General features: G+C 63.4%; 58 protein-coding genes and 2 pseudogenes (2 of these 60 running past the window's edge). 33 read left to right on the top strand and 27 right to left on the bottom strand.

Annotated features, from left to right (window positions below):
* The 5 genes in view from IB265_RS17915 to IB265_RS17895 are tightly spaced (at most 41 nt apart) and all read left to right on the top strand, a layout consistent with a single transcriptional unit that may run on beyond the window.
* Positions 1-205, top strand: the final stretch of a protein-coding gene (locus IB265_RS17915; RefSeq protein WP_057251198.1) for a mannonate dehydratase. Its footprint begins 908 nt before the window's first position; 205 of the gene's 1,113 nt are visible here — the last part of the coding sequence; its start codon lies off the left edge, out of view; its stop codon occupies positions 203-205.
* A gap of 9 nt (positions 206-214) precedes the next feature.
* Complete coding sequence (locus IB265_RS17910) at positions 215-1,108, top strand: SMP-30/gluconolactonase/LRE family protein (protein WP_057251197.1); 894 nt, start codon at positions 215-217, stop codon at positions 1,106-1,108.
* The gene (locus tag IB265_RS17905; RefSeq protein ID WP_057251196.1) at positions 1,105-2,127 is read left to right on the top strand and encodes a hypothetical protein; all 1,023 of its coding nucleotides are present in this window, start codon (positions 1,105-1,107) and stop codon (positions 2,125-2,127) included. Before IB265_RS17910 ends, IB265_RS17905 begins: the two co-directional genes overlap by 4 nt.
* A gap of 41 nt (positions 2,128-2,168) precedes the next feature.
* Positions 2,169-3,011 (top strand): fumarylacetoacetate hydrolase family protein, encoded by an 843-nt coding sequence (locus tag IB265_RS17900; RefSeq protein WP_057251195.1) that lies wholly within the window; start codon positions 2,169-2,171, stop codon positions 3,009-3,011.
* 22 nt (positions 3,012-3,033) lie between these two features.
* Entirely contained in the window at positions 3,034-3,783 is a 750-nt protein-coding gene (locus tag IB265_RS17895) for an SDR family oxidoreductase (RefSeq protein WP_057251194.1), read from the top strand.
* 378 nt (positions 3,784-4,161) lie between these two features.
* Here IB265_RS17895 and leuB read toward each other — a convergent pair whose 3' ends face one another.
* The 11 genes from leuB to IB265_RS17840 all read right to left on the bottom strand — a co-directional run bounded on the left by leuB (position 4,162) and on the right by IB265_RS17840 (position 15,438).
* A complete protein-coding gene (leuB, locus tag IB265_RS17890; protein ID WP_192494937.1) occupies positions 4,162-5,271 on the bottom strand; it encodes a 3-isopropylmalate dehydrogenase in 1,110 nt (369 codons plus the stop codon).
* 76 nt (positions 5,272-5,347) lie between these two features.
* Entirely contained in the window at positions 5,348-5,575 is a 228-nt protein-coding gene (locus IB265_RS17885; RefSeq protein WP_057251992.1) for a hypothetical protein, read from the bottom strand.
* Positions 5,572-6,963: an amidase gene (locus IB265_RS17880; protein ID WP_057251991.1), complete on the bottom strand. Its 1,392-nt coding sequence runs from the start codon at positions 6,961-6,963 to the stop codon at positions 5,572-5,574. Before IB265_RS17880 ends, IB265_RS17885 begins: the two co-directional genes overlap by 4 nt.
* A 93-nt stretch (positions 6,964-7,056) precedes the next feature.
* Positions 7,057-8,031, bottom strand: a complete 975-nt coding sequence (locus IB265_RS17875; RefSeq protein WP_057251990.1) for an ABC transporter ATP-binding protein — start codon at positions 8,029-8,031, stop codon at positions 7,057-7,059.
* Complete coding sequence (locus IB265_RS17870) at positions 8,028-9,044, bottom strand: ABC transporter ATP-binding protein (RefSeq protein WP_057251989.1); 1,017 nt, start codon at positions 9,042-9,044, stop codon at positions 8,028-8,030. Before IB265_RS17870 ends, IB265_RS17875 begins: the two co-directional genes overlap by 4 nt.
* Complete coding sequence (locus tag IB265_RS17865) at positions 9,041-9,901, bottom strand: ABC transporter permease (protein ID WP_057251988.1); 861 nt, start codon at positions 9,899-9,901, stop codon at positions 9,041-9,043. Before IB265_RS17865 ends, IB265_RS17870 begins: the two co-directional genes overlap by 4 nt.
* Positions 9,901-10,851, bottom strand: a complete 951-nt coding sequence (locus IB265_RS17860) for an ABC transporter permease (protein ID WP_057251987.1) — start codon at positions 10,849-10,851, stop codon at positions 9,901-9,903. Before IB265_RS17860 ends, IB265_RS17865 begins: the two co-directional genes overlap by 1 nt.
* A gap of 98 nt (positions 10,852-10,949) precedes the next feature.
* Positions 10,950-12,425: an ABC transporter substrate-binding protein gene (locus IB265_RS17855; protein ID WP_057251986.1), complete on the bottom strand. Its 1,476-nt coding sequence runs from the start codon at positions 12,423-12,425 to the stop codon at positions 10,950-10,952.
* Between the two features lie 56 nt (positions 12,426-12,481).
* The gene (locus tag IB265_RS17850) at positions 12,482-13,228 is read right to left on the bottom strand and encodes an SDR family oxidoreductase (protein ID WP_057251985.1); all 747 of its coding nucleotides are present in this window, start codon (positions 13,226-13,228) and stop codon (positions 12,482-12,484) included.
* Between the two features lie 85 nt (positions 13,229-13,313).
* Positions 13,314-14,753: an aldehyde dehydrogenase family protein gene (locus tag IB265_RS17845; protein ID WP_113479262.1), complete on the bottom strand. Its 1,440-nt coding sequence runs from the start codon at positions 14,751-14,753 to the stop codon at positions 13,314-13,316.
* 1 nt (position 14,754) lies between these two features.
* Entirely contained in the window at positions 14,755-15,438 is a 684-nt protein-coding gene (locus IB265_RS17840; protein WP_057251983.1) for a GntR family transcriptional regulator, read from the bottom strand.
* Between the two features lie 175 nt (positions 15,439-15,613).
* Between IB265_RS17840 and IB265_RS17835 the strand changes: the two genes are divergently transcribed.
* The 4 genes and pseudogenes from IB265_RS17835 to IB265_RS17825 all read left to right on the top strand — a co-directional run bounded on the left by IB265_RS17835 (position 15,614) and on the right by IB265_RS17825 (position 17,909).
* Positions 15,614-16,297, top strand: a complete 684-nt coding sequence (locus IB265_RS17835; protein WP_309140378.1) for an autotransporter outer membrane beta-barrel domain-containing protein — start codon at positions 15,614-15,616, stop codon at positions 16,295-16,297.
* 20 nt (positions 16,298-16,317) lie between these two features.
* Positions 16,318-16,479: an autotransporter outer membrane beta-barrel domain-containing protein gene (locus tag IB265_RS36775; protein ID WP_244495656.1), complete on the top strand. Its 162-nt coding sequence runs from the start codon at positions 16,318-16,320 to the stop codon at positions 16,477-16,479.
* Positions 16,480-16,626: 147 nt separating this feature from the next.
* Positions 16,627-17,316, top strand: a pseudogene (locus IB265_RS17830) (DUF599 domain-containing protein); the annotation flags it as partial.
* A gap of 212 nt (positions 17,317-17,528) precedes the next feature.
* Complete coding sequence (locus IB265_RS17825; RefSeq protein WP_057251981.1) at positions 17,529-17,909, top strand: DUF427 domain-containing protein; 381 nt, start codon at positions 17,529-17,531, stop codon at positions 17,907-17,909.
* A 112-nt stretch (positions 17,910-18,021) separates the two neighbouring features.
* Here IB265_RS17825 and IB265_RS17820 read toward each other — a convergent pair whose 3' ends face one another.
* On the bottom strand, positions 18,022-18,933 hold the full coding sequence (locus IB265_RS17820; RefSeq protein ID WP_057251980.1) for a LysR family transcriptional regulator: 912 nt from the start codon (positions 18,931-18,933) through the stop codon (positions 18,022-18,024).
* Positions 18,934-19,024: 91 nt separating this feature from the next.
* Here IB265_RS17820 and IB265_RS17815 point away from each other — a divergent pair, with 91 nt between their 5' ends.
* Positions 19,025-19,984: an MBL fold metallo-hydrolase gene (locus IB265_RS17815; RefSeq protein WP_057251979.1), complete on the top strand. Its 960-nt coding sequence runs from the start codon at positions 19,025-19,027 to the stop codon at positions 19,982-19,984.
* On the opposite strand, the gene IB265_RS17810 is transcribed toward IB265_RS17815, so the two are convergent.
* Both IB265_RS17810 and IB265_RS17805 read right to left on the bottom strand, forming a co-directional pair.
* A complete protein-coding gene (locus tag IB265_RS17810; protein WP_057251978.1) occupies positions 19,972-20,343 on the bottom strand; it encodes a hypothetical protein in 372 nt (123 codons plus the stop codon). The genes IB265_RS17815 and IB265_RS17810 overlap by 13 nt on opposite strands.
* A 179-nt stretch (positions 20,344-20,522) precedes the next feature.
* Entirely contained in the window at positions 20,523-21,092 is a 570-nt protein-coding gene (locus IB265_RS17805) for a helix-turn-helix domain-containing protein (protein WP_192494936.1), read from the bottom strand.
* A 186-nt stretch (positions 21,093-21,278) separates the two neighbouring features.
* Here IB265_RS17805 and IB265_RS17800 point away from each other — a divergent pair, with 186 nt between their 5' ends.
* Positions 21,279-22,412 carry an aminotransferase gene (locus tag IB265_RS17800; protein WP_057251976.1) on the top strand — a complete coding sequence of 378 codons (1,134 nt, stop codon included), beginning with the start codon at positions 21,279-21,281 and terminating at the stop codon, positions 22,410-22,412.
* 20 nt (positions 22,413-22,432) lie between these two features.
* Here IB265_RS17800 and IB265_RS17795 read toward each other — a convergent pair whose 3' ends face one another.
* Positions 22,433-23,158, bottom strand: coding sequence for a glutathione S-transferase (locus IB265_RS17795; protein ID WP_057251975.1), 726 nt, complete (start codon positions 23,156-23,158; stop codon positions 22,433-22,435).
* Positions 23,159-23,316: 158 nt separating this feature from the next.
* Here IB265_RS17795 and IB265_RS17790 point away from each other — a divergent pair, with 158 nt between their 5' ends.
* The 6 genes from IB265_RS17790 to IB265_RS17765 all read left to right on the top strand — a co-directional run bounded on the left by IB265_RS17790 (position 23,317) and on the right by IB265_RS17765 (position 29,075).
* Positions 23,317-24,318, top strand: coding sequence for a LacI family DNA-binding transcriptional regulator (locus IB265_RS17790; RefSeq protein ID WP_192494935.1), 1,002 nt, complete (start codon positions 23,317-23,319; stop codon positions 24,316-24,318).
* Between the two features lie 150 nt (positions 24,319-24,468).
* Positions 24,469-25,503 carry a sterol desaturase family protein gene (locus IB265_RS17785; protein WP_057251974.1) on the top strand — a complete coding sequence of 345 codons (1,035 nt, stop codon included), beginning with the start codon at positions 24,469-24,471 and terminating at the stop codon, positions 25,501-25,503.
* Positions 25,504-25,511: 8 nt separating this feature from the next.
* Positions 25,512-25,823 (top strand): MocE family 2Fe-2S type ferredoxin, encoded by a 312-nt coding sequence (locus IB265_RS17780; protein WP_057252119.1) that lies wholly within the window; start codon positions 25,512-25,514, stop codon positions 25,821-25,823.
* Positions 25,824-25,923: 100 nt separating this feature from the next.
* Positions 25,924-26,868: a substrate-binding domain-containing protein gene (locus tag IB265_RS17775; RefSeq protein WP_057251973.1), complete on the top strand. Its 945-nt coding sequence runs from the start codon at positions 25,924-25,926 to the stop codon at positions 26,866-26,868.
* A gap of 120 nt (positions 26,869-26,988) precedes the next feature.
* On the top strand, positions 26,989-28,194 hold the full coding sequence (locus IB265_RS17770) for an NAD(P)/FAD-dependent oxidoreductase (RefSeq protein ID WP_057251972.1): 1,206 nt from the start codon (positions 26,989-26,991) through the stop codon (positions 28,192-28,194).
* Entirely contained in the window at positions 28,194-29,075 is an 882-nt protein-coding gene (locus tag IB265_RS17765; protein WP_113511394.1) for a sugar phosphate isomerase/epimerase, read from the top strand. Before IB265_RS17770 ends, IB265_RS17765 begins: the two co-directional genes overlap by 1 nt.
* Here the strand turns inward: IB265_RS17765 and IB265_RS17760 are convergent.
* Positions 29,068-30,009: a LysR family transcriptional regulator gene (locus tag IB265_RS17760; protein ID WP_057251970.1), complete on the bottom strand. Its 942-nt coding sequence runs from the start codon at positions 30,007-30,009 to the stop codon at positions 29,068-29,070. The two genes, IB265_RS17765 and IB265_RS17760, sit on opposite strands and share 8 nt — an antisense overlap.
* Before the next feature lie 150 nt (positions 30,010-30,159).
* Between IB265_RS17760 and IB265_RS17755 the strand changes: the two genes are divergently transcribed.
* From IB265_RS17755 to pcaD, 9 genes are all read left to right on the top strand, one after another.
* Entirely contained in the window at positions 30,160-31,341 is a 1,182-nt protein-coding gene (locus tag IB265_RS17755) for a muconate/chloromuconate family cycloisomerase (RefSeq protein WP_057251969.1), read from the top strand.
* Between the two features lie 10 nt (positions 31,342-31,351).
* Positions 31,352-31,642 (top strand): muconolactone Delta-isomerase, encoded by a 291-nt coding sequence (gene catC, locus IB265_RS17750; protein WP_057251968.1) that lies wholly within the window; start codon positions 31,352-31,354, stop codon positions 31,640-31,642.
* 73 nt (positions 31,643-31,715) lie between these two features.
* Complete coding sequence (gene catA, locus IB265_RS17745) at positions 31,716-32,654, top strand: catechol 1,2-dioxygenase (RefSeq protein WP_057251967.1); 939 nt, start codon at positions 31,716-31,718, stop codon at positions 32,652-32,654.
* A 96-nt stretch (positions 32,655-32,750) separates the two neighbouring features.
* Positions 32,751-34,109 carry a Rieske 2Fe-2S domain-containing protein gene (locus tag IB265_RS17740; RefSeq protein ID WP_057251966.1) on the top strand — a complete coding sequence of 453 codons (1,359 nt, stop codon included), beginning with the start codon at positions 32,751-32,753 and terminating at the stop codon, positions 34,107-34,109.
* Positions 34,106-34,594, top strand: coding sequence for a benzoate 1,2-dioxygenase small subunit (gene benB / locus IB265_RS17735; protein ID WP_057251965.1), 489 nt, complete (start codon positions 34,106-34,108; stop codon positions 34,592-34,594). The genes IB265_RS17740 and benB overlap by 4 nt, the downstream gene beginning before the upstream one ends.
* A gap of 39 nt (positions 34,595-34,633) precedes the next feature.
* A complete protein-coding gene (benC, locus tag IB265_RS17730) occupies positions 34,634-35,656 on the top strand; it encodes a benzoate 1,2-dioxygenase electron transfer component BenC (protein ID WP_057251964.1) in 1,023 nt (340 codons plus the stop codon).
* Positions 35,653-36,441 (top strand): benzoate diol dehydrogenase BenD, encoded by a 789-nt coding sequence (gene benD / locus IB265_RS17725; RefSeq protein ID WP_057251963.1) that lies wholly within the window; start codon positions 35,653-35,655, stop codon positions 36,439-36,441. Before benC ends, benD begins: the two co-directional genes overlap by 4 nt.
* A 39-nt stretch (positions 36,442-36,480) precedes the next feature.
* Positions 36,481-37,815 carry an MFS transporter gene (locus IB265_RS17720; RefSeq protein WP_082615914.1) on the top strand — a complete coding sequence of 445 codons (1,335 nt, stop codon included), beginning with the start codon at positions 36,481-36,483 and terminating at the stop codon, positions 37,813-37,815.
* A gap of 159 nt (positions 37,816-37,974) precedes the next feature.
* On the top strand, positions 37,975-38,760 hold the full coding sequence (pcaD, locus tag IB265_RS17715; protein ID WP_057252118.1) for a 3-oxoadipate enol-lactonase: 786 nt from the start codon (positions 37,975-37,977) through the stop codon (positions 38,758-38,760).
* A 42-nt stretch (positions 38,761-38,802) separates the two neighbouring features.
* On the opposite strand, the gene IB265_RS17710 is transcribed toward pcaD, so the two are convergent.
* Together IB265_RS17710 and IB265_RS17705 are read right to left on the bottom strand one after the other, a co-directional pair.
* Positions 38,803-39,207, bottom strand: coding sequence for a cupin domain-containing protein (locus tag IB265_RS17710; RefSeq protein WP_057251961.1), 405 nt, complete (start codon positions 39,205-39,207; stop codon positions 38,803-38,805).
* Between the two features lie 252 nt (positions 39,208-39,459).
* Complete coding sequence (locus tag IB265_RS17705) at positions 39,460-40,518, bottom strand: alpha/beta fold hydrolase (protein ID WP_057251960.1); 1,059 nt, start codon at positions 40,516-40,518, stop codon at positions 39,460-39,462.
* A 156-nt stretch (positions 40,519-40,674) separates the two neighbouring features.
* On the opposite strand from IB265_RS17705, the gene IB265_RS17700 reads away from it, so the two are divergent.
* A complete protein-coding gene (locus IB265_RS17700; RefSeq protein WP_309140374.1) occupies positions 40,675-41,724 on the top strand; it encodes an AraC family transcriptional regulator in 1,050 nt (349 codons plus the stop codon).
* A 58-nt stretch (positions 41,725-41,782) separates the two neighbouring features.
* Here IB265_RS17700 and IB265_RS17695 read toward each other — a convergent pair.
* The 3 genes and pseudogenes from IB265_RS17695 to IB265_RS17685 all read right to left on the bottom strand — a co-directional run.
* A pseudogene (locus IB265_RS17695) lies at positions 41,783-42,949 on the bottom strand (Do family serine endopeptidase); the annotation flags it as partial.
* Positions 42,950-43,146: 197 nt separating this feature from the next.
* On the bottom strand, positions 43,147-43,593 hold the full coding sequence (locus IB265_RS17690; protein WP_057251958.1) for a hypothetical protein: 447 nt from the start codon (positions 43,591-43,593) through the stop codon (positions 43,147-43,149).
* Positions 43,594-43,891: 298 nt separating this feature from the next.
* The gene (locus tag IB265_RS17685) at positions 43,892-45,037 is read right to left on the bottom strand and encodes a citrate synthase (protein WP_244495655.1); all 1,146 of its coding nucleotides are present in this window, start codon (positions 45,035-45,037) and stop codon (positions 43,892-43,894) included.
* Positions 45,038-45,097: 60 nt separating this feature from the next.
* Here IB265_RS17685 and IB265_RS17680 point away from each other — a divergent pair, with 60 nt between their 5' ends.
* Positions 45,098-46,189 (top strand): citrate synthase/methylcitrate synthase, encoded by a 1,092-nt coding sequence (locus tag IB265_RS17680; RefSeq protein ID WP_057252115.1) that lies wholly within the window; start codon positions 45,098-45,100, stop codon positions 46,187-46,189.
* A 121-nt stretch (positions 46,190-46,310) separates the two neighbouring features.
* Positions 46,311-46,565, top strand: coding sequence for a cupin domain-containing protein (locus tag IB265_RS17675; RefSeq protein ID WP_057251957.1), 255 nt, complete (start codon positions 46,311-46,313; stop codon positions 46,563-46,565).
* A 94-nt stretch (positions 46,566-46,659) separates the two neighbouring features.
* Here IB265_RS17675 and minE read toward each other — a convergent pair whose 3' ends face one another.
* The 3 genes from minE to minC form a co-directional block, all read right to left on the bottom strand.
* Entirely contained in the window at positions 46,660-46,920 is a 261-nt protein-coding gene (minE, locus tag IB265_RS17670) for a cell division topological specificity factor MinE (protein ID WP_057251956.1), read from the bottom strand.
* Positions 46,917-47,732: a septum site-determining protein MinD gene (minD, locus tag IB265_RS17665; protein WP_057251955.1), complete on the bottom strand. Its 816-nt coding sequence runs from the start codon at positions 47,730-47,732 to the stop codon at positions 46,917-46,919. Before minD ends, minE begins: the two co-directional genes overlap by 4 nt.
* A 114-nt stretch (positions 47,733-47,846) precedes the next feature.
* A complete protein-coding gene (gene minC / locus IB265_RS17660) occupies positions 47,847-48,593 on the bottom strand; it encodes a septum site-determining protein MinC (RefSeq protein ID WP_057251954.1) in 747 nt (248 codons plus the stop codon).
* Positions 48,594-48,922: 329 nt separating this feature from the next.
* Here minC and IB265_RS17655 point away from each other — a divergent pair, with 329 nt between their 5' ends.
* From IB265_RS17655 to IB265_RS17640, 4 genes are all read left to right on the top strand, one after another.
* On the top strand, positions 48,923-49,108 hold the full coding sequence (locus tag IB265_RS17655) for a hypothetical protein (RefSeq protein ID WP_057252114.1): 186 nt from the start codon (positions 48,923-48,925) through the stop codon (positions 49,106-49,108).
* 688 nt (positions 49,109-49,796) lie between these two features.
* Positions 49,797-50,201 (top strand): DUF1236 domain-containing protein, encoded by a 405-nt coding sequence (locus IB265_RS17650; RefSeq protein WP_057252113.1) that lies wholly within the window; start codon positions 49,797-49,799, stop codon positions 50,199-50,201.
* Between the two features lie 199 nt (positions 50,202-50,400).
* Positions 50,401-50,790, top strand: a complete 390-nt coding sequence (locus tag IB265_RS17645; protein WP_057251952.1) for a cupin domain-containing protein — start codon at positions 50,401-50,403, stop codon at positions 50,788-50,790.
* Positions 50,791-51,100: 310 nt separating this feature from the next.
* Complete coding sequence (locus IB265_RS17640; protein ID WP_057251951.1) at positions 51,101-53,155, top strand: calcium-binding protein; 2,055 nt, start codon at positions 51,101-51,103, stop codon at positions 53,153-53,155.
* A 15-nt stretch (positions 53,156-53,170) separates the two neighbouring features.
* Here IB265_RS17640 and IB265_RS17635 read toward each other — a convergent pair whose 3' ends face one another.
* The 3 genes in view from IB265_RS17635 to IB265_RS17625 are tightly spaced (at most 7 nt apart) and all read right to left on the bottom strand, a layout consistent with a single transcriptional unit that may run on beyond the window.
* A complete protein-coding gene (locus tag IB265_RS17635; RefSeq protein WP_057251950.1) occupies positions 53,171-53,893 on the bottom strand; it encodes an ABC transporter ATP-binding protein in 723 nt (240 codons plus the stop codon).
* Positions 53,890-55,131 (bottom strand): ABC transporter permease, encoded by a 1,242-nt coding sequence (locus IB265_RS17630; protein WP_057251949.1) that lies wholly within the window; start codon positions 55,129-55,131, stop codon positions 53,890-53,892. The genes IB265_RS17635 and IB265_RS17630 overlap by 4 nt, the downstream gene beginning before the upstream one ends.
* Positions 55,132-55,138: 7 nt before the next feature.
* Positions 55,139-55,571, bottom strand: the final stretch of a protein-coding gene (locus tag IB265_RS17625) for an efflux RND transporter periplasmic adaptor subunit (protein WP_057251948.1). It continues 578 nt past the right edge of the window; 433 of the gene's 1,011 nt are visible here — the last part of the coding sequence; its start codon lies beyond the right edge, outside the window; it ends in the stop codon at positions 55,139-55,141.

Genomic DNA, 55,571 nt, shown 5'->3' with positions numbered 1-55,571 from the left:
TATCGACATGGCCGAAATCATCCGCATCCTACGTGACGAGAACTATCAGGGCGTGATGATCCCGGATCATACGCCGGCGATGACCTGCGGCGCCTCCTGGCACGCCGGCAAGGCTTTTGCGCTCGGCTACATGAAGGCGCTGGTGCAAAACGCTGAGGCGCTTGGGCCGTCGCAGTCGATCCCGACGAGAGTGGCAGCGGAATAGGAGACGCAGATGGCACGCGATCTCATCTGTGTCGCGCCCGTCGGCGACCGCTGCGGCGAGGGCGCCGTCTGGTCGACGGCGGAGGCGGCGCTCTACTGGACCGACATCAACCGCTTCCTGATCCATCGCTATGACGAAGCGACGCGTGCCGTCCGGACCTGGTTGTTCGAGGAGCCGGTGGTCGCGATCTCGCTGACTGAGGAAGACGGCCGGCTGCTCGTCGCGCTTGGATCGAAGCTGATCTGGTGGTGGCCGCAGACCGACCGGCGCGAGGATCACGGCTTCGTCCTGCCCGGTACGCCGCGGGTGCGGCTCAATGATGGTCGCGCCGACCCGGCCGGGAATTTCTGGGTCGGTTCGATGAAGAACAACGTTCTGCCCGATGGTCAGCTTGGCGAGGTTGGGCCGGGAGAGGGCATTCTCTACCGGATCGCGCCGGATGGCGCCGTCAGCGAATGGCGGCATGGGCTCGGTATTTCCAACACCCTCTGCTGGAGTCCGGACCGATGCACCTTCTATTTCGGCGATACGCTGGCAAACGAGATCTACGCCTACGACTACGATGCCAAGGTGGGGGCGATATCGGAAGAGCGGCATTTCTTCACCGGGTTCGACCGAGGTTCGCCCGACGGTTCGGCGATCGACAGCGAAGGCTTTCTCTGGAACTGCCGCTATGGCGGCCGTTGCATAACGCGCATCGCGCCCGACGGCAGTCTTGCCGAGGCGATCGACATGCCGGTCACCAACATCACCACCTGCACCTTTGGCGGGGCGGATCTGAAGACGCTTTACATCACCACCGCCGGCTCGGGGCCGGAGGAGCGCCTGGCCGGCAGCCTCTATGCAATGCGGGTCGAGGTCGCGGGCCTTCCGGAAAACCGCTACGGGGTAGCGACCAAGTGAGCGCGGAGACGACACGACGCGCCCTTGCCTGGGCGCATGGGTGCCTTTCGGTGCAGTCGCTCGGCGGCATGCTCGGCCCCGTGCTGTTCCTGCTGCCGGATGGACGTCAGGTCAGCCCGCTGCATGTCGCGCCTTGGGGCAATGATCCCGAGCGCGAGACACTGCCGGAAATTCTGCAACAACTGCGCGGCGAATGGCCCTGCGTCCCCTTCGGCAGCGACACCAACCGGTCGCTCCCCGCAGGCTGGTCCGCAACGGGCGAGAGCTTCGAGGGTGCCGGTGTGCCACATGGTCACGGCTCCAATGTCCATTGGACCTCGGGCGACTGCGATGTCCGCCAGATCACCATGGAATGCCACTACCCCGACGACCATCCGATCCGGTTGCTTCGCCGGCGGATCGTTCCGGATCAAAGCGCGGCTGCCATCGACATCACGCTGGAAATCGAGGCGCGGCGGCCATGCCGCCTTCCGATCGGGCTACATCCGACATTTCGCCTGTCGCCGCGGCCGGGCTCGGTCGTCATTGAACCCGGCGCCTACGATCGCGTCTGGAGTGTTCCCGGCGATGTCGAACCGGGTGCAGCGTTGTTCACGCCCGATCGGCAATGGTCGTCGCTCGACAAAGCCGAGGCGCGCTGCGGTGCGACGATGGATGCGACCCAGGTGCCGCTCATGGAAGACACCGAGGACCTGCTGCAGCTCTCGGGCATCGATGGCAGCGTCGCGCTTCACTACCGCGACGAAGGTTTTCGCGCGCGGCTTTCCTGGCAGAAGGAACACTTTCCGAGCCTGCTGCTCTGGTACAGCAACCGCGGCCGCAAGGCCTATCCCTGGGACGGACGACATGTGGCGCTCGGCGTCGAGCCGATCGCCTCCGCCTTCGACCTCGGACCTTCCATCTCAACGGCTGCCAACCCTCTGGCGGCATCCGGCATTGCGACGGCAATCGCGTTCGAGCCCGGCCATACCTTCACCACCCGTTACCGGCTTTCCGTCGAAGCCGCTCGCTTGGGCTGAGCGTCGCTCGCCCAGACATTTCGCATTGAAAGGCCAAGAGAATGAAATTGTTGCGCCTCACCGTCGACGGCTTCGCCGTGCCCTGCATCCTCGATGGCGAGGGTCGGGCGCGGGATGTCTCCTCGCTCGTGCAGGACTTCACGGCGGAAACCCTGTCAGCTGTCAGGGTGGCGCTGTCTGGTATTGATCTATCGGCCCTGCCCGTGGTGCCGGTGATCGACGCCGATATCCTGCCGCCGGTCGCAAGGCCGGGAACGATCTGGTGTGTCGGGCTCAACTATTCCGACCACGCGGAAGAAGCGGGCCTGCCGGTGCCGACTGAACCGATCCTTTTCAACAAGGCGGCCGGCACCTATTGCGGTCCGAACGCGCCGCTTCTCCATTCCGAAAAAATGTCGAAGCTCGACTGGGAAGTCGAACTGGGCATCGTCATCGGCGCGCGCGCGCTGAACGTATCGCGCGCCGACGCGATGGATCACGTCTTCGGTTACACAGTTGTCAACGATGTCTCCGAGCGCGCCTGGCAGATGGAGCGCGGCGGCCAATGGGTGAAGGGCAAGAGTTTTCCCAATTTCTGCCCGACAGGCCCCTGGCTCGTCACCCGCGACGAAGTGCCGGACCCGCAGGCGCTTTCCATGTGGCTCGACGTCAACGGCGAACGCATGCAGGTAGGCACCACCGCGCGCATGATCTTCGATGTCGCGACCATCGTCTCCTACATGAGCGAGTTCTGCGTGCTGGAGCCGGGCGATCTCATCTGCACCGGCACGCCGCCGGGCGTCGGCATGGGCAAAAGGCCGCCGCGCTATCTGAAGCCCGGCGATGTGGTGGAACTCGGGATCGACGGCCTCGGCCGCCAGCGGCTGATCGTTCAGTCCCTCTAGATCGATACGGAAAGGCCTGACCATGAATGGAAATACGGGACGATCGGCCGGACGCGTGGCCGTGATCACCGCCGCAGGCCAGGGCATCGGCCGTGCCGTTGCCGAGCGGTTGATGGCCGAGGGTGCGGAGGTCCACGCCAGCGACATCAATGCCGACCTGCTCGCAACGCTCGACGGTGCCGCAACGACGACGCTCGATGCGACGGATCACGCGGCAGTCGCCGCCTACTTCGCCGGCTTCGCACGGGTCGACATTCTCGTCCATGCGGTCGGCTATGTGCACCAGGGCACGATCGAGGAGTGCTCGGCCGAGGACTGGCGTCGCTCGGTCAACATCACGCTCGACAGCGCCTATAACGTCATTGCCGGCGCGATCCCGAAGATGAAGGCCGAAGGCGGCAGCATCATCACCATCGGTTCGGTTGCCTCGTCGATCAAGGGCTTTCCGCGGCGCGCCGCCTATGGTGCCGCCAAGGGCGGTGTCATCGGTCTCACCAAGGCGGTCGCCGCCGACTATGTGTCCCATGGCATTCGCTGCAATTCGATCTGCCCCGGAACGATCGCGTCGCCTTCTCTGGAGGAGCGCATCGGCGAACTCGGCGAGAAGCTGGGAAGCCGTGACGAGGCTTACCGGTCTTTCATCAGCCGCCAGCCGGCCGGACGCTTCGGCACGGTGGAGGAGGTTGCCGCCATCTGCGCCTTCCTCGCCTCCGACGAAGCAGCCTTCATCACCGGCCAGGCGATCAATATCGATGGTGGCATTACGATCTGACGCACGCGGCCGCCCGCTGACAGGCGGCGCAACATCATCGGAGAGGACCGCTGCTCAACCCGGAAGTTTTCGATTTTCCGAGAGGAGCCAACCCAATCTCCCTCATCCTCGCCCCTGTGGCGGGGATCCAGCGACCCGACGTCCGTCGGGTCAAGGGCCTTTCAGCCCAAGGACTTGGTCTGGCTGGATTTCTGTGACAGGCACAGAAATGAGGAGGATCTGGTTACGTCCTCTTCCTTTCTGCGACGTCGCAGTAACAGCTCGCAATCTTGTTTGTACGAGATCAGCAAACGCAAAACACCTCCGGATGTGTGCCGGAGGTGTCTGTTCTTGTCTGCAGGTCGGCGTCAGATCACGCCGACTGGAATCGTTGGTGGCTCAGGCCGACAGTGCCTTGAACGCGGCGAGGATGGCGTCGCCCATTTCCGTCGTGCCGACCTTCTTCGCACCCTCGGCCATGATGTCGCCGGTGCGGATGCCCTGGTCGAGCACGGCGGCGATCGCCTTCTCCAGATTGTCGGCTTCCCTCACCAGGTTGAAGGAATAACGCAGGCACATGGCAAAGGAGGCGATCATCGCGATCGGGTTGGCGATGCCCTTGCCGGCAATGTCGGGGGCCGAGCCATGCACCGGCTCGTAGAGCGCCTTGCGCTTGCCGGTCACCGCATCCGGGGCACCGAGCGAGGCCGACGGCAGCATGCCGAGCGAGCCGGTCAGCATCGCCGCCACGTCCGACAGCATGTCGCCGAACAGGTTGTCGGTGACGATGACGTCGAACTGCTTGGGCTGGCGCACCAGCTGCATGCCGCCGGCATCGGCCAGCATGTGCTCGAGCTGAACGTCAGAATATTTCGCCTTGTGCGTCTCGGTCACCACCTGGTTCCACAAGACGCCCGACTTCATGACGTTGCGCTTTTCCATCGAGCAGACGCGGTTGGACCGCGTGCGGGCCAGTTCGAAGGCGACGCCGGCGATGCGTTCGATCTCGTAGGTGTCGTAGACCTGGGTGTCGATGCCGCGCTTCTGGCCGTTGCCGAGATCGATGATCTCCTTCGGCTCGCCGAAATAGACGCCGCCGGTCAGTTCGCGCACGATCAGGATGTCGAGACCTTCGACCAGCTCGGGCTTCAGCGACGAGGCGGCGGCCAGTGCCGGATAGCAGATCGCCGGGCGCAGGTTGGCGAACAGTTCGAGATCCTTGCGCAGGCGCAGCAGGCCGGCTTCCGGACGCACCTCGTAGGGCACCGCATCCCACTTCGGGCCACCGACGGCGCCAAACAGCACCGCATCGGCGGCCAGCGCCTTCTTCATGTCCGCTTCCGAGATCGCCTGGCCATGGGCATCATAGGCCGAACCGCCGACCAGGCCCTCGTCGGTGACGAAACCGGCTCCAAGCTCGGCATTCATGTAGGCGATGATTTTGCGGACTTCCGCCATGGCTTCCGGGCCGATGCCGTCGCCGGGAAGGATGAAAAGTTTGCGGGCCATTTTCGGCACTCCTGTGTTTAGTCAGATGTCGAGCGGCAGGGCCGCGTTAATGATGAGGATGCGGGCGAGGTCCGGGCTAAGTCGCCGGTTTCGTGCCTTCGATCTGTCCGATGCGCTCGCGCAGCGTGTTCGTTACGGCGTGCGAGGCCGAGGACACGGCGATTTCGAGGTTAGCCTTGCCGCCGTCCACCTCGACTGCAAGCTTCGAAACGCTGACGCCAAGCCGGCGAACGATATCGAGTAGCCGGGAGACGATGTTTTCCAGATCGCCGCTTTCGACGGTGTAACGCATGGTGTCGGTCATGCTGCCACCTTCGGCCAGGGACGCTGCTCAGGACGTATGGTTTCGTAAGCACGGGCAAGGCGCAGCACGCCGATATCGTCGAAGGACTGGCCGATGATCTGCAGCCCGATCGGCAGGCCGCCAGCGGTATAGCCACAGTTGATCGAGATCGCCGGGTGTCCACCCATGTTGACCGCGACGGTGAAGGCGATGTGTTCGAATGGTTTCTGTGGGTCGTTGACCGGCGAGGCCCATTCGGCTGGATAGGATGCTGTCGGCGCGGTCGGCGACAGGATGAAATCGAAGCCGGTGAGTGCGGCGTGCAGCGCATTGCGCATGGCCTCGATCTGGGCGAAGCCGGTATAGACCTCGCGGCCCGAGAAACTCTCCGCCGTTTTGATCCAGTCGAAGATGTAGGGCAGGATTTGCGCCTGTTTTTCCGGCGAAAGGCGTGACACGTCTTCCCAGCCGCGTGCGCGCCAGAAGCGGTCGAGACCGTCGATCATCTCGCGGGTGAGGAACGGGCCGACCGGTTCGATGATTGCACCGGCATCGGCGAAAAGCTTGGCCGCTCGGCTGACGGCCTGTTGCGTTTCTTCGCTGACCGATTGGCCAAAGCCGGCGTCAAGCCAGAGACCGATCTTCAGGCCCTTCACGTCACGATCGAGATCCAACCAGGGGATATCGGCATAGGGCAGGGCCATCGTGTCGCGGGCATCCGGCTTCGACAGCACCGACATGTAGAGCGCGGTATCGGCGACCGTTCGGGTCATCGGCCCGGCGACACGGCCGATGAAAGGCGGATTGATCGGGACGCGGCCCGCCGAAGGCTTCAGCCCGACGACGCCGCACCAGCCGGCCGGCAGCCGGACCGAGCCGCCGATGTCCGTGCCGATGTGAAGGGGACCATAGCCGGCGGCGGCTGCCGCGCCGGCGCCGGCGCTCGATCCGCCCGGATTGGCCGAAAGGTCCCACGGATTGCGGGCAAGCTTGTGAAAGCTGGAAAGTCCTGAAGAAAGCATGCCGTAGTCGGGCATGGTCGTCTTGGCAAGAAGAATGCCGCCCGCTTCGCGGGTGCGGGCGGCCGGCGGCGCGTCAGCGGCGGCTGGAGTGAGCGACACGGCGGCGCAACCGAGCGGCACGGCCGTTCCCTTCGTCGCGATATTCTCCTTGATCGTCACCGGCACGCCATCGATCGCGCCGAGCGGTTCACCCTTCGCCCAGCGTTCTTCCGATGCCTTTGCTGCTTTGCGCGCTTCGGCTGGGTCATAGGCCCAGAGCGCATTCAGCTTCGGTTCCGAGGCGTCGATGCGGGTGATGACAGCCTCGGTGACCTCGACGGGAGAGAGCTTTTTCGAGCGGTATGCCTCGACAAGGGAGACGGCGGAGAAATCGGCGAGTTCGGACATGGCGTATATTCCTGCGATATGCGCAGTTCCGTGGAACTGCAGAGCTTGGGGCTCTAGAGCGCCGTGCGTTCATATGAACGCACAAAGGACGCTCTAGGCAAAATGACAGCGGGCGGACCAGGCCGGCGTTACCGGCTTGGCCACGGGCGTGCGGGTCAGGCAGATCTCCTGCCTCATGGGACAGACGGCGGCATAGGCGCAGCCGGCTGCGGTCGTTGCGGTATGGACGGGCGTCTGCGGGGGGCCGTCGGACCGCACGCCCTTGCGCCGCCCGGAGAAGGGTTTCGGCACGGCGGCGACCAGCGCCTGGGTATAGGGATGGCGCGGGTTGTCGAAGACTTCGTTCGTCGGCCCTTCCTCGACGATCCGGCCGAGATGCATGACGGCGACCCGGTCGGTGATGGCGCGGACCACGCCGAGATCATGGCTGATGAACAGGTAGGAAAGGCCGAGCTTTTCCTGCAGGTCCATCATCAGGTTCAGCACCTGCGCCTGGATCGACACGTCAAGCGCCGAAACCGGCTCGTCGGCGACGATCAACGCCGGCCGCGTGATCAGCGCGCGGGCAATGGCGATGCGCTGGCGCTGGCCGCCGGAGAATTCGTGCGGGTATTTGTCGGCCGATGCGAGCGGCAGCCCAACCGCCTCCAGCACCTCGGCGATGCGCCGGTTGCGCTCGGCGGTGCCGGTCCCGCGTTCCAGCGAGACGATCGGCTCGGAAATGATCGTGCGGACCGTATGGCGCGGATCGAGCGAGCCGTAGGGATCCTGGAAGATCGCCTGGAATCCCTTGCGTGCCTCGCGCAAGCCCGCCCGGTCGAGCGCGTAGATGTTCGTGCCGGCGATATTGACCTCGCCCGATTGCGGTCGCTCCAGTCCCATCACCGAGCGCACCAGCGTCGATTTGCCGGAGCCGCTTTCGCCGACGATGCCAAGGCTCTGGCCGGCGGCGAGTTCGATGCTGACGCCATGGAGCACGCGCAGGCGGCTGTGTTTCGAGAAGATCGACGGGCGTGGCAGATCGTATTCGCGCACCAGATCGGTGGTCTTGAGAATGGTCTCGCTCACGGTGCCACCATCCTTTCGCGGGGATGAAAGCAGGCCGCGCGATGCTGCACATTTCCATCGGTATTGATCAGGTCCAGCGTCGGGATCGCGCGGCGGCAATCCGGCTGCGCGAAGGAACAGCGCTCGGCGAAGGAACAGTAGGCTGGCCGGCCAAAGGGATCAGGCACGATGCCGGGGATGGCGTTCAGCCGCGGCCGCCCTTCGCCCGCGCGACGTGGCGCGAGTGCTGCGCCATGCGGCGAGGCGGCAAAGAGGCCGCGGGCATAGGGATGCGCCATGCGGGCGAAGACGTCGTCCGTACGCCCGGTCTCGATGATGCGGCCTGCATACATGACGGCGATGCGGTCGGTCATTTCGGAGACGACGCCGAGATCGTGGGTGATCAGCATCAGCGCGGTGCCGGTGTCTTCGATGAGTTCGTCGAGCAGGTCGAGGATCTGCGCCTGCACCGTCACGTCGAGCGCGGTCGTCGGCTCGTCGGCAATCAAAAGGTCCGGCTCGCAGGCAATCGCCATGGCGATCATCACGCGCTGCCTCTGGCCGCCCGAGAGCTGGTGCGGGTAGAGATCCAGATCGAAGCGCGGCGCAGGCAGGCCGACCCGGTCGAGAAGCGCGCGCGCCTTCGTTTCGGCATCGGCTTTGGGTTCGCCGAGATGCAGCCGCCGTCCCTCTGCGATTTGTGCGCCGATCGACTTCACCGGGTTCAGCGCCGTCATCGGCTCCTGAAAAATCATCGCGACGCGTCGGCCGCGATAGCCGCAATACTCGGCCTCGGCCAAGCCAGCGAGATTGCGGCCGTCGAACAAAAGCTCGCCGCGCACCCGCATGCGCTGCGGCAACAGGCCCATCACGGCGAGTGCGGTCATCGACTTGCCGCTGCCGGATTCGCCGACGATGCCGAGGCGCTCGCCGCGGTTGAGTTCGAGATCGATGTCGCAGACGATATCGACCTGGCTCTTGCCCGCCGAGAGTTCGACCGACATGCCGGCCATGTGAAGCAAGGGTTTCGTCATCGTTGCCGCCTCACGCGCGGGTCGAGAATGTCGCGCAGACCGTCGCCAAGCAGGTTGAGGCCGAGCACCGCGAAAGTGATCGCCAGGCCCGGGAAGATTGCAAGCCACGGCGCCTGGTAGATGAAGGTCTGGGCGTCGTTCAGCATCTTGCCCCAGCTCGGCATCGGCGGTTGCGTGCCGAGGCCGACATAGGAAAGCCCGGCCTCGGCGACGATCGCCAACGCGAACTGGATCGTCACCTGCACCAGCAGCACGTGGTTGATGTTGGGCAGAATGTGCAAAAGCGTGATCGCCACGTCGCCGCGGCCGGCGCAGCGCGCCGCCTGCACATATTCGCGCTTCCACAGGCCCATCGAGGCACCGCGGGTGACGCGGGCAAAGACGGGGATGTTGAAGATGCCGATCGCGATCATCGCGTTGGTTGCGCCAGGCCCAAAGATGGCGGTGATGATCACGGCAGTCAGAAGCGCGGGGAAGGCGAAAGCAAGGTCGCTCATGCGCATGACCAGACCATCGACCCAGCCGCCACGTGCGGCAGCCCAGGCGCCGAGTGGCACACCGATGCCGGCGCCGACCAAGACGGCGACGATCGAAACTGAGATCGAATTGCGGGCGCCGACCATGATCATCGACAGGATGTCGCGACCGAAATTGTCGGTGCCGAACCAATGGGCAAGGCTCGGTCCCTGCAGCTTGTCGCGGAAGTTCATCGCGGTCGGCGAATAGGGCGTCCAGGCAAAGGAGACGAGCGCCATGGCCACGAGGATCAGGGTGACGGTGGCACCGATCGTCAGGCTGCGGCTGCCGATGAGCTTGGAGATCACGCCGGGTTCAGAAGTGGCTGCGGACGTGGACATCAGTGGCCTCCCCGCGAAAGCCGCGGATCCAGATAGCCGTAGACCAGATCGACGAGGAAATTGATGGTGATGACGGAGGCCGCAAGCAGCGTCACCAGCGTCTGCACCGTCACGAGATCGCGCTGGGCGATCGCCTGGAAGACGAGGCGGCCGACGCCCGGCAGGTTGAAGACGTTTTCGATGATGATCGTGCCGGCGAGCAGAAAGGAAAACTGCAGGCCGATGATGGTGACGACCGGGATCAGCGCGTTTGGCACCGCGTGTTTCCATAGGGCGCCCGAACGGCTCAGCCCCTTGGCGCGCGCCGTGCGGATGAAATCCTCGCCGAGCGTTTCGATGACCGCGGAGCGGGTCACGCGTGCGAGAATGGCGGCAAGCGGCAGGCCGAGCGCGAAGGCCGGAAGGATCAGTGAATGCAAGCCGTTCCAGAAACCGCCTTCCCAGCCGGCAAAACCTGAAGCCGGGAACCAGGCGAGCTTCAGCGCGAAGAGCAGGATGAAGAGCAGCGCCAGCCAGAAATTCGGGATCGCGACGCCGACCTGGGCGATGCCCATGACGACGGTGTCGCCGGTCTTGCCGCGATTGGCGGCGGCATAGACGCCGATGGCGATGGCGACGACGACGGAGATCGCCATGGAGAGCAGGGCCAGCGGCAGCGTCACGAGGATGCGGGGCCCGAGCAGTTCGCGGATCGGCACCGAATAGGTGAGGCTCGTGCCGAAATCGCCGACGACGAAACCGCCGATCCAGTGGAGGTAGCGGATCCAGATCGGCTGATCGAGGCCGAGCTGCCGGTGCAGCGCCGCGATCGCGTCGGCGTCGGCATTCATGCCGAGCATCAGCACGGCGGGGTCGCCGGGCAGCACCTGCATCAGCAGAAAGACGATGACTGAAGCGGCAAGCGTCGTCAGAATGAGCGACACGAGGCGACCGCCGATAAAGGAAATCACATCAACCTCCCGGAAAGAGCGAGCGTTGACCGGCGCCGGGTGTGCCGGTCAACGCGTGATCTGCCTCCGCCCCTCGTCAAAGGGGCGGATGCCAATCCTCAGTTTTCCCAATAGGTCTGGGTCTGGTCGTCGGCCGGAACCGGCATGTTCTTCCAGAGACCCTTCACCTTCTTGTTCCAGACGCCGATCTTCGGCAACGCGTAGAGGAAGACGTTCGGCTCGTCGGCCGCCAGCTTGCGCTGGAGCTGGCCTGCGAGGTCCAGCTGCTCGGCTTCGGTCGAAGCGAGCGTGAAGGACTTGTAGAGCGCCTTGTACTCGGGGTTCTGGTAGTTGAAGTAGTACTTGTCGCGCGCATAGATATCGAGGTCGCGGGCCTCGGCATGGGCGATGATCGTCGCGTCGAAGTCCGAGTTCTTGAACACCTGGTCGAGCCACTGCGCGAATTCGATCGGCACGAGGTTCACCTTGACGCCGACTTCGCTCAGCATCGCCGCGATGATCTCGCCGCCACGCCGGGCATAGGCCGGCGGCGGCAGCATGATGGTGATCTCAAGGCCTTGGACTCCCGCTTCTTGCAACAGCTGCTGCGCCTTGCCGGGGTCATAGGGGTAGGTTTCGTTGAGATCGACATAGCCGGGTTCGACAGGCGAATAGTGCGAACCGATCGTCGTTCCGAAGCCCGAATAGGTGCCCTCGACCAGTGCCCTGCGGTCGATCGCGTGGGCAAGCGCCTGGCGGACCCGCACGTCGTCGAAGGGTTTGCGCGCATTGTTGAGCGCGAGCACCACCTTGCCCGATGTGCTGCCGACCTCGACCTGCAGGTTCGGATCGCTCTGGAACTGGCTGACCAGTTCTGCGGCCTGGAACATCGGGAAGGCATCGACATTGCCGGCGAGAACGGCGGCAGCGGCAGCCGAGGGATCGCTGATGAACTTGAAGGTCACTTCGCTGAGCTTGGCCGGTTCACCCCAATAGTCGGCGTTCTTTTCGAGCACCACCTTGTCGCCCTTCGCCCACTCCTTGAATTTGAACGGGCCGGTGCCGACAGGCTTGGTCTTGTTGTCCGCCGCCGCCGCCGGCGCGATCATGACCGCATCGCCCCAGGCCATGTTGAAGAGGAAATTGGAGGCCGGGCGCTTCAGCGTCACGACCGCCGTCGCCGGGTCCGGGCATTCGGTCTTTTCGATCGGCTCGAACAGGCCTTTCTGCGCGTTGGTCGAATCGGCCCCGACCGCGCGTTCATAGGAGAACTTGACGACCGAGCAGTCGAACGGCGTGCCGTCGTGGAACTTGACGCCCTGGCGAAGCTTGAAGCTGTAGGTCTTCTGGTCGTCGGAGACCGTCCAGCTCTCGGCGAGCAGCGGCTTGACGCTGCCATCCTCGACAACACGCACGAGACCTTCGAAAAGGTTGCCGTAGGTGATGTAGCGGATCGGTGCGGCGGCACCGGCGGTCGGGTCGAGGCCCGGCGGCTCCAGCACCTGGCCGACGGTGATCGTATCCTTGGCCATCGCCGTCGTCAGCGACGCGGCGATGAAGCATGAGGCAAGTGCCCATTTCGTCAAATTCAGCATAGTTCCCCCGCTTTGCGGTTTCGTTGTTTATGGTCCCAGTAGTCAGATCGAAGCAATCAGATCGATCGGCCGCCGTCGACGTCGAGCGCGACGCCAGTGATCATCGATGCCTGCGGCGAGGCGACGAAGGCGGCGGCTTCGGCGAGATCCTCGGGCTTCAACAGGCGCCCGAGCGGAATGGAGTCGCGGAACTTCTTGCGGATTTCCTCGGTGTCCTCGCCCATGAAGGTCGAAAGCAGCGGCGTTTCGCCGGCGACCGGATTGAGCGCGACGACGCGGATGTTGAACGGCGCGAGCTCGATCGCCAGCGCCTTGGTGGCGGAGACCACCCAGCCCTTGGTCGCATTGTACCAGGCAAGGTTCGGCCGCGGCCGGTTGGCGCCGGTCGACGCGATGTTGACGATCACGCCCGACTTGTTTTCCTTCATGTGCGGCAGCAGCGCCCGCGTCATCAGGTAGACGCCGCGCACGTTGACGCCGAGGATCCGGTCGAACTCATCCGGCTCGACCAGTTCGGCGTTCTGCGGCTTGTGGCCGATGCCGGCATTGTTGATCAGGATATCGACGCGTCCGAATTTCTCGAGGCCTGCAGCAACGGCTGCCTCGACATCCGCTTGTTTGGCAATATCAGCGACCACGGCAAAGGCATTGCCGCCGAGTTCGTTCGCCACGCGCTTGGCGCCCTTGGCATCGCGATCGACGACGATGACCTTGGCGCCGCCTTCGATGAAGCGCTTCGCAATGCCCTCACCGAAGCCGGAGCCCGCGCCGGTGATAAGAGCGACTTTACCTTCCAGTGACATTTTGTTGTTCCTCCCGAGGGGACTTAGATCAAGGGTTAGAGCGGGATGCGGGCGGAAAACCGCGCACACTTTTCCTCATCCGGCTCTAGCCGTGGTAGACAGAAATGGTTTTCATGCTGGCAAACCCGTAGAGGGCCTCAAAGCCCTTCTCGCGGCCATGGCCGGATTTCTTGACGCCGCCGAAAGGCAGCTCGACGCCACCGCCGGCGCCGTAATTGTTGATGAAGACCTGGCCGGCGTGAACGGCACGCGCCATCCGCAACTGCCTACCGCCGTCATTGGTCCAGACGCCGCAGACGAGGCCATAGGCGGTGCCGTTGGCGAGCCGGATGGCTTCGTCCTCGCCGTCGAACGGCATGATCACCTGCACCGGGCCGAAGATTTCTTCCTGTACCGTGCGATGGTCGTGCGGCACGTCGCGCAAAAGCGTCGGCGCGACATAGGCGCCCTCGGTGGGCGCATCGGCAACGATCTCGCCGTGCGCCGCCACTTTCAGGCCATCCTTTGCGGCATCGGCGAGGAAGCCTTCGATGATGGCCTTTTGCCGCTGCGAGACGACCGGGCCGACGGAGAGATCGGCGCCCGCCGGGCCGACCTTCAGCGCGCGGTACCGTTCGCTCATGCGCGCGACAACCTCCTCGTAGACGGCTCGTTCCACGAGGATGCGCGAGGAGGCCGAGCAGGTCTGGCCGGCATTCTGGATGCCGGCGTTCACCAGGAAGGGAACGGCGCGATCGAGGTCCGCATCGGCGAAGACGATCTGGGCCGACTTGCCGCCGAGTTCCAGCGTCACCGGCACCGCGTTCTTCGCGGCTGCCGCCTGCACCATTTCGCCTGTCCGGACCGAACCGGTAAAGGAGATGTGGTTGACGTCAGGATGTTCGGAAAGCGCGGCGCCTGCCTCCGAGCCGAAACCGGTGACGATGTTGAGCGCGCCCGACGGCAAGCCTTCTTCTTCGGCGATGCGGGCAAATTCGAGGATCGTCAGGCACGCCTCTTCGGCCGGCTTGACCACGGCCGCGTTGCCCATGGCAAGTGCTGCACCGAGGCTGCGGCCGAGGATCTGCATCGGGTAGTTCCAGGGAATGATGTGGCCCGTCACCCCATGCGGCTCATAGACCGTCAGAACGGTGAAACCGTTCTGATACGGGATGGTATCGCCGTGCACCTTGTCGGCGGCGCCGCCGTAGAATTCAAGGTAACGGGCAAGCGCCACGACGTCGGCGCGCGCCTGCGTCACGGGTTTGCCGACATCGCGCGCCTCGAGCTCGGTCAGAAGATCGATGTTGCGCAGCACTGCAGCCGATATCCGGGTCAATACCCGGCCGCGCTCGGTCGGCGTCATCCGACCCCAGTCACCGGAGAGAGCCGCGCGCGCGGAGCGCACTGCGAGGTCGATGTCGTCCCGGGTCCCCCGGGCGATGCGCGCGAACTCCTGGCCGTTTGAGGGATCCCGGACAGTGATGAATTCGCCGCCCGCTGCGTCCTGCCAGTTGTTCGAGATGAAATTGCCGTAGGTCTTCACGTCATGCCTCTTTGTCAGTCTCGCGCGCCTCAAGGAGCGCTTTCAATCTCGTTGCCGTCGCGTTGATATGGGCGCGTGCCAGCTTCTCGGCCTCGTCGAGGTTTCGTGCCGCGATCGCCTCGACGATCAGCCCGTGCTCGGCGACCGCGGTGCTCGCGCGTTCGCTGGACAGCGAAAAGGCGGGCGCAAAGACCTGCGAGGTCATACGCAGAAGCGGTCCGAGCGGTGCGAGCGATGTGTTGCGCGAGGCGGCGACGATCGCCTCGTGAAAGATCACGTTGGACTGGGTGTAGGCGGCGGGATCCCAGTTCTCGACAGTCTTGCGCTGGCGCTCCACCTGCTTTGCCAGATCCTTGATCTCGGCGGTGGTGGCGCGCTCGGCGGCGTTGCGGGCAGCCACGCCGTCCATCGCTTCGCGCACGGCATAGGCGTCCAGAAGCTTCGGCAGGTCTGCGGTTGCGACCCTGACACCGCTGCCCGGCTTGTTGACCACCAGCCCGTCGCGCTCGAGCACCCGCAAGGCTTCGCGCAGCGGCGTACGGCTGATTCCGAATTCGGCGGCGATCCGCTCCTGGCGCAGCGTCGCGCCCGGCGCATAGACGCCGGCATAGATGCGTTCGCGAAGTGCCTGAGCTACTTCGTCAAGAAGGCGCGATTGGCTTCGCCATTCGAAGGATTGGTTCATCGATCCCTCCCAAGATCGAGGCAAATTGTATCCAGGATACAGAAGATGTCAATCGGCGGCCCGCGCGAGTTCCGCTCTGTGCAAGTACTTCCGCTCTCCCGCACGCCCGACTGGCCGCCGGCCGGGTCCTAGCCGTCAAAGCGATCGCAAGACGAGGTGACCGTTTGCCGAATATCTGGCGCTTTCGACCCTTGGCACCTTCCATGAACGGCGTGGCGAACAATCGCTGCTCGACAGGGTGGGCACCCTGACGGCAAGCTGGGGCCATGTCTTCGGCCAAAAGACGGAACTGGACTGGAAGGGAACTGTCGATCCCAGCTTCGACGGCAATATCCTAGGCTTTCAGATCGGCCAGGATCTCTTCGGTTGGGAGTCGGCGCAAGGCCATCACGACCGCGTCGGCGTATTCTTCAGCCACGCGCGTGCCGATGGCGACATCGCCGGGCAGGCGGTCGGCTGGAACAATCTGCATGTCGGCGAGATCGACGTCAGGGCAAACAGCTTTGGTGGCTACTGGACCCATATCGGTCCCGGCGGCTGGTATCTCGACGCAATTCTGATGGGCAGCTGGTTTGACGGCGACGCCCGGTCGGTCGGCGGCAGCGGTGTCGAGGTCGATGGTACCGGCATCACGGCCTCGCTCGAAGGCGGTTATCCGATCGCACTCGGGGAAAACTGGACGCTGGAGCCGCAGGCGCAGATCATCTGGCAGCATCTGACGCTTGACGATCAGCGCGATGCGTTCTCGACCGTCAAGTTCGACAGCGACGACGCGGTGACCGGACGGTTGAGCTTCCGCCTGCAAGGCGAAGTGATTGCCGAGACGTCTGGCACAGTTTCGACGCTGATCAGCGCCTGACCTTCGGCGCGGACCCGATCGTGACAGAGGGGGGCGGAACGGCGCTGGAACTTGGCGGCGGTCTTGTCGCAAAGCTGTCGGAGACCACAAGCCTCTATGTGAAGGCTGACTACACCACCAATCTCGGTGGGGAAAAGATCGACGTGCTCGAAGGTAATATCGGCCTGGGGGTGAAATGGTAACCAGCCCTCGATCGGTGTGACCCAGCACATCCGCCGCCCTCAAACTTAGACCAGTGCGGATGGTTCCATCGCGCCACCGCTCGCGAGCGCGTTGACGTGCCCGTCCTACCTGTTTCAATTAGCAGCGGGTATGGTGGGAGGCTGGCCGTGCAGATACTGGATTGGATTGCGATTATCCTGTTCCTCGTAACCTGGGTGGGATTGGAGCCGATGATGGCGCTTGGCTGGCCGCGCCGGACAGACAGCCTGATGCTCGACATGGTGCGTATCAGGCGGGCCTGGATGCGCGAGGTCCTGACACGGGATACCAATTTCATCGGCGATGCCGCCATCCTCGGTCACACGATCAACTCAGCCTCGTTTTTCGGTTCGGCCAATCTCATCGTCATCGTCGCCATGAGCAGTGCGCTTTTCATCCAGCCGACGGCAGGTCTTCAGGCGGGGATCATTTCGATGTTCGCGCCGATCGAACCGCTGTGGCTATTCCAGTGCAAGGTGCTGCTCGTCATGGCGACATTGCTGCGGGGGCTTTCCGAATTCATCTGGGCGGTCCGGCAGATCAACTACTGCCTTGCGGCGATCGGAGCCAGTCCGTCGCGGGACGAAGCCCGAGACATCGCCGCATGGACCCACGCCTTGTCGCTGATGATCAATCCGGCACTTCGCTCATTCAGCCAGGGCGTTCGCTCCTACTACTTCACCGTTGCCGCGGCCCTCTGGTTCTTGGGCCCGATTGCGTTTCTCGTCGCCATCATCGGCTCGGTGGGACTTCTCGTCTGGAGACACAGCTGGTCGGATACGGCAAAGGGCGTGATGGAGGTGCGCAAGCTGCTGGATGAGAGCAATCCGCCTGCCGCCGAGGCAGAGCCTGCCGCAGCGATCAGTTCGCCGGTGGCGAATATCTGAAGACGAACCGCGGCGCCCGCGGAAAAAGCCGCCCTGTTCGCCCGTCCTTGGTCAGGCGTCGCAGGCGCTTTTGGCGTGAGCGGTTGGAATTCGACAGTAAGTCTACCATCTAGACATCAGCAACGTTTCAGAGGCGGTCGCTCATGTCAGACAAACCGATCAAGATTCCCGGCCCCGATCATCCGATCACAGTCGAGAGAAATCCGGCGCGTGTCGTCGTCACCCTCGGTGGGCGCGTTATCGCCGACACCCGCGATGCGCTGACTTTGCGCGAGGCATCCTACCCGGCGGTGCAGTACATTCCGCGCAAGGATGCCGACATGTCGTTGCTGGCGCGCACGGATCATTCGTCCCACTGCCCATACAAGGGCGATGCTTCCTATTTCAGCATCCCATCCGGCGGAGAGCGGTCGAGGAACGCCGTCTGGACCTATGAAAGCCCGCATGCGGCGGTGGCCGCCATCAAAGATCGGTTGGCATTCTATCCCGACAAGGTGGATTCGATCGAAGAGATCCAGCCCTAAAGCGCGTCGCGATCTTTCAGATTCGCTCCTTGCGCTTTAAGTTCTTGATATTTCGCATGTCGTTGTCGCAAAATCGCAGCGCACTTTTGCGCGACAGGCTTTGGCCGCGAGGTCACTCGCTCCGGACCCGGAACGTTTCGCGCACCGCCCTCAGGAATTCTGCCACTTTCGGCAGATCACCCAGCTGCTGATGGTAGAGATAGTAGAGGTGTGTGGCTGGTCCGGACCATTCGGCAAGGACCGGAACGAGCCGCCCGGTGGTGACACCATCGGCGGCGAGCGCGTCGCTCAGCATACCGATGCCGAGACCCTCGGCGATCAGGCGCTCTCCGATCGCCGGATCGTCGACGACGATCGAGGGTGGGCGCTCAAGCGTGAAATGCCGGTTGCCGTCGGAGAGCACCCAGTGGGCCAGCTCCCGCCGCATGCGGGTCCGGTGCGCCACCAGCGCGACATGCATCAGGTCCTCGGGTGACGAGAGGGATAACCCGTCGCAGTAGGCCGGGGCGGCATAGAGCCGCTGTTCGATTGTTCCGATCTTTCGGTAGATCATCTCGCTGTCGACCGGCTCGCCCATTCTCAGCGCCACATCGACGCTTTCTCCGATCAGATCGACATTGTTGTGTGCCGTCTGCAGATCGACCTGAACCTCCGGGCAAAGCTCCGCATAGCGCTTCAGGATCGGCGGCAGGAAGGTGCGGGCAAAGGCGACGGATGTGGCGACCCGCAGTCGCCCGCGGGCGGCGCCATCGGCGGGCCGGAAACCCGCAATGCCGCGATCGATGAGCTCTACGGCCCCGCCGATCGACTCGAGCAGGTGCTTGCCCGCCTCGGTCAGGGAGACCCGGCGCGTGGAGCGCAGCAGCAGCGCGACGCCAAGCGCGGTTTCAAGCTCAGCCAAGCGCCGGCTAACCGTGCTTGGCGGAAGGTGCAGGCGAAGTGCTGCGGCTGAGAAACTCTCGGTGCGGGCGACCTCGAGGAAGATCCTGAGGTTATTGAGATCGGGAGACTGGGGGGATTTCATGCGTTTCCGGAACAATCACTTCCATGATCGCAGGATAATCGACGGAGAGTTGAATTGATAGCTTCGTCGCATCCAATCGAAGGAGCCGATCATGACCACTCGCAGACAAGCCCTTGGCCTTCTCGCCGCCACGGCCCTGTTGCCGCTCGCACCGCGGTTTGCCTTTTCCGCCGCGCCGTTCTCGACCGTCGCCAATGCCGGTTACTACCGCTTTCGTTTCGGAAAGTTTGAAGTCACCGCGCTTTCGGACGGCACGCTGGCACTGCCCATGGCGAAGATCTATCAGAACGAGCCCGAGGGCGAACTGCAGCGCAGGCTCGACGAGGCCTTCCTCGGCAAGGAGCCGCATTTGTCGATCAACGCCTATCTGGTAAACGACGGCGAGCGCCTGGCGCTGATCGATGCGGGGTCGGGCACATTACTCGGCGCCGCTGCCGGCAAGCTCATCCGCCATCTCACGGCCTCCGGCTACCGGCCCGACCAGGTCGACGCCGTTGTTTTGACCCACGTGCATGCCGATCACTCCGGCGGCCTTACCGTCGACGGCAAGCCCCAGTTTCCGAATGCCGAAATCCATCTCGCCGACCGCGAGTATCGTTACTGGATCGAGCGCGAGGGCGTGACGACGATGACGGAGGCGCAGAAGACCGACTTCCAGCGCGCCCATGACGCTGTGGCTCCCTATATCGCCGCCGGAAAAGTAAAGCGTTTCGCCGACAATGCGGACGTGTTGCCGAACCTCGGATCGATCCTGCGAGCGGGGCATACGCCCGGACATTCCTCGATCGTGCTCCAAGCCGATGACGGCCAGCGTCTGGTCTTCTGGGGTGACGTGATCCATGGCGACCACGTCCAGTTCGACGCTCCCGACGTCTTCGTCAGCTTCGACGTCGATGGAACAGCGGCGGCCGCGACCCGTGCGGTGGCACTGGCAGATGCAGCCGATGGCCGCTACCTCGTCGCCGGCGCTCACCTGCCGTTCCCCGGTGTCGGCCACGTGGCCCAGGACGAGACGCTCTATCGCTTCATCCCCTGGAACTACGTCGAATAGCGAGGGTTTCGAAGCCGGATCACTTGTAGGCGTAGGCGTCGATGGTTTCTCTGCGCCCGCGCAGACGCACGCCGTTGTGGCGCACCCACCTGTCTGATCCGGCTTCGTCGATCTTTCCTGCCGCGAAGGCTTCCGCCGAAACGACGATCGATGCGCCGAGGTGGCGGGATTCGGCCTGCAGCCGCTGGCCGACCCCAGCGCCCGACGATGATCGAGAGCGCCAGCATCAAGGCGGCGATCGCCAGCGAGAAGGCGAGCCGCGCATTGGCGGCGAAGCGTTCGGCCTCACGCTCGGTATCGAACAGGACACGGCCGTCCTGGCTCATCCAGCCGTCCGGTGGTTCGACTTTCAGAAGCATGCAGATCCCCGTCGCTCACTCGCCGAGTGCCGGGCATCCTTCCATTCGGGTCTGCGCGTATCAAGCGCGCGCCGGACCGAGCTTCCGCGATTGGTGAGCCGGTGCCTTCACGTTGTCGTGTGGAGCGGTGTCCAGGCTCTTGCCCGCCGGGCTGTGTCTGTTAGGCGGCTACCGGTGAGTTAGGAAATGACGTTGCGGACGAACCGCACGACTTCGCCACCGTCATTGATGTAGGCATAGGCCTGGGCGGAGCTATAGACCGCGAAGGTACCGCTGGCGTATCGCTTGCGCACGCCAGCGACCTCAAGCGTCAAGGTGCCTTCCGTTACGAACAGCATTTCGTGCCACCCTTGCGGGTCGGGCTCGGCGTCATAGCGCTCGCCTGGGGCGAGCGACCAGAGCCACATCTGGGCTTCGGACGTAGCAGGGGCAGAAGCGAGCAGCCGCGCTTCGCTCTCTGCCTGTTGGCCGCGCCAGGTCACAGCTTCGATGTTGTCGCGGGATTGGCGAGACGGGTCCCTGACGAGATCGACGAAGCCGACATTCATCGCAGCCGCCAGCTTGTCGAGGCTGGAGAGGCTGATGTTGGCGTCAGCGCCTTCGACTGCGACGATCATGCGGCGGCTGATGCCGGAGGCTTTGGCGAGTGCCGTCTGGCTCAGTCCCGCCGCCATGCGGATGCGCCGGAGATTGTCCGCGACATGGGTCAGCACGTCGGATCGATCTTGACTGTGCAATATATTGCTCATATCGTTCTTCTATACGGATCGACCATCAACGGCCAGCCATTTCTGGTGCCTCCGACCGCGACGGAGGCCACATGCGCAGCTGTGCCAACAGGAAGGGCTTCATGTCACAGCAAGCGACAATTCTCAACGTCGCCGACAGGTCCGGCTTACTCGCAGCCATAGCCCAACATTCGAAAGGTCACTGACATGAAAATCCGCGACTTCGGCGTCGAAATCTGGATGAACCGCTACGAGAACCATTGCGAATGGAATCTCGCCGAGACCTGCGTTGAATCGCTGACCGTGGCGGAATTGTTGGAAATGGCGGGCAAGACGGACACGATCCTTGCCGAACTGCTGCCGCTGAAGCTGACCTATGGCGCCATCGAGGGTTCCGAACGGCTGCGCGGGCAGATCGCAAGCCTCTATGCGAAACAGGCGATCGAAAACGTCGTCACCACGCATGGTGCGATCGGCGCCAATGCACTGGTGCATGAGACTCTCGTCGAACCGGGCGACCGGGTGATTTCGGTGCTGCCGACCTACCAGCAGCACTATTCGATCCCGGAAAGCTATGGCGCCGATACGCAGATCCTGAAACTGACGGAGGAGACCGGTTTCCTGCCTGATCTCGAGCAGTTGCAGCGGCTCGCTATCCCCGGCACGAAGCTGATCGCCATCAACAATCCGAACAACCCGACCGGCGCGCTGATGGATTGCGGCTACCTCGAAAAGATCGTCGGTATCGCGCGCGGCTGCGGCGCATGGATCCTCTGCGACGAGGTTTATCGCGGCACGGATCAAGAGGGCGACGGTTTGACGGCATCGATCGCAGACCTCTACGAAAAGGGCGTCAGCACCGGCGGCATGTCGAAGACGTTTTCTCTCGCCGGCCTGCGGCTCGGCTGGATCGTCGCGCCACCCGAACTGATCCATGCCGTTTCGATCCACCGCGATTACAACACGATCAGCGTCGGCATGCTGGACGATCACTTCGCGGCAATGGCGCTGGAAAACCGCCACAAGATCTTGGCGCGCAGCCGGAGCATTACCCGCACCAACCTCGCGGTGCTGTCGGACTGGGTCGACAGCGAACCGCGGATCTCCTGGGTCAAGCCGCATTCGGGCACCACGGCACTACTGAAATACGATCTGCCGATGACCTCCGAAGCATTCTGCCTCGGATTGTTAGAGCGCACCGGGGTGATGCTGACGCCTGGCAGCGCAATGGATATGGAGGGCTATCTCAGGATCGGCTACGCCAACAGCGAAAGCATTCTTCGCGAGGGTCTGCAGCGCCTGTCCGGGTTTCTTCGCGAGCAACAGTCTGCCGCCGCGTAAGGAGCAGGCGGGATTGTCCTTCAGGGCTCGATATCCAGCTCAGGGTAGCGGCGGAAGATACCGTTCTCGTTGAAAGCCAGGCGTCGCGGCGACGCGAGATAGGCGGCGATGTTCGGCCTCGCTTTCACCGAAGCGTGCAGCTTCAAAAGCTCGGAGTATTGCCGCTCGTAATGGCGCATCGCCTTCGGGAAGGCATAGCGAAGCCCTTCGATCACCTGGAATAGCGAGAGATCGATATAGGTTGCGCCGTCGCCGACGGCGTGGCCGCTGCCATCGGGGTTTTGTTCAAGCACCCGTTCGAAGTAGCCGAGAAACTTGGGGAGGCGGTTGGTGACGAATTCGATCGCCCGGTCCTTCGCCTCCACCTTCTGCTCCTCGTAGTATTTCGAGGTTGCGATCGGGTGGTGGGTGTCGTGCACCTCGGCAATGAAGTCGGTGATGGTGAGTTGCAGACCGTTGGCGAACCAGCGCAGCGCCTCCTCCTTGGGCGCGAGCCCGAGCCTCGGGCCGAGGTAAAAAAGGATGTTGGCCACATGCGAAATGATCTGGTCGCCATCCCTCAAGAACGGAGGCGCAAAAGGGATGCGTGGCTCGGCAGTGTTTTCCATCAGCTTCATCATTTCGCCAGTGCCGCGGCCCCGTTCGCGCGTAACGTCGACGTAATCGGCGCCTGCGTCTTCGAGCGCAAGGCGCACGAATTCGCCCCGGCCCTGAATGCCGTCCCAGTAGTACAACTCATAGGTCATGGAAGCCCTCTGCCGATCTCGAATACCCGGTTGATATAGGCCATCGGCGGTTTAGGGCGAGGGCAACACAGCAATTGCAAGGCGCGCTCTGTCGAACTGGCCGCGACACATGCTATGGCGCTGTGGAGACGCATCTGAAATCCGGCGAGGATGCCAGGGTGAGCAAGCCGAACTATCGCGACATTGCAGAGTTGGCGGGTGTCGGAACGGCCACGGTCGAGCGGGTGCTCAACGGACGTGGCGGCGTTCGCCCCGAACTGGTCGAGAGGGTGGTTGTTGCGGCGCGCACGCTGAACTATCCGCGCACGCTGCCCGACACCCATCGCGGTCTTTTGCGCATCGACGTGCTGATGGTCCGCCCCGAAACGACCTTCTATCGCCGGCTCTCCAAAGCGTTCGAAAGGATCGCGGAGACGCTCGATCCGCTTGTCGTGGTGCAACGCAGCTTCACCGAGGAGATGAAGCCGGACGAGATTGCCAGGCGGATTCTTGCGACCGAGGTCCCGCGCGCTGGCCTGATCCTTGCCGTGCCCAACAGTCCGCTGATCAGCGCCGCGGTCGAGACCGTCGTTTCGCGCGGGGTGCCGGTAATCCATGTCGTTACACGAGAGTCCGAGAAGCAGGGCGAATTCGTCGGCATCGACAACTACGCGGCCGGACGAACGGCGGCACTCTTCATCGCCCGCATGGCGCGCAGGAGCGGCCCTGTTGTTGCCCTCTGCCACCCGATCTATCAGGTCCATCGCGATCGCCTCAGCGGCTTTTCAGACTATTTCCAGGAGCATCCGGGCGAGCGCCGGTTCGAGTGGCTGGGCTTCACCCGCGACGAGGAGCACTACGGCGCCGAAGCGCTGCGATCGGCGCTCGAGATGTATCCAGAAATGGCCGGGCTCTACAATGCCGGCGGCGCGAACGCCGCTCTGATCGATGTTCTTCGCCGGCATCCGCGCGGCATGGAGATTTTCTTCGTAGGCCATGAGTTGACCGATTATACGCGCAAGGCTCTCGGCGACGGCATCATGGACGTCGTGCTCGATCAGGCGCCCGAGGCGCAGGCCCGCCGCGCCCTTGACCTTGTGCTGCGCCGGATCGGCCTTTCAGAGCTGGAACCGGACAAGGCGCCTATTCGCTTCATCACCATCACCGCCGAGAGCCTTTGATCTGATTTGATCAAACAAGGCTTCGCCGTTCAGAACGCCTCCTGCTAGATTTTTATCAAGAAGGAGAGCGCGGTCCCGAGCGAACCGGAAGGCGCTCTCCTTCATCGGAATTTGTGCGGAACGCCCGCGATCCGCCGGGAGGAGAGCGTTATGGACGACTTGAAGTATGGAACGCGCAACAAGCGAGGCGACTGGGCACCGAACCAGCCGATCGAAACGGCGCCGCTGTTTGCCTTTCCGCCCAAACTGCTGGCGCTCCTGAAGTGGCTGCCGCACTATTTCTTTCCGTGGAACGCGATCTTCGCCGCTTCGGCCGTCGCCTACTGGGCCTGGGTAATCCCGCCGATCGAGACGATGCAGACTTTGAGCATCGGCTGGATCGCATGGCTCTACGTTGTGAACGCGGTCTGCGTCTTCCTCTTCTACGGCGCCTTCGAACTGCACCTCTACGTGCTGAAACGGCAGGAAAACCGCTTCAAGTACAATGGCAAATTCCCGGCCGAGCAGAAGAGCAAGGCTTTCTGGTTCGAGAGCCAGAACCTCGACAACATCCTGCGCACCTTTCTCTCAGGCGTGACGATCTGGACCGCCGTCGAGGTCGCCATGCTCTGGGCCTATGCCAATGGCTATGCGCCTTGGCTGAGCTTCGCGGAAAATCCCTGGACGCTCGCTTTCGTCGCGCTCGTCGTGCCTGTGATCCACGAGTTCCACTTCTTCTGCGTCCACCGGCTCATCCACACGCCGCTGCTCTACAAGTGGGTGCATTCGGTCCACCACAATTCGGTGAACCCGTCGCCATGGTCCTCGCTGTCGATGCATCCGGTCGAGCACCTGCTCTATTTCGGCACCGCCTTCTACCACCTGGTGCTGCCGTCGAACCCGATCCTGATGCTCTACCAACTTCACTATGCGGGCTTCGGCGCCATTCCCGGCCATGTCGGCTTCGACAAGGTCGAGGTCGGCGAAGAGACACTCGTCGATAGCCACGCCTATGCGCATTACCTGCACCACAAGTATTTCGAGGTGAATTATGGCGACGCCCTGATCCCGCTCGATCGCTGGTTCGGCACCTGGCACGACGGCTCCAAAGAAGGCGAGGCGCGGATGCAGGAGCGCTACCGCAAGCGCAAGGAAAAACTCGCAGCCCGCAAGGCGCGCAACACGATCGGGGAGGCAGCAGAATGAGCAACGTGATCACCTGGGTACCAGCCTGCAAACTGGATGACATCGAGCAGGAAGGGGCGATCCGCTTCGACCACGCCGGCCGCACCTACGCGGTCTACCGCGGGCCGGATGACAGCGTCTATTGCACCGCCGGTCTCTGCACCCATGAGGCGATCCATCTCGCCGATGGGCTGGTCATGGACTTCGAAGTGGAATGTCCCAAGCATTCCGGCGCCTTCGACTACCGCACCGGCGAAGCCCTTAGGCTTCCCGCCTGCGAGAACCTGAAGACCTATCCCGCCGAAATCGTCGACGGCGAGGTTCGGGTGGCCCTCGATTAGGGCCCGCGCTTACCGCGCGCTCGAACCACTCGAGCATTGATCGGGTCCGTGGGACCCCCGGAATGCACTCGGGTGATCCGGCACCCATTGGGAGGAAATCATGAAATCCATGTACCTGGCGGCTGCTCTTGCCGCCTTGATGGGAAGTGCTGCCTCGGCGGAGACGATCGGTGTCTCGATGCAGAGCTTCGACAACAACTTCCAGACGCTCCTGCGTGAAGGCATCAGCGCCAGAGCATCGGAAACCGGAGGCGTCAATGTCCAGATTGAGGACGCCCAGACCGACGTCTCCAAGCAGCTCAACCAGGTAAACAACTTCATCGCGTCGGGCGTCGACGCGATCATCACCACGCTCGCCGACACCTCCGCCGCTCCAGGGATAAGCGAGGCGGCAGAGAAGGCAGGCATCCCGCTCGTCTATCTCAACCTCCAGCCGGACAATGTCGCCCAGTTGCCGGTAAAGCAGGCCTATGTCGGAAGCCGGGAAACGGACTCCGGCAAGCTGGGCGCCGAGGCCGCCTGTTCGCTGCTCAAGGAAAAGGGCAAGGCCGGTAACGCGCAGGTCTATATCCTGATGGGCGATCTCGCCCACCAGGCCTCGCGGGACCGCACCTTGTCGTTCAAGGAGACGCTGGCTGCCGGCGACTGCAAGGGCGCCACCATCGCCGACGAGCAGTCCGCCGCTTGGACGCGCACCAACGCGATGGACCTTACCACCAACTGGATCACGGCCGGGCGCCCGATCGACGTGGTTTTTGCCAACAACGACGAAATGGCGATCGGCGCCATACAGGCGCTCAAAGCCGCCGGCGTGTCGATGGACGACGTGATCGTCGTCGGCATCGATGCGACGCAGGATGGTCTCGCCGCTATGGCCGCGGGCGATCTCGATGCGACGGTGTTCCAGAATGCCAAGGGCCAGTCGGCGAGCGCGCTCGATGCTGCCGTCGCGCTGGCGCGCGGCACGGCCGTCGAACGCGAAGTGATGGTTCCCTTCGAGCTCGTCACGCCCAAGAACATGGCCGACTACGCGACTCGCAACTGATCCTCCCGGCCGGCGCATTTCTCCTGCCTGCGCCGGCCACCTTTCCTGAGCGGGATGAGGAACAGTGCGTGCGGTTTTCCGCCCGCATCCCGCTCCAACTTATGATCTTTGGAGCAAGCCATGAATGGCATCGTCATCATCGGCGCCGGGGAATCCGGCACCCGCGCGGCCTTTGCGCTGCGTGAATCGGGCTTTACCGGCAGCGTCACGCTGGTCGGCACGGAACCGCATCTGCCCTATGAGCGCCCGCCACTGTCGAAGCCGCTCAACGGCGCGGTGCAGATGAAGCCGATCTGCGGCGCCGAGGCGCTCCAGGCTGCCGGCATCGACTACCTCCAGGGCGTATCGGCCCTGAGCCTCGATCCGGATACCCGGTCTGTCGCTTTCAGCGACGGGCGGACGCTTACATACGACAAGCTGCTGCTTGCGACCGGCGCTCGCCCGAGGCGGCTGACATGCCCTGGGGCTGAGCGCGCGCTCGACTTTCGCACCTATGCGGATGCGGCGACAATCTTCTCCAGCGCCGACCCGGGAAAAAGTATCTCCATCATCGGTGGTGGTCTGATCGGCATGGAGCTCGCGGCCGTTCTGCGCGGCAAAGGCATAACCGTCAGCGTTATCGAGATGGCGGCTAAGCCGCTCGGACGCGCGGTTCCACCGCGCTTTGCCGCCAAGCTCCATGCGCGGCATCAGGATGAAGGCGTTGCGTTTCATCTCGGTCAGGGGATGGCCGCGATCACCGACGATGCCGTTCTCCTCGCCGATGGCAGCGCGGTGCCTGCCGATATCGTCGTCGCGGCGATCGGCGTTCTGCCAGATGTGGCGCTCGCCGAGGCGGCGGGCCTTGCCACCGGAAACGGCGTCCTGACGGACAGTTTTCTTCGCACCAGTGACCCGAACATCTTTGCGGCCGGTGACTGCGCCGCGGTGGCGCAGCCGGGCGGCGGGTACATTCGCTTCGAGAGCTGGCGCAATGCGCGCAGCCAGGCGGAGACCGCGGCCCGCAACATGGTCGGCGGAAAGGAAGCTTTTGGCGCAATCCCCTGGTTCTGGACCGACCAGTACGATCTCGGTCTGCAGGTCGCGGGCCTGCCGCAGCCGGAGCATCAGAGCGTGATCCGCCAACTCGACGGCGGCGAGCTGGAGTTCTACCTGGACGATGGGCGCCTCCTTGCCGCGGCGGGCCTCGGTTCCTGCAATAGCGTCGCCAGGGACATCAAGCTCGCCGAGATGCTGATTGCCGCCGGTATCAATCCAGACCCCGCAGCGCTTGCTGATCCCGGCGTGAACCTGAAGGCGCTTCTGAAGAACGCGCGGGCGGCCTGATGCAGAAGTTGCTTGTCTTTCAGTCGCTCTGGGCGATGGAGCGCCGGCATGCGGACGGCTGCGAACGCGGTCTCGAGGAAAACATCGCTGTTATCGTCGAGGCCGGGTTCGACGGCATCAGCGCGCATTACACCAACCGTGATGACGTCGTCCGCCTCAACGAAGTGATCCGCGGCACCGGATTGAAGATCGAGGGAGTCTGTTTTCCCCGGAGCGTCGAGGACCTGCGCCCGACCCTGGAACTGGCGAGCGAATTTCCTGTCAGCCACATCGACCTGCAGGCGGACGTCCGCCCGCGCCGGGTGGAAGATTGCCTGCCGCTTCTGGACGGATGGATGCGGCTCGCCGAAAGGGCGGGTGTCCCCGTCTATGTCGAAACCCATCGCCACCGGATCACCAGCGACCTCTTGTTCACGCTGGACCTGCTGGACCGGCGCCCCGATTTGCCGCTGCTCGCCGATCTCTCGCACTATCTGGTCGGCCGCGAGTTTGCCTTTCCGGTCGAAGAGGAAAGCCACGCCCAGGTCCGGCGCATCCTCCACAACGCCCAGGCCTTCCACGGCCGCGTCGGCTCGTGCCAGCAGATCCAGATCGAGATGTCCTTTCCGCAGCATCGCCCCTGGGTCGATCTCTTCCGCGACTGGTGGGCCTACGGCTTTCGCCACTGGCGATCCCGTGCCGCCGACGATGCCGAACTGGTCATGACCTGCGAGCTCGGCCCCAGACCCTATGCGATCACCGACAGGGACGGCCACGACACGACGGACCGGTGGGCGGAGGCGCTTTTGCTTCGGCAGTTGGTGCTGGATGTGTGGGCTGAGAGCGCAGACCCTTCGGGCAACCGAACGCATGGCGCGTGCGTGCCGGACCCCGTCATTTAACGAAGGAGGGCCGGAATGGCAGATTGTGCTCGAGGCCAAGCCAAGGCGGGTTTTCCGCATACATCTCTTCGATCAACTGCTTGATCAGCTCAATGTGGCGTGAATTGTCGCCGACCCGGTGATTGAGGATGACAGGAGAGGTCGCGCGTTCCCCCTCGATCATGCGGTAGTGGACGTCTGACCGCACCTGACGCGCCGAGGAGGGGACGATGCACAGACCGGCTTCCGAGGCGACGAGGCCAAGGGCACTCTGGATCTCCCGCACTTCATGCACCTCGGCAGGGCGCACATCGTGGGCATGAAGCAGGCTCAGCACATGGTCGGCATAGCTCGGCCGCGGCTCCTTCGGATAGACGATCAGCTTCTGGCCGGCGAGCGCATTCAAGGGCAAGGGCGACGTGTCTTCGGCTAGCGGCGTGCCCTCGGGTATCGCCACGGCGAGGCGCTCTTCGCGCATGAGGATGCCGACGACATTGGGATCGCTGTGGTGAAGCCGGCCGAAGCCGACATCGATTCGGCCCTCCTTGAGCGCGGCGATCTGCTGCACCGACACCATCTCCAATAGCCGGATATCGAGTTCCGGCGCATTCTGCCTCAGCTTGCGCACGAGTGTCGGCAGCCCGCCATAGAGCGTGGAGGCGACGAAGCCGATGGACAGGACGCGGTTCTGGTTGAGACCGACGCGGCGCGTGGCCTCAACCATCTGCTCGACTCTCCCCAAAATCTGCAGCGACTGCTCGTAGAACAACCGGCCCGCCTCCGTCAGCCGGACCGGACGGCTCGCGCGGATGATCAGCGGCACGCCCAGCTCTTCCTCCAGAAGCTGGATCTGCCGGCTCAAGGGTGGCTGGGCGATATGCAGCTGCTCGGCGGCGCGGGTGAAGTTGCGCTCACGGGCGACGGCGACGAAGTAGCGAAGCTGGCGCAGATCCATATTCAGGCCCTCATTTTCCTACCATTGCGGTATGTTGCAGTGCGGTAACCGCATGAATCTGCGAAATCTCTATCGCACTATACCATGAAGGTATCATAGAGAACCTATTTGGTGTTGGACGCCACCCAGTGCGCGGCGCACAGTCACGCCATGAACACGACCCTTGCACCCATCTCTCCGACTGCAGCCTTCGTCTCCGTCGTCGAACGGGTCGAAACGATACTGGTCGATCTGCCGACGATCCGGCCGCACAAGCTCTCAGTCGCGACCATGACCGGCCAAACGTTGATGCTGGTGAAGGTCCATTGCAGCGACGGCACCGTCGGGATCGGCGAAGGCACGACGATCGGCGGTCTCGCCTATGGTGGCGAGAGCCCCGAAAGCATGAAGCTGGCGATCGATACCTATTTCGCGCCTGTCATGATCGGCGAGGACGTGACCCGCGTGAAGGCGCTAATGGCGCGCATCGGCAAAGCGGTGAAGGAAAACCGTTTCGCCAAGAGCGCGGTCGAAACGGCGCTGCTCGACGCCCACGGCAAGCGTCTCGGCCTGTCGGTCGGCGAACTCCTGGGCGGAGCGCTGCGCAAGCGGCTGCCGGTCGCCTGGACGCTCGCTTCCGGTGACACCGCCATGGACATTGCCGAGGCCGAAAAGATGCTCGACCTTCGCCGCCACCGGATCTTCAAGCTGAAGATCGGCGCGAAGCCGTTGAAGGACGATATCGCCCATGTGGCGGCGATCAAGCAGGCGCTGGGCGACCGCGGTGCGGTGCGCGTCGACGTCAACATGGCCTGGAGCGAATTCGAGGCGTCCTACGGCATGGCGGCGCTCGCCGATGCCGGTTGCGAACTGGTAGAACAGCCTGTCGCGTCGACGGCAGCGCTCAACCGACTGGTCCGCCGCTTCCCGGTGGCGCTGATGGCGGACGAGTCCCTTACCGGGCCTGAATCGGCCTTCGAGATTGCCAAGACCAAGGGCGCTGACGTCTTCGCGGTCAAGATCGAGCAGAGCGGCGGGTTGTTCAATGCGCAGCGCGTGGCGGCGATCGCCGATACCGCCGGCATCGAGCTCTACGGTGGCACGATGCTCGAAGGCGCTGTCGGCACGGTGGCCTCCGCCCATGTGTTTTCGACCTTTGCCAATCTGCAGTGGGGCACCGAGCTTTTCGGTCCGCTGCTCCTGACGGAGGAAATCCTGGCAACGCCCCTCGACTACAGCGACTTCGAACTGACGGTGCCGGATGGGCCGGGTTTGGGCGTCGAACTCGACGAAGACCGGTTGAAGTTCTTTGCGCGCGAAGGGCTGCGCAAGACCATCAGTGTTGCGAAGTGAGGATCGGCTGATGCTGTTTCACGTCAGAATGGATGTTCGCATTCCCCATGACCTGCCCGCTGAAGAGGCGGCCCAGATTCTCGCGCGAGAGAAGGCCTATTCACAGGCGCTGCAGCAGAGCGGCAAGTGGCGGCATATCTGGCGGATCGCCGGCCAGTACGCCAACTACAGCGTCTTTGACGTCACGGACAATGCCGAGCTGCACGAGATCCTCTCGGGTCTGCCGCTGTTCAAATTCATGGACATCGAGGTGACGCCGCTGCTTCGGCATCCGTCGTCAGTCCGGGAGGATGACACCTGAGATTTCGTTCGGCCGCCGCCGGGAGGTTGGCAGGCGGCACCCGCTTTCAAACTATCCAAGTGGAGGATTTATCATGAGCGTGAAGATTTTCGACAAGCCGGAGACGCAAGGTTTCCTGAAGGTTCTGAGCGGCCTCGACAAGGACGGCGGCAGCCCGCGCGTCAAAGAGATCGTGCACCGGCTGATGTCGGACCTGTTCAAGGCGATCGACGATCTCGACATCACCCCGGACGAATACTGGACCGGCATTGCCTGGCTAAACGAAATCGGTGCTGCCGGCCAGGCCGGCCTGATCTCGCCCGGCCTCGGCCTCGACCACTTCCTCGACGAACGTCTCGACGCTATCGACGAGGAGCTCGGCATCAAGAATCCGACACCGCGCACCATCGAAGGGCCGCTTTATGTCGCCGGCGCACCGGCATCGGAAGGCTTCGCCCGTCTTGATGACGGCCGGGACACCAACGGTCACCCGCTGATCATGCACGGCACCGTCTATGATTCCGCCGGCCAACCGCTGAAAGGTGCGACGGTCGAAGTCTGGCACTGTGATACCCGCGGCTTCTATTCGCATTTCGACCCGACCGGTGTGCAGGCGCCGTTCAATATGCGCCGCACGATCGTCACCGACGCCAAGGGCCGTTACAAGTTTCAGAGCATTGTGCCGCACGGCTACGGCGTGCCGCCGGGCAGCCCGACCGAACAGCTGCTTTCGGCGCTCGGGCGTCACGGCCAGCGCCCGGCGCATATTCACTTCTTCATCAGCGCCGACGGTCATCGCAAGCTGACGACCCAGATCAACATAGCCGGCGATCCGTTGGTCAACGACGACTTCGCCTATGCGACCCGCGACGGCCTGGTGCCCGATGTTACCGAGCGGACCGACGAGGCAAGCATCAAGGCGAACGGTCTCTCCGGCCCCTTCGCCGAGATCGAATTCGACATTCATCTCACCTCATTGGTGAATGGCGTCGACAACCAGATCAACGAGCAGCGCAGGCGCGCCGCCGCCTGATCATTGTTGCGGCGGCCGACTGAGCCGCCGCCCCCACACCGACATTGTTGCAATAGCCGAACCGAGCACGGATCAGCCGTTTGCGGGAGAAGAACCATGTCTGCAGTTATCGACAAAACCCAGGCCCTCGACGATCTGCTCGCCACCGCAGTCGAGGACGATCATGAGACCGGGATGTTCCGGTGCCGCCGCGATATCTTCACCAACGAAGACCTCTTCGAGCTGGAGATGAAGCACATCTTCGAGAGCAATTGGGTCTACCTCGCCCACGAGAGCCAGATCCCCGAGAACAACGACTATTACACCACCTATATCGGCCGCCAGCCTGTCGTCGTCACCCGCGACAAATCAGGCGAACTGCACGCGGTCATCAATGCCTGCGCCCATCGCGGCGCGATGCTCTGCCGGCGCAAGCATGGCAACAAGGGCAGCTTCACCTGTCCTTTCCACGGCTGGACTTTTTCCAACACCGGCAAACTCCTGAAGGTGAAGGACGAGAAGACCACGCAATATCCGCCGCAATTTGCGAAAGATGGCTCGCACGACCTGAAGCGCGTCGCTCGTTTCGAGAGCTATCGCGGCTTCCTCTTCGGTAGCCTGAATCCTGATGTCTCGTCGCTCGAGGATTATCTCGGCGAGACCAAGGTCATCATCGACCAGATTGTCGACCAGGCGCCCGACGGGCTCGAAGTGCTGCGCGGCAATTCCTCCTACATCTACGATGGGAACTGGAAGCTGCAGATGGAAAACGGTTGCGACGGCTATCACGTCAGCTCCGTGCACTGGAACTATGCCGCGACCATGGGCCGCCGCCACGAGGAGGGCACCAAGGCGGTCGACGCGAGCAGCTGGAGCCGCTCGATTGCCGGCGTCTACGGCTTCGACAACGGCCATATTCTGCTCTGGACCAACACCATGAACCCCGAGGTCCGGCCGGTCTTCCACGCCCGTGAGGAGATCAAGGCGCGCGTCGGCGAAGTGAAGGCGGATCTCATCGTCAACCAGACGCGTAACCTCTGCCTCTATCCGAACGTGTTCCTGATGGACCAGTTCAGCACGCAGATCCGCGTCACCCGTCCAATCAGCGTCGACAAGACCGAGATCAGCATCTTCTGTTTCGCGCCGAAGGGCGAAAGTGCTGAAGACCGGACTCTGCGCATCCGCCAATACGAGGATTTCTTCAACGTCTCGGGCATGGGCACTGCCGACGATCTCGAAGAATTCCGCGCCTGCCAGCAGGGCTATGCCGGCATCACCGCGCTCTGGAACGACCTGTCACGCGGGGCGCCGCTCTGGATTGACGGTCCGGACGACAATGCCAAGCGCATGGGCCTCGAACCGTTGCTCTCGGGCGAGCGCAGCGAAGACGAAGGCCTGTTCGTCCGCCAGCACGAATATTGGGCGAAGGTGATGCGCGCAGCACTTGCCTCCGAGACGAAGGGAGCGGTCGCATGAGGATCTCCTACGACACCGCCTGCGCCTTCCTCTACCGCGAAGCGCGCCTGCTCGACGACCGCGAATGGGACGAATGGCTGACCTGCTATGCGCCCGACGTCACCTACTGGATGCCGGCCTGGGACGATGACGATCAGCTGACCGAAGATCCGCAGTCTGAGATCTCGCTGATCTTCTATCCGAGCCGCGACGGCCTGGAGGATCGCGTCTTCCGCATCAAGACCGAACGCTCGGGCGCCTCCACGCCAGAGCCGCGCACCAGCCACAACGTCACCAATGTCGAGTTGCTGGCCGACCGTGGCGAGGAAGTGGATGTCCGCTACAACTTCCACACGCTCAACCACCGCTACAAGGTCACCGACCACTTCTTCGGCACCATGTTTGTGACGTTGCGCAAAAGCGGCGAAGAGCTCGTGATTTCACAAAAGAAGATCGTGCTGAAGAACGACTACATCCGCCAGGTCATCGACGTTTACCACATCTGATGACCGCCGCCTGACGACAAGGGATTGGGAGGAGCAACCATGGCCAGCTACAGGATCGCTTTGAATTTCGAGGATGGCGTCACCCGTTTCGTCGAATGTAGGGACGACGAGAAGGTGCTCGACGCCGCCTTCCGCAACAAGATCAACCTGCCGATGGACTGTTCCGACGGTGTCTGCGGCACCTGCAAGTGCCGCGCCGAAAGCGGTGCCTATGACCTCGGCGACGACTTCATCGACGATGCGCTGACATCGGACGAGGCTGAAAGCGGTCTGGTGCTGACCTGCCAGATGAAGCCGTCGAGCGATTGTGTCATCGCGGTGCCGACGACCTCGGCCGCCTGCAAGACCGGGCAGCAGAAGTTCGCGGCAACGGTTGCGCGGGTCACCCCGCACAATGATGCGGCGATCGTGCTGGAGCTGGACGTGGACGCAGCACCCGCCTTTCTGCCGGGGCAATACGTCAATATCGATGTGCCCGGCAGCGGCCAGAGTCGCTCCTATTCCTTCTCCTCGGCTCCGGGTGAACAGCGTCTCGGCTTCCTGATCAAGAAGATCCCCGGCGGCCTGATGAGCAGCTGGCTGGAGCGCGCGGAAATCGGGACGAAACTCGAGCTGACAGGGCCGCTCGGCAGCTTCTATCTGAGAGAAGTCCAACGCCCCCTGCTGCTGCTAGCCGGCGGCACCGGTCTTGCGCCATTCCTGTCGATGCTCGAAGTGCTGGCCCAGGCCAACGCGCAGCAGAAGATCCACCTGATCTACGGCGTCACCCGAGACCTGGATCTCGTGCTTGTCGATGAGATCGAGGCCCATGCCAAACGGCTTGCCAATTTCACCTGCAGCACAGTCGTGGCAGACGCTGCCTCCAGCCATCCGCGCAAGGGCTGGGTCACCCAGCACATGCCGGAAGAGCTGCTCAATGGCGGCGACGTCGACGTCTATCTCTGCGGTCCGCCGCCGATGGTCGACGCCGTGCGCAAGCACCTCGACGACACCGGTATCGTGCCCAACAGTTTCCACTACGAGAAGTTCACGCCGAACGTCTTGGCGAAGGAGGCGGCATGAGCGCGGCCCGTTTTGAAGGGCGCTTTGCCGGCAAGGTGCTCGTGGTCACAGGTGCCGCTCAGGGCATCGGCCGCGCTGTGGCGCTGCGTGCTGCGGCTGAAGGCGGCAAGGTGCTGTTCGTCGACCGCGCCGACTTCGTCACAGAGGTGGCGGCGGAGGCCGGGGGCGATCGGGCGGCAGCCTACAACACCGATCTCGAGACCCACGAGGGCGCCGCTGCGGCGATGTGCTTTGCCGCCGAACGCTTCGGCGGCATCGACATCCTGATCAACAATGTCGGCGGGGCGATCCGCATGCGGCCCTTCGCCGAATTCGAACCATCGCAGATCGATGCGGAAATCCGCCGCTCGCTGATGCCGACGCTCTATTGCTGTCATGCCGTCTTGCCGCATCTCTTTGCGCGCGGCGCCGGCACCATCGTCAACGTGTCCTCGAATGCGACGCGCGGCATTCAGCGCGTGCCCTATTCCGCGGCGAAAGGCGGTGTCAACGCCATCACCCAGTCGCTGGCGATGGAACTTGCCGAGCGCAACATCCGCGTCGTCGCGACCGCGCCGGGTGGGACGGAGGCGCCGCCACGCCGTGTCCCGCGCAATGCCGCGGGCGACAGCGACGCCGAGAGGGCCTGGATGGGCGACGTCGTCGCCCAGGTAAAGCAGTCGAGCTTCATGAAGCGCTACGGCAGCATCGAAGAGCAGGCGGCACCCATTCTGTTCCTGGCCTCCGACGAGGCCTCCTACATCACCGGCAGCGTGCTGCCGGTCGCCGGCGGCGATCTCGGCTGACGGCTCTCTATCTGAAACGCGCAACGACCTGGGGAGGAGATGATGCGCTCTATCGATGTGAATGAGGCAATAGACGGGAGCCCCCTTGGGGGCTTCCAGTGGATGGTGGTTGCGCTCTCAGCGCTGCTGCTGATTGTCGACGGTTATGACGTCTTCGTCGCCGGCACCGTGCTGCCGACGCTGATCGCCGAATGGGGACTGAGCAAGCCGCAGGCCGGCGCGCTGCAGGCCTGGGCACTGTTCGGCATGATGTTCGGGGCGCTGATCTTCGGCCCGCTCGCCGACCGGATCGGCCGTAAGAAGGGCATCGCCATCAGCTTCGTGCTGTTCACGGTCTCGACCTTGCTGACGGGGCTTGCCGGTTCGCCCGAACAGTTCAAGATCTTCCGGTTTTTCGCCGGTCTCGGCTGCGGCGGCTTGATGCCGAATGCCGTGGCACTGATGAACGAATACGCGCCGAAGCGTCTGCGCGGCACCCTGGTGGCGCTGATGTTCTCCGGCTATTCGGTCGGCGGCATGGTGGCGGCCGGCCTCGGCATCGGCCTCATCCCATCCTATGGCTGGAAGCCGATGTTCTTTATCGCCGCGGTGCCGTTGCTTCTGTTGCCGGTGGTCCTCTGGAAGCTGCCGGAATCGCTCGGTTTCCTCATCCGTCAGGGCAAGCAGGACGAAGCGAAGCGGATCTATCAGAAGATCGATCCCGGCGTGCGTATCGGTGCGGCCGACAGGCTGGTCTTCGCCGAAACGAAGGGCGCCTCGGCGTCGGTCCTGGAACTCTTCCGCCATCAGCGCACCCTGCGCACGATCATGCTGTGGGTCGCGTTCTTCTGCTGCCTGCTGCTCGTCTACCTGCTGTCGTCCTGGCTGCCGAAGGTGCTGCAGGAAGCCGGCTATGCGGAGAAGGCAAGCCTGCTCAGCCTCTTCTCGCTGAATTTCGGTGGTATGGTCGGCGCCATTGCCGGCGGCTGGCTCGGCGACCGGTTCGGCCTGCCGAAGGTGGTGGTCGGATTCTTCGTCGCGGCAGCCCTGTCGATCGCGCTGATCGGCTTCAATCCGCCGGCGACCCTCCTGTTCCTCATGGTGTTCGTCGCCGGCGCCACCACGATCGGCACGCAGATCCTGCTCTATGCCAGCGTGGCGCAGCTCTATAACCTCTCGGTCCGCTCTACCGGATTGGGCTGGGCCTCGGGCGTCGGTCGCATCGGCGCCATCGTCGGCCCGACGCTTGGCGGCGTGCTCCTGGCGCAGGAGTTTCCGCTGCAGCAGAACTTCGCGATCTTCGCCATCCCGGCTGCGATCTCGGCGCTCGCCATGCTGGTCTTTGCGATCAGCAACGCCCGCCGCGACGAGGTCGTGCAACTGGCGACGGCTTAACGAACGGCGATGGCGGCCGGACCATGAAGGCATCCGGCCGCCATCCCTTTGCGCGTGCGAGACTCGTGCCGCAGCGCGTATGCCTATGAGGCGCAGCGTCGCGCCAACAACCATGAAGCCGCCTTCGCTGGCGGCTTCCCTGATTGGAGTGCCGGTTTCATGGCCTATCTCGACCTACCCAGCCATCGGCTTCATTACCGCATCGACGGCGACCTAAGCGGCAACGCACCCTGGCTGCTCTTCTGCAATTCTCTCGGCACCGATCTCACCATGTGGGATGCCCAGATCGGGGAGCTTTCGCCGCATTTCCGCGTGCTGCGCTACGATCGCAAGGGCCATGGTCGTTCCTCGGCGCCGCCACCGCCCTATACGCTCGCTGATCTCGGCCATGACGTGCTGGCTCTTCTGGATGCGCTGGAGATCGAACGGACGCATTTCTGCGGCCTGTCGATCGGCGGCCTGACCGGGCAATGGCTCGGCGTGCACGCCGGCAAGCGCCTGGACAGGATCGTGCTCTGCGCGACGGCGGCGCGCATCGGCACGCCCGAGGGCTGGGCCGCGCGCATCGACAGCGTCAGGGCGGACGGCCTTGCGGCTTTGACCGCTTCCACAGCCGAACGCTGGTTCAGCCCGGAATTCGCAGCCAGCCATCGTGAAGCCGTCGGTCGCGTCCTCGAGAGCTTCGGCACCACCGCGACCGATGGCTATATCGGCGGCTGCACAGCGCTGGCGGGTGCGGATTTGCGAGAAGAAATCGTCAAGATCGCCAATCCCGTGCTCGCCATTTCCGGCGACGGGGATCCGGTTTGTCCGCCATCCGACCTCGAAAACATCGCCGCCCGCGTGCAGCAGGGGCGGCATCTGTCATTGCCCGGTCGCCATATCGTCAACATCGAGTCCGCGCCGGCATTCAACGCGGCGCTGCTCGAATTCCTTCACGCTTGAAGGCGGATTCACCAGCAGCGCCGCGCAGCCCATCAACGTGCCTCACTTGACTGGAACCACGAGCGGCGCGTCCTTGGTGACGATGTAGGTCGCGAGTTCCGACGCCTTGGCGGTGCCGACGTTCTTGGCCACATGGGCAACGCCAGCCGGAATGAACAGCGCCTGGCCTGCCTGAAGCGTCACCGGTGCCCGGTCCTCGAGTTGGTATTCCAGCGAACCCTCAAGCACATAGGCGATTTCTTCGCCGGGATGGGAATGCTTGATCGAGGTGGTTCCCGGGTCGATATCGACGCGGACCTGCACAGCCTCGTGTCCGGGCACGCTGATCTCGTTCTTGATCAGGTCCGTGCGCTGAATGCCCTGCATCTGCTGAGCCTCAGCCATGCGAAGCGTCGTTACGCTGCCGGCGATCAGCAGGGCGGCGGCAATGAGGCGGTGCGTTTTCATGGGGTTCTCCGTCATAGCGTTGATCGAGTGGGCGTCGTTGGAAGCATCCTGATTTCAACGGAGGTGTGTATTGGCGGTGTGTCGGCCGGGCGCGCTTTTTGTAAGCCAATGTATTTCGCGGTTGGTCTCGATGAATCCACTTGCGGTGTCGAGGTACCGTTTCTGGAAGAAGGGACGGCAAAGCGCGGTCCTGCTTGGCCGGGCGGCGATCCTGGGTGCGCATCGCCGCCAGCCTCGCGATCTCGCCAATCGCTATTCGCCAAGGCTCTGCTGCAAGGCTTCGCGCGCCAGCTTGATGATATCGGCATGGATGTCGGCGCGGGGGCGCTCGGTCGGCTCGCAGATGGGGTCGACTTCGCCGAAGGATTTCAGCGCTTCGGCGGCGCCGTCCTTGCATTCCGGCAGGAAGCTGAAGTGGTCGGCCCCGGCAACTGCGGCATAGGAGCCCTTTGGCGTCAGTGCCGCCAAAGGTTTGGAGGCGACGGCCAGGGGGATGGTCTCGGCGCTGCCGAGGTTGATGAAGTGCATCGGTATCTCGATCTTCTTCAGGCTTTTTTCGCTATAGGCCTGGGCGAGACCCGGATCGACCAGTACTGCCGCTTTGATGCGCCGGTCGAGATTCGATTGTTCGAAGCGGGCTTTGTCGATGGTGCGAAGATCGAGCTTCTCGACTGCGACCGGCGTGTCGTCGACATAGCCCTTGCCGCCGGAAAACCAGGCGCAATCCCATTTCCTGTAGCTGTCGCAATAGCGGACATAGGCATCGAGATCGGCGCGGGCGCCTGACATCTCCATGGCGGTCGAGCCTCCGAGGGAAAAACCGAGGACTGCGATCCGGTCGGCGTCGATAGCCTTGTTCCATTCACCGGTGCCGGTGAGCTTGTCGATGACGGCGGAAAGATCGGCCGTGCGCTCCCAGAGCTTCGGCGTGTTGGCGGGCGTCGAATCGCCGCTGGTCGTGCCGGGATGGTTGGGGCCGGCGACGATGAAGCCGGCCTCTGCGAGCGCGGTCGCCAGCCAGCTCATCGCTTGAACGCGGCCTCCGGAGCCGTGCGAAACGACGACCAGGGGGAACGGCCCCGGGAGGGAAGGAGCGTTTCGTGCGGCCTCTGTTCCCTTAAAGATCCGGTTGTCACCGACAAGGGTGGTTTCGCCGCCGGCCGCGGCCGGATACCAGACGGTAACAGAGAGATCTCGTCCCCGTTCGGAAGCCGGAACGCTGATTTCGCGCACGCCGACATCATTGGCATGCGAGGGGGTGGCAACGGCCAGGATGAAGACGGCGGCGGGCAAGAACTGGAAGAGGCGCATGGGCATCTCGCTTTGTTGAAAAAGACGGACGATCGTCGCTGGCGCCACGCCTCCCCGCGTCCTTGATCGCGATTCAGGTCGTCCCGAATCGCGATCTGAGCCATGACTTGCCAGGTTATCTGCCCGCCAAAGGACTCGCTCTTGATCTTTCTGCCGTTGCCGTTCGTCGTCGCCTTGCTATTGCTGATCCTGCTGGTTGTCATGCTGCGCGGCGACGAGTCCGCGAAGCGCAATCGGGCTTTTCTCGCCTTGGTGGCGCTCTGTGCCCTCCAGTCGGTGGTCGTCGGCCTCCGCTGGGGCTACGACGTTGCGGCCTTGCGATTTGCTCTGCCGGTGCTCGCAAGCTGTGTTCCGCCGCTGGTGCTCGCGAGTTTCCACAGCCTGATCCGCAGCGAGGAGCGAAACGTTCCGGGCGCTAGCTGGATTCACGCGATGCCGGCCATCGGCATCCTCATGCTCGTGCAGCTCGCGCCGAGTTACATCGACTTCGCCCTGATCGTCGAATATGTCGGATATGCGCTGGCGCTGTTGAACCTTGCCCGCACCGGCACGGATGCATTGGACGAAGCACGTTTCGAAGGCGCCGTTGCGGCGCACCGCGCTTTGGTCATTGCCGCGGTCTCGCTCTGTGTCTCGGCCCTTTTCGATCTTGTGATCATTCTGGACTTTGAATGGACCAAGGGGGCGAATATCGGCCTCATCGTCAGCAACGGGAATATGCTGGGATTGCTCTTCATCGGGCTGACCGCCATGGTCGCGGACCGTGCGCGCGCGCTTCCGGTAGCCAGCACGGTCATCGATGAAGATCCAGTTTCAGTGCCGCAGGACCGGGAGATCCTGGACCGGGTCGATCAACTACTGGTCAGCCAGAAACTGGCCCGCGACGAAAACTTGACGCTGTCGCGCCTGGCACGGCGCGCGGGCCTTCCAGCCCGGCAGATATCGACCGCCGTCAATCGGCTGGCCGGCAAGAACGTCTCGCAGTACATCAACGATTTTCGAATTGCCGAAGCCTGCCGTCTGCTGCGTGAGACCGACATGTCGGTGACCTCGGCGATGCTCGAATCCGGTTTTCAGACGAAGTCGAATTTCAATCGCGAATTCCGGCGGGTAACATCGTTCAGTCCCGGATCCTGGAGGGAGCAAAACCGGGAAGAAAAGCCTGGCCAAGAGGGCGGGGCGATCAACGCCAGAGGCTATCGCTGACAATTGCGCCCGGCCGCCGTGCGGCCGGACAGGTACGCCTCGCGGCGGCCGATAGCTACTGTTGATCCCCCGTGTTGCGGCCGACGGTGATCGAGAGATCCCTGGTCTTGCCGGTCCGCCAGACGCTCAAGCTCTTCGAGGTGCCGGGCGAGAGGTCGGCGACCATGCGCGAGAGATCGCGTGGCGACTTGATCGGGCTGCCGCCGAGGGCGGTGACGATGTCGCCAGCCTTGAGGCCTGCCCTGGCGGCGGGTGTTCCATCATTGACGCCGGCGATGAGCGCGCCTTCTGCCTGACGGAGGCCGATCGCATCGGCGATGTCAGCGGTCACCGGTTGAATTTCGACGCCGATGAAGCCGTGCTGGATCGAGCCGTCCTTCATCAACTCGGCGACGACTTTCTGCGCCTGATCCGAGGGAATGGCGAAACCGACGCCGACACTGCCGCCGTTCGGCGAATAGATGGCGGTGTTGATGCCGACCACCCGACCCGCAGCATCGACCAGCGGTCCGCCGGAATTGCCGCGATTGATTGGCGCGTCGATCTGGATGAAGTCGTCATAGGGACCGCTGTGCAGATCGCGTCCACGTGCCGAGACGATGCCGGCGGTCACCGTCGTGCCGATGCCGAACGGGTTGCCGATCGCAAGCACCTGGTCGCCGACCCGCAAGGTGTCGGAATCGCCCCAGGCAACGGTGGCAAGCGGCTTTGCGGGCTTGATCTTCAGTACGGCGAGATCGTTCTTCGGGTCGGCACCGACAAGCTTGGCGGGCACTTGCGTGCCGTCGTCAAGGGTCACCGTGATGCTCGACGCCTTGTCGATGACGTGGTTGTTGGTGACGATGTAGCCATCCGCGGCCACGACGAAGCCGGAGCCGAGCGCTTCGGCCCGTTGCGCGGGGCGCTGTTGCGGGGCCCGGTCCGGCAGCGGAATGCCCTGGTCGCGGAAGAACTGGCGGAACTGCTCGTCGAAGGGCGAGTTTTCGCCGAGTTGCGAGGTTTCGTCGTTACCAGCGTTGTCGGCCTTGATTACGGTGGTAATCGTGACCGCCGACACGATCGGAGCGAAGGAGGCGCCGGAGGCAAGCGGCACCGCAACGGCCGGGCCGGTTCCGGCGGCCGCAGCCGCGTCATGGCCAGCAAAGGCTGCCATGGACAAAGGCGCGACGATGACGGCTGCGCCGAGGAGCGCGGCAGCACGGTGCCTCATGAGAATGTTTGACATGATCTTGTTCCTTTCGCTGCCAGGTCGCCGAGAGATCTCAGGCGTGCGCCCGTTCGGAGGCGAACACGGCTCATTGCTTCGGTCAGCTTCGTGTAAGGGGGCTTGTGTTGGTTGCCGAGGGACCGGGCTCAGGGAGCGAGCCCGGCGCCGTCGGTGGCGCCCACCCGGAAGCCGGGTGGGCCGCATCTGCCTGTCGATCACGCCATCCGGGCGATATCCCGGTCGAGGTGGCGAACTTCGTTCTGCAACCGCGCATAGGATTGCGTGGGCAGCATGCCGTTGTGGGCGGCGGCGGTCTTGACCGCCTGGGCGCGCACTGCACCGTCCTCGCGTTCAAGCTTCCTGTAGTTTGCCGCAGTCAGCGTGCCCTGTTCGCGGTCGGCATTGATCCGGTGGTTGTCGACCCGGAGTTCATGCAGGACGCGGTCTAGGCGCGACGATGCCATGTGAACCGGTGCGCGGTAGACCTGCATGGCCGGGGCCGTCATGTCATCCTGGGTGAAAATGCCCTGGTAGTAATCGCCCGTGTAGGCGCCCTTGTCACTGTCGCGACCGAAGTCGTGGTGATCGGCCGCAAAGGCACCGCCGGCGAAAACGACGAGGGCGAGGGTTGCGATGGTGGTGGTCTTGAGGGGCGAGCGCATATCTGCATCTCCTTCAACGCGGGAAGCGGGAGGAGCTTCCCTGCGAGGCCGTCTCCTATTGTCGCGTCGCGGCCGAAGCGGTCGCCGGCAATATTCAGCCTCGGTTCGAAGGTAATACTCCGATGCGGGTTAGTCATGTTAATATAATGTAATATTTCTCTGACTTTTCTTCGAAGTTCAAATTATTAATTTTATGTAATAAACGCTGTCCGCGCTTTCTCCTGGAAACTATTCTACTCGCCCATGCCTCGGAAAGGGGTTTGCGGGCCCCGTGTTTGCGTGAGCGTCGGAGAAATAGCTAGGAGCCGGCGTAGTGCGCCCGAGGGCGGATAAGTTCGCCGCTCTCGACCTGTTCCATCGCATGAGCAAGCCAGCCGACGGTGCGCGCAAGCGCGAAAATGACGAGCGGCGCATCGTCAGGCAGCGCGTAGGCTGCTGCGAGGGCGGCCAGCGAAAAGTCGAGATTGGCGGGTTCGCCGAGCAACTCCTCGCCGGCTTCGGCTAAGGTGGTGTAGAGCGCCGGCACCTCGAAGCTTGCCATGATCGCCTTGGCGCGCGGATCGCCATCGGGATAGAGCCGGTGGCCAAAGGCCCTGACCACGCCCTCGGAGGAAAGCATTCCCCGGATCGCTTCGCGCACGCCGCTCGCCGCCGCCTGTTCGGCCAGCCGCGTGACGCTGAGCCAGGCGCCGCCGTGTCGAGGCCCGGTGAGAGTGGCAAGCCCCGATAGCGTGGCGGCGGAAAGCGCCGCGCCGGAGGAAGCTGTGACCCGGGCCGCGAAGGCCGAAACGTTGAGCTCGTGCTCCGCGGTCAGCACCAGGCATTTGCGGATCGGCTCCGCCGCCTCCGGCCGTCCCCAGCCCAGCGCCAGCCGCCGGTGCAGCGGCATTTGCTCTGGCGATGGCGCCATCTCCGTCGCGACGCTTGCAAGCACGTCGGCGGCTTCAGCCTTCAATATCGCCGGGCGGCGGCCGAGCGCCGGCAGGTCGCTTTCGATCCGTGCAGCCAGGCGCGCGAACGTTGCCGCCAGGCGCGATTGGCTGCCGCCATGATCGCCGGCGGGAACGGTCACTGGCTCGGATGCTTGCCAAAGCAGCGCCGCGACCTGCTCCAGCGTCGCGTCGCCGGAGAGTTCGACCGCATCGCGGCCGCGATAGAATAGCCGTCCGCCGGCAATATTGGAGATCGTCGTCTGCAGAACCGGCTCACCCCAGCGGATCGCTTCGGCGGCGACGACCGCCGCCTGCCGCCGCCCGGCATGGCGTTCGGCCAGCCGATGCACGTCGTCGGCCTGATAGAGGCTGCGGCGCGGGTCGGAAGGGTCGGGTTTGGCGCGAATGCGCCCGCGGCTGACATTGGCATAGAGCGTCTGCCGCTTGCTGCCGAGCCGGGCGAGTGCCTCTTCGGCGGTGATCCAGAGCGTCTTCATGTTGATCGATTGCATCAAGATTGACGTCAATAGATCTAGGCCGGATCATCCAAGGCGTAAAGGAGAAACTTGATGATGAAGAACGGACTTGAAGACGTCGTCGCCGCCGAAACGCAGCTCTCCCATGTCAACGGTGAGGCCGGCGAATTGATCATCCGCGGCGTCTCGCTCGATCATCTGGTCGGGCACGCGCGCTATGAAGATGTCGTCGCCCTGTTGTTCGGCGGACTGCTGGGGCCCACGCCGGATCGGGCCGAGCTTGCGAAGCGCCTCGGGCAAAAGCGGGTGGAGGTCTTCGCTCACGTCCCCGCCATCGACGATGTGTTGCTGGAACTGCCGCCAGTCGACATCATGCGTGCGTTGATCGCCCGGCTTCCGGATGGAGACGATCTCGATACGGCACTGCGCTTGCTGGCCGCCCCGGCGGTCTTCCTGCCGGCGGCGTTGCGCCTGAAGAAGGGTGAAACCCCGGTCGCGCCGACGCCGGCGCTTTCCCACTCCGCCGATATTCTCGCAATGCTTGGTGCAAGCGTGCCGAGCAAGGAAGGAGTGGCGGCGCTCGATGCCTATCTGGTGACGATTTCGGATCACGGTCTCAACGCTTCGACCTTCGCGTCGCGTGTGGTCGCGTCCACCAAAGCCGGCCTCACATCTTCGGTTCTTGCTGCGATCAGCGCGCTCAAGGGGCCGCTTCATGGCGGTGCGCCGGGACCGGTGCTCGACATGCTGGATGCGATCGGGACGCCGGAGAACGCGCGAGTCTGGCTCTCGGAGGCGCTCGACCACGGCGAACGGCTGATGGGTTTTGGCCATCGCGTCTATCGCGTCCGCGATCCCCGCGCCGACGCGCTGAAAGGCGCACTGAAGCAGCTGAGCGCCGCCGACCCGGCAAACCGCGATCGGATTCAACTGGCCGAAGCGGTCGAGCAATCGGCGCTTGCCATCCTGAAGGTGCGCAAACCGGACCGTCCGCTCGACGTCAATGTGGAGTTCTACACGGCGCTTCTGCTCGACGCTTTGAAGTTCCCGCGGGAAGCCTTCACCGGCGTGTTCGCGATCGGCCGAACCGTCGGCTGGATCGCCCACGCACGCGAACAGGCGTTGGAAGGCCGCCTTATCCGGCCGCGTTCGCTCTATGTCGGGCCGCTGCCGCAGCAGGCGGCCTGAGCGCCGGCACTCCATTGTGAGGTCTATGCCACCCGCGTATTTCGCAGGTGCTTTTGAAAGAACATCTTCAGGTCGCGGAAGTCGTTGAAGCCGAGGACGGTCGCAAAGCGAGCGACCGTCGTTGGCGAACGAACAGGCGAGCGCGATCGAACGGGCGCTGCCGAAAGCGACGAGGTCCGGCTTTGCCAGTGCTATCAGATGCCTCTACGTCGTCTCGGGCACATTGAACATCCATGTGCCGGAAGCGGAAGGCCAGGTCTGGTTCGAGCTCAATCCGCGCGACGGCTTCTACATTCCGGCGGGCTTCGATCACCAGTACTACAACATGTCGGAAGACAAGGCGGAGTTCGTTTTCGGCGTGGCGCCGGACTTCTGACCTTCCACGAAAAAGCCGGACAACATCTGTCGATATTGTCCGGCTAAAGGTATCCGGAGACGCTTTGACGTCATCTGGAACGAATGGGCGACCGTCAGGCCGCCTTCTTCGCGTCAAAGGGGATCTCGATATCGACCGCGAGCGTCGAAACCTGCGCGCCGCGTTCCATCGTCACCTTGACCTTTTCGTCGTCGATCTGCATGTGCTTGGAGATCGCCTTCAGAATTTCGTCGCGCAGCTTGGTGACGAGATCCGAATCGCCTGCGGATGCGCGCTCATGCGCCAGCAGGACCTGCAGCCGTTCGCGGGCGGCCGGTGCTGACTGGGAGCGGGAGAAGAAACCGAACAGATTCATGCCGCCTTCCTTCCGAAAATCTTGCCGAGGAAGCTGCGCTTTTCACCGGGAATGGTGATTGGCAGGGTTTCGCCCTTCAGCCGGCGCGCTGCGTCGAAATAGGCCAGCGCCGGCGCTGAGCGGTTGTCTGCCAGCGTGACCGGCGAGCCGACGTTGGATGCACGAAGCACGTCTGCGCTCTCCGGGATGATGCCCATCAGCGGGATCGACAGGATTTCGAGCACGTCGTCGACCTTCAGCATGTCGCCGCGCTCGGCGCGAAGCGGGTCGTAGCGGGTGAGCAGCAGGTGCTTTTCCATCCGCTCGCCGTTTTCGGCCTTCAACGTCTTGGAATCGAGCAGGCCGATGATGCGGTCGGAATCGCGCACCGAGGAGACTTCCGGATTGGTCACGACGATGGCGATATCGGCGTGGCGCATGGCGAGCGTCGCGCCGCGTTCGATGCCGGCGGGGCTGTCGCAGATCACCCAGTCGAAGGCGTTCTGCAGGGCGGCGATGACCTTCTCGACCCCTTCCGGCGTCAGATTGTCCTTGTCGCGGGTCTGCGAGGCCGGCAGCAGGTAAAGCGTTTCGACCCGCTTGTCGCGGATCAGCGCCTGCGAAAGCTTGGCCTCGCCCTGGATCACATTGACCAGGTCATAGACCACGCGCCGTTCCGCGCCCATGACGAGATCGAGATTGCGCAGACCGACATCGAAGTCGACGACCACGACCTTGTCGCCGTTCTGCGCAAGCGCAGCACCCAATGCGGCGCTGGACGTCGTCTTGCCGACGCCGCCTTTGCCCGATGTAACTACGACTACCTTGCCCATTCATCTCTCCAAGTATTTAAACTACGCCTTCGCCTTACGTCACGATGGTTCTGGATCGACCCAGAACCCTAAGCGGGATGCGAGCGGTGTCCGCCCGGCCATCCCCATCCCGCTCTAGCCGAGCGTTCCCGCCTTGAGCGCTTCGCCGTCGAGCCAGATTTGAACGGACTTGCCGCGCAGATGCTGCTCCATGTCGTCGGCGGTCTTGTAAAAGCCGTCGATCGCAATCAGTTCCGCTTCGAGCTTGCGGCAGAAAATCCGTGCCGAAACATTGCCGGTGGTGCCGGCCATCGCCCGGCCGCGCAGCGCGCCGTAGATGTGGATCGACCCGCCGGCGACGACTTCGGCGCCAGAAGCGACCGAGCCGATGATCGTCACGTCGCCTTCCGGGAAGAACAGCGACTGTCCGGAGCGCACCGGCTGGGTCACGACGATCGAGGGTGTTGCCTTGGCGGCAAGCGGCTCGGCCGTGATGACGGCTTCCGTTTCTGCTCCTGGCACCTCGGCCTTTTCTGCCTGCTCCGCCATCTTCGCTTCGTAGTCGGCTGCCGGGCGCCCGTCGTTCATCGCCGGCGGCAGATCGGCGCCGAGCAGCGACTGTCGCGCGCCTTCGATGCCCATGATTCGGACATTGCGTTTGCCGAGCTGATCGACGAGCTCGCGCAGTTGCGAGCGATCGATTTCGAGGCCATTGACGTCGAGCACGACGGGCCGCCGGAGGAAGAAACCGGCGGAGCGGGAAGCCAGATCGTCGAGCCGAGTGAGCCAATCCTCGAGGGGCAGCTCGGGGGTCAGCGCTAGCGCAAGGAAGGAGCGCCCCTTGAGGCGGATCGGCCGGGATTCGGTTAACACATCGTTCATCTTGGTAAATTTTCCGTTGCCTCGGTGTATCGAAGAAATGGTTAACAAATGGTTAATTCAGCAGTGCGAAGGTTAATGAGGCGGGTCCCGCGGCGGGCCTTCCGGCACTGAAAAACAAGGTAAATTGGTCGTCGGAACAAACCGATCTTTTGGCCATTGTCGCCTTGGCGATGGCGGATTTGACCGTCTGCTGCCCGCTGACGAGAGGGTGATTCATCGATCCCTTTGCATGCGATTCGCCCGGCCTCGCGAAGGGAGTTGACATTGGAGTGCTAAAATAAGAACATAACGTGAACAAATGGAGGTTTCCCATGAGCCGGACAGAAACCATGACCCATACGGAAGAAGTGATCGAACGCGCCATGGCTGCCGTTGCAGCCGCCCGGAAGAAGCGGGAACGCGAAGCCGAGTGGCGGAAGCGGACCTTCGGACGCATCGACATGACGCCGCCCCTGCCGCGGCTGAAGCGCGGCGGCGTGCAGCTTTCGCTGCGGCTCGACGGTTCGGCACGGTGATAGACATAACGACTACGCGGGACCGGTGGGCCGATACCTGGGCGCCTAGCGTAGCTCCAACGGGGGCAATCCGCCCGAAAGCCGCCGATGCCCGCGTGCGGTGATGAGCGGATCGAGACGAAGCTTCGAGAGGACTGACCATGAGGCATCGTCGAAGCATCGACCTGATGCCGCGCGAAAATGCTGCCGACTACGGCTCGACCCTGGAGCTGCTACCGGAATGGTATGTGCTCGTGGCGAAGTGCGGGAAGTGCCGGCATCAAGGGCGAATTGACCGTCGGGTGATAGCCAGCACCTACGGATGGGGCATCCACCTCAATTCCATCGGCCGAACACTCAAATGCTCGCGCTGCGGAAACAGGGAGGGGAACAAACTGCTCCTTGGCAAGTTGCCCCGCGACTAGCGCGGCAGATCGTGTGCCGTGTGGCAGAAACCCGCTGCTCACGGGTCAGTCGGCGGTTTCAAAATGGAACCATGCGAACCGGGCGTTTCTATAGAATATGGTCGCGATTATAAAGTATCTAATTGCTCTTTGTCGGAATATGTAAGGCATCGTCCGTGCTTGTTTTGATTGTGCAGGCGACTGTTAACGGAAGTTATCAAGCGTGATCCGAAAACAAGAAGGTAATATTGGAACAATTTATTATCCCTTTCGTTGAGTTTGTGATCGAACGAAAGGATGAGATCATGAAGAAGCTTGTAATCACGGCGGCTGTTGCTGCTCTACTGGCAGGCTCCGCCTTTGCTCAGGACGCCAACAAGCAAGCCGGTACGGCTGCAGGCATGGCCGGTGGTGCGGCAGCGGGTGCTGTCGTCGGCGGCCCGATCGGTGCCGGCGTCGGCGCCGTTGTGGGTGGCGCGCTCGGTGCAGCGCTGACGCCTCCGCCGCCGGAAGTGGTCACCTATGTCGAGCAGCAGCCGGCTCCACCGTCTGTCGTCATTCAGGAACGGATCGTGGTCGGTAAGCCCATCCCGTCGGCTGTCGTCCTGACGCCGATTCCGCAAAACCCGCGTTACGCCTATGCGGTCGTCAACGACCAGCGGGTGATCGTGGAACCGCAGTCGAGAACGGTGGTCCGGGTCATCAACTGACCGAGCCCAATAGTCTCTCCTCTGGGGCGGCGCTCAAGCGCCGCCTTTTTGTTGTTTCCCGTCCGGCTGTCGTCGCAGCCGCGCTCGCTTCTCTGAAAGCGGATGGATCTATGATCAGCAACACCGCACCATCGTACCGATGCAGCAGTGCTGCTAAACTCGCAGCGACAAACGCCATGATCGACTAGTGGAGGCCGGCATGGAAGTGATCGTGCATGAGAACTGGCCCGTTGAGCTATGGCGCCCCGGCGTCGAAACGCGGATGGTGATCTCCGCGGTGAGCGGCGCCTCGCAATTGTGCCTGTTCGAGCAATGGGTGGCGCCCGGCGCGGGCGCTCCGACGCATCATCATCCCGTTGAGGAAATCCTGACGGTGATCGCCGGCAAGGCCGAGATGTGGATCGAAGAGGAGCGCATCATCGTCTTGCCCGGCCGGTCTCTTATCGTGCCGCCGCTCCGCCGCCATGGCTTCACCAATATCGGCAGCGAGACGCTCCAGCTTCAAGCCATCCTTGCGGCAGCAAGCTTCGAGGCCCGGTTCGACGGTTCGGTCGAAAGCGTCAGACGCTGGTGCGGCGAGGTCGACTAGGCCGCCGGCTCCCTGGACCTAAAAGATCCCTCCTGCACCCGATGACGTCCCGGTGCATCCGTTTGCCCGGCTTCGTCTTCCGGGTATAGTTTAAAAGCCCCTCAGCACAATTTCCGACCGCAGCTTTTTCCAGATCTCGTCAAACTCGGCGAATGCCTCGGGATATCTAATATATATTTCAAATTAAATTGCCTATATTCGGAAAGTTTATTCGATATTGCTTTGCGCCATCCCTGTAATACATTCCATAATCGGGATGTATATTCGAGTCTTTGAACATATTCTTAAGTCGATCGAAGAGGATAGCGATATGGCGAAGATCGTAGGCTCGTCTGCGGGCGACGTTTTGAAGGGCACCGAGGAAAGCGACCGCATCTGGGGCCTCTTCGGCTTCGATACGATCGATGGCGGCGGCGGTGACGATTTTGTCGACGGCGGGGCGCATGACGACATGTTGACGAGTTCGAGCGGCTACGACCGGATCGACGGCGGCGACGGCAGTGACCAGATCGTTCTCACCGGGACCGGCGGTGCCGTTACCGGCGGCAGGGGTTTTGACGGTCTCGTCGTCGACTTCTCGCAAAGCGCCGAGCGGATGGTCTTCAACGGTGCCGGCGGCCATGGCTATGTCGGGGATCCGAGCGCTGTCAGCCGGCATGTCTTCTTCCACGATATCGAGTGGCTGCGCCTTCTTGCCGGCAGCGGCGACGACCGGATCACGGGGACCGCCGCGGCCGACCGGATCTCGACCGGAGCCGGCATCGACGTCGTCAATGCGGGCGCGGGAAATGACGTCATCACCAATACGGGCGGACACGACCGTCTCGATGGCGGCGATGGAAACGACCGCTTCGTTCTCGTCGGGGCGGGCAGCACCATTCTTGGTGGTGCCGGAGACGATACGCTGGTCGTCGATCTTTCGGGATCGACTGCTCCGGTCGTGTTCAACCTGGCGAATGGTCACGGCATTATCGGAGACGGGACGCAGACGGAGCGGCACCTCTTCGTCCAGCATCAGGATGTCGAGCGGGTTGTGCTGATGACGGGACGCGGAAGCGACCGTGTTACGGGTAGCGCCCTTGACGACGTCATCGAGACTGCCGGCGGCAACGATGTCGTCGAAGCCGGCGCGGGCGACGACAGGATCACCGACGGGCTCGGTGCCAACCGTCTTTTTGGCGGCGACGGCAGTGATGGGATCATCTCCACATTCTACTCCGCCGAGATCGACGGCGGTGCGGGCCAGGACTGGCTCTATATCAGCGAGATGGAGCGCACGAGCGATCTGACTATCGATTTCGCTGCTGGCAAGGCTTCAACCGGCACAGTGCTGCGCGGATTTGAGGAAGTGAGTCTCGCGCTCGGCAGCGGCAACGACCGGGTCAGCGCGGGTGATCTCAACTCTCTCGGGGTCGATGCCGGTGCCGGAAACGACCATCTCGAAGGCGGCGCCGGGCGTGACCGGTTCGATGGCGAGGACGGAAACGACTATATCGATGCGGGCGCCGGAGACGACATGATCGAGACGGGCGCTGGCGACGACGTGGCTTTTGGCGGGGACGGCCGGGATACGCTCGCCAATGATGGCGGCAGCGACGTGCTCGACGGCGGCGCTGGCGATGATTGGCTGCAGGACACCTTTCCCGGCAGCGGCACGCTTGGCGTCGCGTCTATCCTGCGCGGCGGTGCGGGTAACGACACGATCAATGCCCGTTACCTCGGTGAGGCCGATGGCGGCGACGGGCGGGATCTGTTGTACCTCAACTATGGCGGCTTGCCTGAAGCGACGGTTTTCGATGCGGCGCGCGGCATAACGCATACCGGACTGACCTTCGCCAATGTCGAATATTTCAACGTCACGTCCGGGCGCTACGACGACGTGCTGCGCGGCGCCGAAGACAACGACACCTTCTATTCGTCGAGCGGCAACGATATCCTCGACGGGCGCGGCGGAGATGACACGCTGAGCGGCGCCTCGGAAAACGACCAGCTCTTCGGCGGTGAAGGTGCGGATATCCTCGACGGCGGTTCGCAAAATGACCTCTTGAGCGGCGGCAATGGCACCGATCGGCTGACGGGTGGCAGCGGCGCCGACACGTTTCTCTGGTCGTCGGAAACCTCCGGCGAGGCCGGTCTCGATCGCGTCCTTGATTTCAACGGCAGGCTGGGCGATCGGATCGCCTTTTCCGAGGACGCCCAGGACGCCACCGGCATTCACAGCTATGCCGATTTTCTCGCTGCCGCGCACGATACGGCCGACGGCGTGTTCGTCGCCTTCAACGGTTCCGATGCCGAGGGCATTCTGATCGAGGACGTCTCGCTTTCGGTTCTCACGGAAAGCGATGTCGTCTTCGGCCTCGGTTGAGGTTTTCGCGGGGCGTCAGGTTTGCGGCGACTCGTTTTCGCCTGAGACCGCGGCCCTGTCCGCCTCCGTGGTCAGGCGCCCATCGATCAACTGAAGGCGCCGGTCCATGCGCGAGGCCATGTCGAGGTCGTGGGTGACTGCGACCACCGTCTTTCCCCGCTCGCGCACCAGCGTTTCCAGGATCCTGAAGACCTGTTCGGAGCTCTGGCTGTCGAGGCTGCCGGTCGGCTCGTCCGCAAGGATCAGCGGCGGATCGTTGGCCAGTGCGCGGGCCACGGCCACGCGCTGGCGCTGGCCGCCCGAAAGCTGGTCTGGCCGTTTGTCGATATGATCGGCAAGGCCGAGTGCTGCAAGCAGATCGCTCGCCCTTTGGCGCATCTCGTTCCGGCCAAGGCGACCGAGCCTGCGCATGGGGATCTCGACATTCTCGCGGGCAGTGAATTCCGGCAGCAGGAAATGGAACTGGAAGACGAAGCCGATGTTGGCAAGCCGCGTGGCGGCCCTTTCGTCCTCGTCCATCCGGGCCGTGTCGCGGCCGCGGATGCTGAGCGTGCCGCCGGTCGGCCGGTCGAGCAGGCCGAGCAGGTAGAGGAGCGATGACTTGCCCGAGCCTGAAGGGCCGGTGACTGCGACGAACTCCTGCTCTCCGATAACAAGAGAGATGTCCTTCACCAGGGTGACCGGCACCGTCTCCCTGAGGATGCGCGTCAGATCCCTTGTTTCGATCAGCGTGCTCATGTCGCGCCCCTGATGATGTCGACGGGATTGGCGCGGGCCGCCCGCCTTGCCGGCAGATAGCCGGCGACGGCGGCCGATCCGAGCGCGAAGGCGGCGGCGATCAGATAGTGCAGCATGCTCCAGGCGATCGGTAGCCGGGTCATCTCCTGGCCGGTCGCGGATATCTCGAAGCGGACGAGCGAGAGCGCGTAGACCATCGCGAAGCCGAGCGTCCAGCCGAGCAGCGTGCCGGCTGTGGCAATCGCCACACCTTCGATCACGAACAGGATGCGCATGTCTGCCTCGGTGAAGCCGAGCGACTTCATGATGGCGATGTCGCGCGCCTTTTCGTGCGTGATCGTCGAGATGATGTTGAAGATACCGAAGCCTGCGACCAGCATGATCGCCGCAACGACCGTGTACATGATGACGTTGCGCACGACGAGCGCCTCGAGGATCGACTCGTTCGCATCCTGCCAGGCGACCGCCTTGTAGCCGAGTTCCGCCTCGATGCGGCGCGCCACCGTGGGCGCCGCGTTCGGATCGTCGAGCTTGATGTTGATCTCGTTGATCGCGTTCGGCCGGGCCGAGAGGATCTGCGCGTTCTTCTGCAGCACATAGGCTTCGCCCTCGTCGCGCGCCGTCGTGCCAGTGTGGAAGAGACCGACGATCTTGAAGCGGCGGCTGAGCCCCTCCGAAGAGACGGCGGTGAGCGTATCGCCGAGCTTGGCGCCGAGCCGGGAGGCCATGGTATCGCCGACCACCACATTGTTGCCACCGGCGGCAAGTGCGGCGAAGCTGCCGGCCTTGAAGTCTCCGATGATCGGCGAGACGCCGGGTTCCGCCTGCGGATCGATGCCGATGACGGCAGCACCGACCTCCTGGCCGGAATAGCGAATGACGCCTTGTGCCTTGAGGGTGGCGGCAAAGCGGCCCGGGATCCAGCCATCGAGCCAGGAGAGTGCTGCGGTGGGGTTGATGATGCCGCGCCGATCGTCGCGTGGCCTGAGGCCGGAAATGGCCGCTGCGTCGAACAGGTCTTCTGCCGGTTGCCGCCGCGCCGTCCGCTGCTCGTCGGTCACCTGGACATGCGGCATGGTGTCGACGAGCTGGCGGACGAAATCGTCCTGGCCGCCCTGCATCAAAGCCGCCATGGCGATGGAGAACCCAACGCCGACCGCAACGCCCAGCATCGCGACGATCGTCTGCCGGCCGCGGCCGGAGATGTGGGTCAGTGCAAGGTCGAGGATGAGGCGCATGGCGAGCTCATGTTCCTGGCACAGGCGTGACCTTGACGCGCGTGCCATCGGCAAGGTCGGTCGGGAAGGGGGAGACGACGCGCGCGCCATCTTCCAGACCGGAGAGAACCTCGACGCCGTCGGCGCCACGTATGCCCGTTTTCAATTCGCGGATCCTGGCATGATTGCCGTCGATCACCGCAGCCTTTGTCCCCTCAAGCGCCACGGTCGGGAGGATCAAGGCACCATGCGACACCCGCACGACGATGTTGACGTCGGTCGACATGCCGATCCGAAGCGGCGTGCCGTCGGGCAGGCGGAAGCGGACGCGATAGGTCTTCGTCACCGGGTCGCCCTTGGGGGTGATGCTGTCGACCGTCGCCTCGAGTTTCTGGTTGGGGAAGGCATCCGATCGCAACAACGCGCGCTGACCGACTTCGACGCGCGGAATATCCTCTTCG

The organism is Ensifer sp. ENS10 (genome assembly GCF_014852025.1).
In the GTDB taxonomy this organism is placed as follows: Bacteria; Pseudomonadota; Alphaproteobacteria; order Rhizobiales; family Rhizobiaceae; genus Ensifer.
This window is presented reverse-complemented; position numbering and strand designations above follow the sequence as displayed.

What these genes read in the sequence shown, in the direction of transcription:
- IB265_RS17760 (WP_057251970.1), bottom strand. Translation starts at nt 30,009, where the DNA reads ATGGATCTGCGCCAGCTTCGCTACTTCGTCGCCGTCGCCCGTGAGCGC.
- benD (WP_057251963.1), top strand. Translation starts at nt 35,653, where the DNA reads ATGAGCGCGGCCCGTTTTGAAGGGCGCTTTGCCGGCAAGGTGCTCGTG.
- IB265_RS17630 (WP_057251949.1), bottom strand. Translation starts at nt 55,131, where the DNA reads ATGCGCCTCATCCTCGACCTTGCACTGACCCACATCTCCGGCCGCGGC.
- IB265_RS17635 (WP_057251950.1), bottom strand. Translation starts at nt 53,893, where the DNA reads ATGAGCACGCTGATCGAAACAAGGGATCTGACGCGCATCCTCAGGGAG.
- leuB (WP_192494937.1), bottom strand. Translation starts at nt 5,271, where the DNA reads ATGGCCCGCAAACTTTTCATCCTTCCCGGCGACGGCATCGGCCCGGAA.
- IB265_RS17785 (WP_057251974.1), top strand. Translation starts at nt 24,469, where the DNA reads ATGGACGACTTGAAGTATGGAACGCGCAACAAGCGAGGCGACTGGGCA.
- IB265_RS17705 (WP_057251960.1), bottom strand. Translation starts at nt 40,518, where the DNA reads ATGCGCCTCTTCCAGTTCTTGCCCGCCGCCGTCTTCATCCTGGCCGTT.
- IB265_RS17770 (WP_057251972.1), top strand. Translation starts at nt 26,989, where the DNA reads ATGAATGGCATCGTCATCATCGGCGCCGGGGAATCCGGCACCCGCGCG.
- IB265_RS17710 (WP_057251961.1), bottom strand. Translation starts at nt 39,207, where the DNA reads ATGAAAACGCACCGCCTCATTGCCGCCGCCCTGCTGATCGCCGGCAGC.
- IB265_RS17775 (WP_057251973.1), top strand. Translation starts at nt 25,924, where the DNA reads ATGAAATCCATGTACCTGGCGGCTGCTCTTGCCGCCTTGATGGGAAGT.
- IB265_RS17880 (WP_057251991.1), bottom strand. Translation starts at nt 6,963, where the DNA reads ATGTCCGAACTCGCCGATTTCTCCGCCGTCTCCCTTGTCGAGGCATAC.
- IB265_RS17900 (WP_057251195.1), top strand. Translation starts at nt 2,169, where the DNA reads ATGAAATTGTTGCGCCTCACCGTCGACGGCTTCGCCGTGCCCTGCATC.
- IB265_RS17825 (WP_057251981.1), top strand. Translation starts at nt 17,529, where the DNA reads ATGTCAGACAAACCGATCAAGATTCCCGGCCCCGATCATCCGATCACA.
- minC (WP_057251954.1), bottom strand. Translation starts at nt 48,593, where the DNA reads ATGAACGATGTGTTAACCGAATCCCGGCCGATCCGCCTCAAGGGGCGC.
- IB265_RS17690 (WP_057251958.1), bottom strand. Translation starts at nt 43,593, where the DNA reads ATGCGCTCGCCCCTCAAGACCACCACCATCGCAACCCTCGCCCTCGTC.
- IB265_RS17870 (WP_057251989.1), bottom strand. Translation starts at nt 9,044, where the DNA reads ATGACGAAACCCTTGCTTCACATGGCCGGCATGTCGGTCGAACTCTCG.
- IB265_RS17685 (WP_244495655.1), bottom strand. Translation starts at nt 45,037, where the DNA reads ATGCAATCGATCAACATGAAGACGCTCTGGATCACCGCCGAAGAGGCA.
- IB265_RS17740 (WP_057251966.1), top strand. Translation starts at nt 32,751, where the DNA reads ATGTCTGCAGTTATCGACAAAACCCAGGCCCTCGACGATCTGCTCGCC.
- IB265_RS17815 (WP_057251979.1), top strand. Translation starts at nt 19,025, where the DNA reads ATGACCACTCGCAGACAAGCCCTTGGCCTTCTCGCCGCCACGGCCCTG.
- IB265_RS17765 (WP_113511394.1), top strand. Translation starts at nt 28,194, where the DNA reads ATGCAGAAGTTGCTTGTCTTTCAGTCGCTCTGGGCGATGGAGCGCCGG.
- IB265_RS17795 (WP_057251975.1), bottom strand. Translation starts at nt 23,158, where the DNA reads ATGACCTATGAGTTGTACTACTGGGACGGCATTCAGGGCCGGGGCGAA.
- IB265_RS17655 (WP_057252114.1), top strand. Translation starts at nt 48,923, where the DNA reads ATGACCCATACGGAAGAAGTGATCGAACGCGCCATGGCTGCCGTTGCA.
- IB265_RS17720 (WP_082615914.1), top strand. Translation starts at nt 36,481, where the DNA reads ATGATGCGCTCTATCGATGTGAATGAGGCAATAGACGGGAGCCCCCTT.
- IB265_RS17910 (WP_057251197.1), top strand. Translation starts at nt 215, where the DNA reads ATGGCACGCGATCTCATCTGTGTCGCGCCCGTCGGCGACCGCTGCGGC.
- IB265_RS17855 (WP_057251986.1), bottom strand. Translation starts at nt 12,425, where the DNA reads ATGCTGAATTTGACGAAATGGGCACTTGCCTCATGCTTCATCGCCGCG.
- IB265_RS17800 (WP_057251976.1), top strand. Translation starts at nt 21,279, where the DNA reads ATGAAAATCCGCGACTTCGGCGTCGAAATCTGGATGAACCGCTACGAG.
- IB265_RS17805 (WP_192494936.1), bottom strand. Translation starts at nt 21,092, where the DNA reads ATGAGCAATATATTGCACAGTCAAGATCGATCCGACGTGCTGACCCAT.
- IB265_RS17680 (WP_057252115.1), top strand. Translation starts at nt 45,098, where the DNA reads ATGAAGAACGGACTTGAAGACGTCGTCGCCGCCGAAACGCAGCTCTCC.
- benC (WP_057251964.1), top strand. Translation starts at nt 34,634, where the DNA reads ATGGCCAGCTACAGGATCGCTTTGAATTTCGAGGATGGCGTCACCCGT.
- pcaD (WP_057252118.1), top strand. Translation starts at nt 37,975, where the DNA reads ATGGCCTATCTCGACCTACCCAGCCATCGGCTTCATTACCGCATCGAC.
- IB265_RS17640 (WP_057251951.1), top strand. Translation starts at nt 51,101, where the DNA reads ATGGCGAAGATCGTAGGCTCGTCTGCGGGCGACGTTTTGAAGGGCACC.
- minE (WP_057251956.1), bottom strand. Translation starts at nt 46,920, where the DNA reads ATGAATCTGTTCGGTTTCTTCTCCCGCTCCCAGTCAGCACCGGCCGCC.
- minD (WP_057251955.1), bottom strand. Translation starts at nt 47,732, where the DNA reads ATGGGCAAGGTAGTCGTAGTTACATCGGGCAAAGGCGGCGTCGGCAAG.
- IB265_RS17895 (WP_057251194.1), top strand. Translation starts at nt 3,034, where the DNA reads ATGAATGGAAATACGGGACGATCGGCCGGACGCGTGGCCGTGATCACC.
- IB265_RS17650 (WP_057252113.1), top strand. Translation starts at nt 49,797, where the DNA reads ATGAAGAAGCTTGTAATCACGGCGGCTGTTGCTGCTCTACTGGCAGGC.
- IB265_RS17865 (WP_057251988.1), bottom strand. Translation starts at nt 9,901, where the DNA reads ATGTCCACGTCCGCAGCCACTTCTGAACCCGGCGTGATCTCCAAGCTC.
- catA (WP_057251967.1), top strand. Translation starts at nt 31,716, where the DNA reads ATGAGCGTGAAGATTTTCGACAAGCCGGAGACGCAAGGTTTCCTGAAG.
- IB265_RS17820 (WP_057251980.1), bottom strand. Translation starts at nt 18,933, where the DNA reads ATGAAATCCCCCCAGTCTCCCGATCTCAATAACCTCAGGATCTTCCTC.
- IB265_RS17810 (WP_057251978.1), bottom strand. Translation starts at nt 20,343, where the DNA reads ATGCTTCTGAAAGTCGAACCACCGGACGGCTGGATGAGCCAGGACGGC.
- IB265_RS17885 (WP_057251992.1), bottom strand. Translation starts at nt 5,575, where the DNA reads ATGACCGACACCATGCGTTACACCGTCGAAAGCGGCGATCTGGAAAAC.
- IB265_RS17850 (WP_057251985.1), bottom strand. Translation starts at nt 13,228, where the DNA reads ATGTCACTGGAAGGTAAAGTCGCTCTTATCACCGGCGCGGGCTCCGGC.
- benB (WP_057251965.1), top strand. Translation starts at nt 34,106, where the DNA reads ATGAGGATCTCCTACGACACCGCCTGCGCCTTCCTCTACCGCGAAGCG.
- IB265_RS17645 (WP_057251952.1), top strand. Translation starts at nt 50,401, where the DNA reads ATGGAAGTGATCGTGCATGAGAACTGGCCCGTTGAGCTATGGCGCCCC.
- catC (WP_057251968.1), top strand. Translation starts at nt 31,352, where the DNA reads ATGCTGTTTCACGTCAGAATGGATGTTCGCATTCCCCATGACCTGCCC.
- IB265_RS17755 (WP_057251969.1), top strand. Translation starts at nt 30,160, where the DNA reads ATGAACACGACCCTTGCACCCATCTCTCCGACTGCAGCCTTCGTCTCC.
- IB265_RS17840 (WP_057251983.1), bottom strand. Translation starts at nt 15,438, where the DNA reads ATGAACCAATCCTTCGAATGGCGAAGCCAATCGCGCCTTCTTGACGAA.